The organism is Streptomyces sp. NPDC001858, assembly GCF_053594615.1.
In genome coordinates, this window is sequence record NZ_JBSFEV010000025.1 from 1 (window position 1) to 57,671 (window position 57,671).

Below are 57,671 nucleotides of genomic sequence, written 5' to 3' on the forward strand. Positions count from 1 at the left end.
TGAGCGAGCCCGTCCTCGAACGCGCCTTCGCGTACTGGTCGAAGATCGACGAAACGATCGGCAAGCGCATCGCCGACGGCGTCCGAGCAAAGTCCTAGAGGGCTCGAACCACGCCGACAGTGATCACCACGGGGTGCCGTGGGATGCCACGGGGTGCCGTGGGATGCCATGGGGTGCGCCGAGGCCGCATCAGCACCAGGCGGCCCCGTCGTGGCTGGCCGTGACGTCCAAGCCGTACTCATCGGCGCTGTTGCCGTCGCTGTTGCTGTCGATGTTGCTCTCGCCCTCGCTGTCGTCGAGATCGCTGGGGAACCACACGGCGAGATGGGCGGTAGTGCCCTCGACGGACTTCTCGAAACAGAGCGCCGAGGTGTCGACCGCGAGACTGCCCGGTGCCGGGGACGGCGAAGGGTTGGCACTCGTGAGTCGCCAGCCGTCCTCCGTGGCGGCCTGGCGATAGAAGGCCAGCACGCCGGCCCGGGATGTCGTGGGCCGGTAGTACTGCCCGGCGTAGGCGAACCCGTCGTCCTCGTCGCACCCGGAGTACGGCTCGCCCTGGAGCCGCGTCCCGCTCGGGTACGCGTCGAGGATGGGCAGGGACGCCAGGCTGGGGGCGAGCGCTTCGTCCGCCCTCGTACAGCCGTAGAGCCCACCGGACAGCGCCCACACACCCGTTGCCGCGACGACGGCCATCCCGCCCGCGCCGACGAGAACCAGTGTGGCCACTGCCTTCAGCTTCATGGCGCGGAGCGTAACGCAGCGGACCTGCGGACCGGCCGTGCACAACCAGAGCCACCGCCGCCGAGCGCGTGCCGCCGAAGTCTCAGCCGTCCTCCTCGCGTTCCTCTTCGCGTGCTTCGACGCGTTGTTCGTCGCGCTCTTCGTCGTCCCCGCGCCGGCGGAGCACCCGTTCGGTAATCCCGCTGGAGAGCTTGCCCGTCACCGATCTGGCCCGGCCGAGGGTCTCGTTGCCGAGGCGCCGGGCGGCGATGACGCCTCCCGCTCCCGTCTCGAGCACCTTGTCTCGCTTCTCCGCGGCCGCGTCCACCCATCGTCTCGCGTCCAACGACTGCCGGCCGTGCTCGATCCCGAGCCGCCCGTGGAAGTCGACGACGGCGATCGCGACATGGTTGCCCGAATGCACCACGGCCGGGGACGCGGTCGGATGCAGCAGCACCTTGGTGTTGGCCGTGCCGACAGCCGCGTCCACGCGGGCCATCAGACGCTCGGTGCTCCGGGCGATGAGTTCCATCCGGTTCTGCCGGGCCGCCCGGACCGCGAGCCGATGCCGGTCCAGCTCGTCCGGAGACGCATCCAGCACACGGTCGAGTTCGAGCACGGCGATCGCGTCGTGCAGTTGGAAGCAGCGCGCGAGAACGGCGAGCCACTCCCGAACCGCGAACTCCGCGTCCTTGGACGCCTTGGCGAGATCGCCGATCTTGGTCTTCTGCTCCATCTTCTCGGCGAGCGCGTCGAGTTGACGCAACGCGTAGGCCTGGGTGCGCGCGATCGTCATCGACGTGGCCTGCACCTTCGACCACGTGACCTCGGAGACCCGTCCCACCTGCTCTCGGACGATCATGGCCTCTTCGATGACGAAGCCGGCTCCGATCATGTCCGCGGACACCGCGTCCTTCTGGGCGCGGAGCACGTCGTCGACCTTCTCGTCGATCGCGGCGAGATAGTCGGTGATCTCGTCCATGGTCTGCTGCATGGCGAGCTGCGCCATGAGCCCCGCGGCGCCGGCCAGCAGCGCGGGGTTGCTCAGCAGCGCTCCGGGCGTCCTCGCCAATTCGAGGAGACCCTTGATCTTGCCGTTCTCCGTCAACACGGCACGACTGGCCCCCGCATTCGAGCCCTTCATCAGCCTGTACTTCTTGAGAGCCTGCGCGGACTGCTCGGTCAACTTCACCCAGCGCCCCGAGTTGGCCGCAATCTCGGAACCGGTCTGCGCAACTCCAGCCACAGCACTGAGGGCGGATCCGAGCCGCGGCAGCCCGAGGTCCTTCGACGGCAGCCCCTCGGAGACCAGGAAACGTTCGACAGCCGCCGGACTCCCGATGACGGCCAGTCCATCGCCGTCGCTGATCAGCTGAACGTCGTCATCCATAGTCGGCTCCTGAACTGACTTGACTCTTCGCGGCAGAGGGCGCGGCCGACCGGGCAACGGTCAAGTCCCCCCGAAAGACCCCAAGGCACCAGACGCTACCGCCACCCGCCGCAATCTGACGGCTTCGAGTTTCGGCTGAACGACCGTGAACGGTGCCGAACGAGACGGAAACCAACACAGAGGCGCGCCCCCGGTTTCAGGGCCTGAGCCGGTTCTGCTGAGGGTCGAAGCAGACCAGCCCCATCGAGTCCGCGAGGGCCGCCGCATAGGTGGAGGCCTCCTCAGCCATGCTCCAGCGTCCGCACAATCTGGCGCGACTGTGGGGCAGAAGCAACGTCCTGACCGGATCCGGCCCTGCACCTCAGCCGACGACCGGCCGGCCGGCCAGCCATGAAGGCGCATCGCGTCTCATCAAGTCGCTGAGTAACGGCATCAACTTCACCCCACCTACTCCATTGACGCAAGCAGTCAGAAACCGCCAATGGCGATCCAGGATTATCATTTCAGGGTGAAGAGTTTCATTATTTGACCAAGAAGTTTACACATTCCCCTCTGTCGGTATCTCCCAGAGGGGGAGGATGAATGACCGAGAACGAAGTAACCGCATCTCCGGACATAGAGGTCGAACCTTCAGGGCAAGTCGACCCGAACAGGGGACGCGTTTCGGTGTGGGTCCAGGATCACACTCCGCTGGCCATCGCAATTGCAGGGCTATTGTCTGCTCTGTTTACGCTACTAGCCGCAAATCCAATGATCGTGAGCATATTTAGCCCTGGGGGAGTTTCTAAAGCAGCGAGAGTTACGGCAGAGGTTGCAGAACCCTCTGGCGGCAAGATCTCGCAGGATGAAATACTGGAAGTCTCCGGCAGCTTTGACGGGACACTGCAAGGGCGATCTTTGTGGGCTTTCGTGAAGAATATCGACAACGGCACTCTATGGCCGTCGTATGAACCTTGTTCGATCGCCGCTGCAGAAGGAAAGTGGAGCTGCAAAGTAACTCCACTGCCCAAGGTGTCTGAGCTTCAGGTGCGACTAGTAGATTCTCGTGGCGTCAACGAGATTCTACAGTGGGTCATCAAAATCAACGCCGGGAGCGCGCCAGCCTTGAATGAGGTGAGCGGCTCCGAAGTCTTGGCGCAAAGAACTTTGTCTCGATAACTCCATCCCATCGCTTCTATGTCCGATCCCGCGGTAACCTCAAGGCCCTGACTGCGCACCGCCTCAACGAGCCGGGCCCGCACCCGCCCAAGGGTGCGGGCCCGCCCAGCCGTGGACCGCGCTCGCCCCCGCACGCGAGGGCGCCGTCCTGCACCGCCTCGGGCTCGACACCGTTGCGTACGGCGAACGGGAGCACGGCACGTGGAACTTCCAGCCATGGCACGACGGACCAGACCTCAACAAGCTGTGGGAGCAATGCCATAGCAAGGGTTCGTCCATCAGCCCGCGCTCCAGCGTGGCGCTGAAATGTGTCCAAGCCCTGGCCGATCTCCACGTGCGGAGCTGGGCACACGGCGACGTGCAACCCGCCCACTTCATCATCGGGCCGGAACGAACCCACCGCATCGACCTCGCCCTCGCCCAGGGGGGGGAGGCACCGGAGATCGCGCGCAGCGTGCTCGACACCGGGGAAGCGGAGCCGACGCAGGAAGCCGACGTCTACGCCCTCGGAGCCTCGCTGCTCATCTCCGCCACCGGCCGGCAGTCGGTCGAGTACCCGGACGCCACTCCACGCCCCGTGCAGCGACAGGCAGTCGCCAACGGCCGGCGTCGGCCCGTGAAAGTACCCGGTGAGCTGGGCGAACTGGTCGACGCGATGCTCAGCCACGCGCCGGGGGGACCGGCCCACCATCCATGAGGTGGGCAAAGCACTGATCTGACCCCGAACCCCAACAACAATAAAACGCTCGACCTACGCGCAGGTCATGAGCACGACGCTCAGGACCGCCGTCGATCAGATGGACCACGCACTGGGTGACGACCCGAGGGACGAGATCTTGTAGTCGGACGCCTTGATGACGTCCGACACTGCGGCCGATCTAGGGCCTGTCGTCCGGATCAGGGATCAGGCCGTGGGGCGGCGGCGGGCGCGGAGCAGGTAGACGCCCTTCACGGCATAGACGGCGGACATGAGCGCGAAACCGACGGCGGCGAGCCAGAACCAGGATTCCGCCACCACGAAACTCAGTAGGAGTCCGCCGATGAGCAGCAAGTTACCGACGGCGTCCACCAGGTCGAGGCGCGCCTTGAATCGCACCACGGAGTCGGGTCCGCGCAGTCGGCGGATGATGCGTACGAGGGCAAGCATCTGCAAGAGGGCGAGACCGAGAGGGATCCAGACGAACCAGTTGGGCATGTCCACGGCGCGCAGCGTATCGCTCGACTCGGCCCTCGGACGAAGGTCCAAAAGGAACGCTCTAGGCGTTGATGTCACCCGTTGACGTCAAAGGCCCCGCCGGACGAACCGGCGGAGCCTTTGACCTGTGTGCACTCAGCAGGATTCAACCAGCAATCTTCTGACCCGTATCTGGAGAGATCGTTCATTCAAGGTCATACGGGCTGTGGGGCGGATCGTGCGGGCCGATGTCGATCGCTGACGGTTGCTGGGGTTGCTGTACTTCGTTGCTGTACCGCAGCGAGGCACCGTCGCTCCTCCTGGTCCCGGGCCGTTGTCAGTGCCGCTTGCTAGTTTGTCTGGTGGAGTGAGACCGGTCAGAGAACCTTCGAGGTCCGCGGTCAAGGGGGGTGGGCATAAAGGTCCCCGGGAGCCACCTCGGGACTATGTTCCAGGCCGTAGATCCCCACCCCCCTCATCCCCCTCCTTGACGGAGCTGGCGGCACAGCCTGATGCCCAACACGCTTTCCCACTGTGGTGGTGCCGTCCCGGGCCGAGTACAAGCCCGTTCACCTGCGTTCACGCGTGGTCGGTAGCCCGTGCTGCGGAACGCTCCTGTACGGGACGCCCATCGAGCCGGGGAATCTGAGCCGCATGTTCGCCTAGCGGGTCCGCCGCGCCGGCCTCCGGGTGATCCCACTCCCCACTCCGCAACACCCGTCACACATGCAGTTCGCTGGTCGTCGCCCTGAGGTCCACCCGAAGGTGGCTCAGCGCATCCTCTGGCTCTCGCAGATCGCGATGACGTTGGAGGTCTACGCCGAGGCGAGCGAGGAGGAGGAGCGCGCGGCACCGGGCAGGCTGTCTGAAGCCATGGGCGGCGCCGGCTGAGCACCCCGTAACAATGACCTGCTCACCAGGAAACCCCGAACTCGGGGTCTCCTGTGCGTCGTTCTCCTACGCGGCATCAACCGTCAGGGAGTAATCCACACCGATCTCCAACCCCTCGGACTGGCCCCGAATCGTCAGCGTGTGCTTGCCGGGTTGCAGTGGAGGCAACTGGACCCAGAGCCCGCATCCAGTAGCGCTGAAGCGCCCGCCCGTACCGGTGACGGGATTGTCGGTGACACCCCGCACAGTGATCGTCTCTCCTCGGATGGTTTCCGAGCTGACCTGCTCACCGTCCAGGACCGCGGACCCCTTGGCCGCGCTCATGAAATCTGTGCAGTCCGCCAGGCCACCGATCAGGTTCACGAGGGGGAACGCGAGAGGTACCCCGTCAGGAACGCCGCAAGTGCGCTTGGCCTGAGTGCCGAAGGTGCCTGCCAGGAACCAAACATCCTGCGGCTGGTTGCGCCCGCAGTCGCTTCCATCCTCGTCAGCGACCGGGTTTGTGTCTTCAGACTCCGACATTGCCCACGTCCACCACCGGCTCTGCAGCGCCTCAGAAGAGAGGCGGCCTTGGGTCGGTGACTGCACCGCAGAGGCAGAAGCTGATGTCTGCTCCGTCTCCGTCACATCTTCTGATCCCTCGGATGCTCTGGCCCCGCATCCCACCACTGCAGCCAGGACTAAGGCAATAAGTCCCGCTCTGCCGGTTTTGACCTTCATGAGCGCCCCTCCCGCACCGCACGAATGCCTTGCCCCCGGTCGCCGTGCAGCATGCCCGGCCACCCGAACCGCGAGCCGGTCGAGCACTCCGGTCATGGCTGCTGCACTTCGCTGCCGTACGCCGCCAAAACGCCAAAGGCCCCGGATCTCTCCGGGGCCTTTGACCTGTGTGCACTCGGCAGGATTCGAACCTGCAACCTTCTGATCCGTAGTCAGATGCTCTATCCGTTAAGCTACGAGTGCTTGATTTATTCGGTTTTTCTGTCTTCACTCCCGGTCCTTCTGGCCCGCTCGCGGCGACAGGAAGAACATTACATGACTGCCGCCGTCATGTGAAATCCGTTTGCCGTACCCATTGTGACCTGCGGAAACGGCTCCTGAGGGGCTCCCGGAGGGGTGCGGGAAACGACGAAGCCCCGGTCCGTCGGACCGGGGCTTCGGTGATCGCGCGGAGGCGGAGGGATTTGAACCCTCGATGGGCTTGAAGGCCCAAACCGCATTAGCAGTGCGGCGCCATAGACCGGACTAGGCGACGCCTCCCGCACAGCCACTCGCGTGTGTGCGAGTGGTGCGTGCAGATGATGACACAGCCAAGCGTCGTGTCACCAATCGGCGTCCACGGTACTAGGGAGTCGGGCCGCAGGGCAAAGGCGTTCTTCGGGCGCAAAGGTGTTCTTCGGGCGCAACGTCGGCGGCGGCGCGGCGTTAGTCCGGTCATGTTCCAGGTCACCCCGCTTCGACGGCTCGCCGTCACCGTCTCCGCCGCCTCCGCCGTCTGCGCCGCCGTGGTCGTCCCGTCCGCCGCGGGCCCCGTCCCCGTCGCGTACGCCGGGACGGCCGACGTCCGGACGGGCGGCGTCCCCTTCGCCCCGCCGCCCGTGCGGGACGAGGACCGGGTCGCCGACGATCACCTCACCGTCACCGTGCGGCACACCGGCGGGCGGGCGGACGGGACGTTCGAGGTGTACTGCCACCCGGGCCGCGGCAGTCACCCGGACGTGGGAAGCGCCTGTCGCGCCGTTGACCGGAACACCCGGTGGGGCAGGGACGCCTTCGCGCCCGTGCCGGGCGGCGGGATCTGCACGATGCGGTACGGCGGGCCGGCCACCGCCCATGTCACCGGACGCTGGGCCGGACGTCCGGTCGACGCCACGTACGACCGCAGCAACGGCTGTGAGATCGAGCGGTGGGACCGGCTCGTGCCGCTGCTGCCCGATCTGCGCCCGGCCGCCGCCCGCTGATCCACCCAGGCAGCCTGCCCCGCAGCCGGCCTCGCAGCCACCCGCACATCCACGCCCGCATCCACGCCCGCATCCATCCCATGCCCGTCAGCCGGCCTTCCGTCCGCGCCTCATCCGCTGCGCATAGCGGAAGCACCGGTTCCGTAAAGGTCGGGCGGAGGTCCCGCGGAGTCGGGCGGGCGTGGGGGCGGGTGTCGGTGCAGGCCAGCGTGTGTGGGGGCGGGCGCGGACGGACGTTCTGTGTCACTTCGTCGAGCGAGCTCCCTCCCATCCGGCTCCGTCGGCGGGACCCCAGCCCGTAGACTCCCCCGCGTGACACGTTGCGGGCCGGTTGGCAAGATGGCCCGAACGGTCGGCAAAGTGCGGTAACAGGGAGGAAGCGACTCGTGAGCAGCAGGCCATCCCGAGGCGCTGCTCGCCTCGCAGCCATACTCGACGCGCTTCCCGACGCGTTGGTACTGGTCAACGCCAACGGGACCGTCGTCAACGCGAACACCATCGCGCTCGAGGCCTTCGAGACGCCGGGGACGGCGCTGGTCGGGCGGGGGCTGCTCGATCTGCTGCCGCAGTTCGACTCCAAGCTCATCCCCGGGTCCATGCGGCGCCCCGATCACATGGACCCGCGCGGGCAGACCAAGCCGACGCGGATGGTCGCCCGGCGGACCGACGGGTCCGAGTTCCCCGTCGAGGTCACCAGCGCGAACCTGGAGAACGGCCAGCAGGCCTACGACGGCTACGGCTACACCTCCGCCTCCGACGAGCTGCTGATGCTCGTCGTCCGCGATCTCTCCGGCACCGTCGACACCGAGGCCGAGCTGGCGCGTTCGCAGCGGCAGACCGAGATGATCCTGCGGGCCGCCGCCGAGGGCGTCGTCGGCACCGACACCGACGGGCGGATCGTGCTCGTCAATCCGGCCGCCGCGCAGATCCTGGGTTATCGGGCGAGCGATCTCGGCGGCAAGGAGCTGCACACCCTCGTGGTGCACTCGCGCGCCGACGGCTCGCCGTTCCCCTACGACGAGTCGCCGCTCGCCGACACGCTGCGCTCCGGGCGCAAGCACCGGGTGCGCGGGCAGGTGCTGTGGTCGAAGAGCGGGGACAAGGTCTCGGTCGACCTGACGACCGCCCCGGTGCGCGACGGCGACCAACTCGTCGGCGCCGTCATGACCTTCACCGACCGGCGCTCCTACGACGCCCTCGCCGAGGAGAAGGACGCCGTCGAGCAGCGGCACACGCAGGAGCTGGAGAAGCTCTCCGAGGAGCACGCCTCCGACCTCACCGCGCTGCGCCAGCAGCACGTCACCGCGCTCGAGGAGCTCCAGGAGCAGCACGAGGAGGAGCTCGCGGCCGGCGAGGAGCGCTACGCCGCGCTGGGCGAGCGGGAGAAGGACCGGTACGAGGCGCTCGCCGGGCGGCACGAGCAGCTGCTCACGCTGCTCGGGGGCTCCCTGCGCGGCCCGCTGGACGAGCTGCGCCGCGAACTGGCCGCGCTCGCCGCCGACGACGCCGGTCAGCTCTGGCCCGAGGCCAACCAGGTGCTCCATCACCTGTCGGCCGGCTACTCCCGGATCACCACGCTCATCGACAACGTCCTCGGCTATCAGCGGCTCGACACCGGCGCGGAGACCGTCGTCCGGACGAAGGTGATGCTCGACGCCGTCGTCGCGGCCGGTGTCGACGGCGCGGTGGAGCTCATCGGGCCCGGGCGGGTCCAGTTCGCCGTGCACGCGCCGCCCATCGAGGCGGAGGTCGACCCGCGGCTCCTCGCGACCGCGCTCGCGCATCTCGTGGCCGACGTCGCGGGCGTCGACGCCACCGGCAACGCGCCCGTCTCGGCGGGCGGTTACATGGACAACACGGTCGTCGTCGCGGCCGCGCAGCGCGGGGAGGTCGTGCGCATCGAGGTGCGCGGGCCGTACGCCGGCGGCGACCCCGTGCACGAGCCGATCGTGCGGGGGATCGTCCGGGCGCACGGGGGTGTGCTGCAGACGCACGAGGTGCCGGGCATGAGCGGCAGCGCGTATGTGCTGGAGGTGCCGTTGGGCGGTGGCGCGGGGGCCGTGCCGGCTCCGGCCGCGACCGCCCTGCCCGCCCTCGCGGCCGGTCCGGGCCCGGTCTCGGAGGACGAGGCTGTCGGCGGGCGTCGGCGGGCCCGACGGTCCTCCGTGGACGCCTTCCTGGAGAGCGACGTCCCCGGCGACGTCCCCGGCGCCGAAGTGGAAGCCGCGGTGCCGACCGGGCGTCGGCGCAGGCGTGCCGGGGCCGCGGCCGTGGAGGAGACGCCGGCCGAGGCGTCGCAGCTGCCGGTGGCCGAGCCGGAGAGCGCGGGAGGCTCGGGAGGCTCGGAGGGCTCCGGGCGGCGGCGTGGGCGGTCCGCCGAGGTCGCCGTCGTCGGGGCCGACGCTGGGGTGAGCGAGGGCGCCGTCGTCACCGCCGCGGAGCACGCCGCGGGGACCGCCGCCTCGGGTACGGGGCTCGGCGGCACCGTTCCGCCCCAGGGCGTGCCGGTGCCGGGCGGACGCCGCGCGCAACTCGAGCCGGACGGCCCTCAGCAGCTGCAGAATGCCCTGCCGCCCGCGCCGCTCCCGGCGCTCGCGAGCGCACCGTCCGAGATCGCGGTCGCGAACGGCGACGGAGACGGGGACGGGGACGGGGAGGCGGAGAGCGGGCAGCCGAGCGGGCGCCGTCGGCGTGCGCTTGCCGCCGCGAACGAGCGCGCCGCCGCGCAGGAGGCGGGGCCGCGTGCGGTGTTCGCCCTGCCGCCCGCCGAGGCGGACCGCGTGCCGGAGGGCTCCGGCGGCACGAGCGCGGCCGACCAGGCCCGCGCGGCGGGACCGGTACCGGCCGCGGGACCCATCCCGGGCGCAGGACCACTGCCGGGCGCGGGTCCCATCCCGGTCCCGGCTCCGATCCCGGGTCCCATCCCCGCTCCCGTTCCCCCTCAGGCTCCCGTTCCCGTTCCCGTGCCGACCGCCGCTCCGGTGCCGGCTCAGGCTCAAGCTCCGATTCCGGCGCAGGCCCAAGCCCAGGCCCAAGCGCCCGGCGCGGGCTCCGCCGAGGACTCCGCGATCGACCACGGACGTCACGACGCCGTCCCGCTCGACCAGGCCGACGAGCACACCCCGCCGCAGCCGCACCCCACCAGCGCGCCCACGGGCCGCCGTCGACGGGCCGCCGCGCACCCGGCGGAGGCCGCGGAGGTCGTCGGCGCGCCCGGGCCGGGCGTTCCCGCAGTGGCCCAGGCCGCCGTCCCGGCACAGGCACAACCCCAGCCCCAGCCCCAGCCGCAACTTCAGCCCCAGCCCCAGCCCCAATTGCAGGCGCAAGCACAAGCACAGACCCAGCCGCAGGACGGTGTCGGGCAGCCGCTTCCGGCTGAGGCGGTGCCGAGTCCCGCCCCGAACTCCCCCGCCGCCGCGCAGGCGCCGCAGGCCGCCGTACCGGCGGCGTCGACGCCCGGTGGCGGCACCCCGCTGCCGCCGGAGGCCGTCGTCGGGCCGCCGCGGGCGGCCCAGCCGTTGCCCGCCGAGGCCGCCGCCGCGCCCATGGACCCCCACTCGACGCAGGGGCGGGCGATCAGCGTGCGGACGCTGGGGCAGGGCGTCCCCTTCACCCGCCAGGCCGCGCAGGTGCAGCAGCTCCAGCACACACAACACGCCCAGCCGACGCCGGCGCAGCAGGCCCAGGCGCAGGGCACGGCCACCCCCGCCCCGCACGGACCCGGTGGTTCCGGGCGGCGCCGCAAGCTGGGGACCCCGCCCGATCCGGCGACCCGCCCGGAGCAGACGGCGCGTCCGCACCCGCCGGCCGAGCAGCCCGTCGTCCCGCAGGTGCCGCGGGCCCCGCAGCCCGCGGCGTCCGCGCAGGCGCCGCAGGCCGCCGCTGGGGTGGCGCCGGCGGCTCAGCCGCCGGTCGCGCCCGCCGTGCCGCAGCCCTCCCTCGCCGGGCAGGTGCGGCTCATGCCGGGTGGCACGAACACCGAGGGGGCCGGGCGGTCGTACGCCATAGGGGCCCCGGACGAGAACGCCGCCGAGGGACCCGAGCCGCTGGACGGGCCGGGCGGGGCCGTCGAGGTGGCGGATCCGCCGCGCCCGCAGCCGCTGGACGACGAGCTGCCGCCGGAGCCGCTGGACAATCCGCGTCGGCTCCTGGTCTGGCCGGCGCCGGACGTCAGCACGCAGGCGGCGCTCAGCGACCGTGGCTACCGTCCGGTGATCGTGAACTCGCGCGAGGAGGTCGACGCACAGATCGCCGCCTTCCCGGCCGCGCTGTTCGTGGACCCGCTGACCGGGCCGATCACCCGCACCGCGCTGCAGTCTCTGCGTACGGCCGCCGTGGCCGCCGAGGTGCCGGTGCTGGTCACGGCCGGGCTCGGGCAGGCGACGCGCGAGGCCGCGTACGGCGCCGACCCCGCCGTCCTGTTGAAGGCGCTCGCGCCGCGCGACAGCGAGCAGCATCCGCCGCGGGTGCTGCTCATCGAGGAGCACGCCGAGATCGCCCTCGCGCTGACCTCGACGCTGGAGCGGCGCGGGATGCAGGTGGCGCGGGCGGCGAGCGACGCGGACGCCGTCACGCTCGCCGGGCAGCTGCGGCCGAACCTGGTGGTGATGGACCTGATGCAGGTGCACCGTCGGCAGTCCGGGATCCTGGACTGGCTACGGGCGAACGGACAGCTCAACCGCACCCCGCTGGTCGTCTACACGGCCGCCGTCGACCCGGCGGACCTGCCGCGGCTGGCGTCGGGGGAGACGGTCCTGTTCCTCGCGGAGCGGTCCACCAGTGCCGAGGTGCAGGGCCGGATCGTGGATCTGCTGGCTCGCATCGGCACCAACTGAGGGACAGCCAGACAGACAGCTAGGCAGCCCAGCAGCCCGGCAGCCAGCCAGCCCAGCAGCCAGCCAGACGTACGCCGGGCAGGTGCCGCGAGACACCTGCCCGGCGTACGCGTACGAACCGGGGGAAGTCCGGACCGGTGGCCGGTCAGAGCTGGGTGACGTCCAGCTCGCCCTCGGCGTACCGCCTGCGCAGCACCTTCTTGTCGAACTTGCCGACGCTCGTCTTCGGGACGGCCTCGATGATCGTCCAGCGCTCCGGGAGCTGCCACTTGGCGATGCCGCCCTCGGCGGCGAGGAAGGCGCGCAGGGACTCGAAGTCGGCGGTCGTGCCCTCCTTGAGGACGACCGTGGCCAGCGGACGCTCGCCCCACTTCTCGTCCGGGACGGCGACCACGGCGGCCTCGGCGACGGCCGGGTGGGCCATCAGCGCGTTCTCCAGGTCCACCGACGAGATCCACTCGCCGCCGGACTTGATGACGTCCTTGGCGCGGTCGGTGAGGGTGAGGAAGCCTTCGGGGGAGATGGTGCCGACGTCGCCCGTCTTGAGCCAGCCGTCCTCGCTGAACTTGTCGGCGGGGCGCAGGGGTTCGGCGTCCGGCCCGTTGTAGTAGGCGCCCGCGATCCACGCGCCGCGCACCTCCAGCTCGCCCGCGGACTCGCCGTCCCAGGGGAGGCGTTCGCCGCCGGGGCCGCTCAGGCGGGCCTCGACGCCGGCCGGGAAGCGGCCCTGGGTGAGGCGGTAGCCGAACTCCGCGTCGGTGCCGACCGCGTGGGCCGGCGGGCGGGCGATCGTGCCGAGCGGGGAGGTCTCCGTCATGCCCCAGGCGTGGCAGACCCGCATGCCGAGGTCGTCGAAGGCCGCCATCAGGGCCGGCGGACAGGCCGAGCCGCCGATGGTGACCTGGGTGAGGGTGGAGACGTCCCGGGGCTTGGCGGTGAGCTCGGCGAGCAGGCCCTGCCAGATGGTGGGGACGGCGGCCGCGTGGGTCGGCTTCTCGGCCTCGATCATCTCGGCGAGGGGCACGGGCTGCAGGAAGCGGTCCGGCATCAGCATGTTGACGCCGGTCATGAAGGTGGCGTGCGGCAGCCCCCAGGCGTTGACGTGGAACTGCGGGACCACGATGAGTGAGGTGTCCATGTCGGTCAGGCCCATCGACTGGGCCATGTTGACCTGCATGGAGTGCAGGTAGATCGACCGGTGGCTGTAGACCACGCCCTTGGGGTCGCCGGTGGTGCCGGAGGTGTAGCACATGGCGGCGGCCGTGCGTTCGTCCAGCTCGGGCCAGTCGTAGGCGGTGGGCTTGCCGGCGATCAGGTCCTCGTACTCGTGGACCTGCGGGCGGACGTCCGCGAGGAGGGAACGGTCGCCGGGGCCGGAGACGACCACGTGCTCGACCGTCTTGAGGTGCGGGAGCAGCGGGGCGAGCAGCGGCAGCAGGGAGCCATTGACTATGACGGCCTTGTCGGCGGCGTGGTTGACGATCCACGCCAACTGCTCGGGAGGCAGCCGCAGGTTGAGGGTGTGCAGCACGGCGCCCATCGCGGGGATCGCGAAGTAGGCCTCGACGTGCTCCGCGTTGTTCCACATGAGTGTGGCCACGCGGTCGTCGCCGGCCACCCCGAGGTCGTCGCGCAGGGCGTGCGCCAGTTGGGCGGCGCGGTCGCCGATCTCGGCGAAGGAGCGGCGCTGCGGCTCGCCCTCGCCCGTCCAGGTGGTCACCTGTGAGGTGCCGTGGAGCTTCGCCCCGTGGGTGAGGATCCTCGAGATCAGCAGTGGTACGTCCTGCATGGTGCTCAGCACGGCGTCCTCCCAGGGCGGCGACATTGCCTACGCGGTGGTAACTGTTGTGCTGATTCTGCGCACATACCGCGCGGTATGTCACTAGGAGACGCCCGATCGATCAGGTCACGTTAAAGCACGGGTCAAAACACCACGTCGGTACGCCGTCCGCTTATCGGACGAGTACCAGTTCAGGGTCCTCGCGGAGCTTGCCCAGGGCCCTGGAGACCGCCGACTTCACCGTGCCGACCGAGACGCCGAGCACTTCGGCCGTCTGGGTCTCGCTGAGATCCTCGTAGTACCTGAGGACTACCATCGCGCGCTGCCGCGCGGGCAGCTTCGTGATCGCCCGCCACATCGCGTCGTGCAGCGCCTGCTGCTCGGCCGGGTCGTTCCAGTCCGGCAGCGGATCCGGCTCCGGCAGCTCGTCGCAGATGTACTCGTCGATCTTGCGCTTGCGCCACTGCGACGTGCGGGTGTTCACCAGCGCCCGGCGGACATAGCCGTCCAGCGCCCGATGGTCCGCTATCCCCTCCCAGGCCACGTACGTCTTCGTCAGCGCGGTCTGGAGCAGGTCCTCCGCGTCGCTCGGGTTCGCCGTCAACGACCGGGCTGTGCGCAGCAGCACCGGCTGACGGGCTCTGACGTACGACGCGAAGGACGGGTACGGCGAAGGCCGCGTCCTGCCGTGCGAAGCGCTGGTGCACACAAGTGTGGTCATGACTCCACGCTAGTTTCGGACACCCCTCGGCCGGATCGCCCGCAGGTCTCGAAGACGACTCCGCCCCTGGGTGTAGGGGTGGCCTCTGCCCCACCTCCTGAGGGTGTACGACAAAACGCCGACTACTGCGGGACGACTCCTAGGGAGCCCCTAGGGGACTAGAAGGGCACTTCCCAGAGGACTAGGAGGGCACCCCCCGGGGGACTAGGAGGGCACCTCCCGGGGCTTGTCCCGACGACCGAGGCCGCACCCCCGCCCACACCGCCGCCCGCAGCCGAGGCCCCGTCCACGCCCGCGCCCCCGCCCGCCCTATGCGTCGGCGGTCAGGATCAGGCCCGAGGTCGGCACCCCGGTGCCCGCCGTCACCAGGGTGCGGGCGGCCCCCGGCAGCTGGTTCACGGACGTGCCGCGCAGCTGCCGTACGGCTTCGGCGATGCCGTTCATACCGTGCAGATAGGCCTCCCCGAGCTGGCCGCCGTGTGTGTTGAGCGGCAGCCGGTCCTCCGCCACGAAGGCCGCCGCCTCGCCGGGGGCGCAGAAGCCGAACTCCTCCAACTGCATCAGCACGAACGGCGTGAAGTGGTCGTAGAGGATCCCCACGTCGATGTCGGCCGGCGCCAGCCCGGAGCCGCGCCACAGCTGGCGGGCGACCACGGACATCTCCGGCAGGCCCGTCAGGTCGTCGCGGTAGAAGCTGGTCATCTGCTCCTGGGCCCGGCCGGCGCCCTGGGCGGCCGCCGCGATCACGGCGAGCGGCTGCGGCAGATCGCGGGCCCGCTCCACCGAGGTGACGACCAGGGCCTGGCCGCCGTCCGTCTCCTGGCAGCAGTCGAGCAGCCGCAGCGGCTCGACGATCCAGCGGGAGGCCGCGTGGTCGGCGAGGGTGATCGGCCGGCCGTGGAAGTAGGCGGCCGGGTTGCCCGCCGCGTGCCGCCGGGCGGTGACGGCGACCGGCCCGAACGCGTCCTGCGCGGTCAGCCCGTACGCGTGCAGGTACCGCTGCGCCGCCATCGCCACCCAGGAGGCGGGGGTGAGCAGCCCGAACGGCAGCGTCCAGCCGAGCGCCGTCCCCTCCGCCGAGGGCTCGCGATGCCGCACGCCCGAGCCGAACCGACGCCCCGACCTCTCGTTGAAGGCGCGATAGCAGACGACGACCTCGGCCACGCCGGTCGCGATCGCGAGCGCCGCCTGCTGGACGGTCGCGCAGGCCGCCCCGCCTCCGTAGTGGACCCGAGAGAAGAAGGACAACTCGCCCATTCCGCAGGCCTGGGCCACGGTGATCTCGGGGCTGGTGTCCATCGTGAACGTCACCAGGCCGTCCACGTCGGCGGGCGTCAGCCCCGCGTCGGCGAGGGCCGCCCGCACCGCTTCCGCCGCCAGCCGCAGTTCGCTGCGCCCCGAGTCCTTGGAGAACTCGGTGGCGCCGATGCCGACGATCGCGGCGCGCCCGCCGAGGTCGTCACGCGTGCGTACGCTCACGCCGGGCCTCCGTCCTGGACCGTGACGGTCACCGTGCCGATGCCGCGCCGTTCGCCCTTCGCGCCCCACCCCGGCACGGTGAACGTCACCGTGCCGCTGACATGCCGGCCGATGCCGTTGTCGCCGGTGATGCGCACCACGAACGTGTCCCGGTCCAGGACTTCCTCCACCGTCCCCCTCAACACCAGGCTGTCCCCGGGGTAGTTGGGCGCCCCCAGCCGGATGGCGACCTTGCGGAACTCCACCTGCGGGCCGAAGCAGTCGGTGATGTAGCGGCCGACCAGCCCGTTGGTGGTGAGGATGTTCATGAAGATGTCGGGCGAGCCCTTCTGCCGGGCCGCCTCGGGATCGTGGTGGACGTCCTGGAAGTCGCGCGAGGCGAGAGCCCCGGCGACGATGAGCGTGCGGGTGACCTCGATCTCCAGCGGCGGCAGCACATCACCGGCGTTCACCCGCTCACCCCCTGGGACACCGCTCGGAACACGGGCAGCGTCAACTCGTCGTCGTACTCGCGGAATTCGAGCCGCACCGGCATCCCGATCCGCACCTTGTCGTACGGCGTCCCGACCACGTTGCTGACCATCCGCACCCCCTCGGCCAGCTCCACCAGCCCGATCGCGTACGGCGGATCGAACGCCGGGAACGGCGGATGGTGCATGACGACGTACGAGAACACGGTCCCCTCGCCGCACGCCTCGACGGTGTCCCACTCCGGGGACCCGCAGGACTGGCAGCCGGGCAGCCACGGAAAGCGGAGGACGGCGCAGGCGGCGCAACGCTGGAGCAGCAGCCGGTGGTCGCGCACGCCCTCCCAGAAACCGGCGTTGTCGCGATTGACGACGGGCCGGGGACGGAGGGCGGGAGGCTCCTCGGACGGCCGCGAACGGTCGCGATCGCGCTGACGGGTGGGCGCGGAGGCGGCGGGGGCGGACGCGGCAGGGGCGTACTTGAGGATGCGGAAGCGGTGCGTGCCGACGAGGCCGTCGCCGACGCGTACGTCCGTCCGGGTCGTGACGAAGTACCCGGTGCCCAGCTTGGTCGTCTTGCGCGGCGAGACCGACTCGATGACCGTGTCGAAGGCGACCTCGTCCCCGAGCCGCAGCGGGCGGACGTACTCCTGCTCGCAGTCGGTGGCGACGACCGAGGTGCAGCCCGCCTCGTCGAGCAGGCGGAGCAGTTCCTCGTAGGCCTGCGCGCGCCCTTCGTGACCGCTCAGGCCGCCCATGATCCACGCCTGGAGCATGGTGGGCGGGGCGATCGCGTCGGGGCCGGTGTAGGCGGGGTTGAGGTCGCCCATCGCCTCGCACCAGTGCCGGATCATCGGTGCGTTGACGGGGTCCCGGCCGGTGCCGGCGACCGCGGCGGGCAGCCCCTCGTAGGCCTTGAGCAGCGGGTGGAGATCGTCGTCGTCCACGACAGCACTCCTTCCAGGACCGGTACGGGAGACGGGGGGACAGGGGACAGGTGGTGAGGACGGGGGACAGTTTCTGACTGTCCGTCAGATACGACTGCCTGTCAAGGTCGGCTGTCAAGGTCGGCTGTCCAGGTCGCCGCAGAACGCGAAAACGCCTGCGCGGCGGAGCCGAAGCCACCGCCGCGCAGACGCGTTGCCACCCCACGAAGCACACCCAGTACGGCACTCCCGGAGGGAGCCGGCCCCGAGCGCCGGCCCCCTCAGATCACCACCACAGCGGGGCGAAGGAGACCGCCACGTTGCTGTTGCCCTGGTTGATCGCGGTGAACGCCGAGCCGTTGACCTGCGCGGTGTTGCTCTGGTTCGAGGCGCCCGAGCCGACGGCGTTCTGTTGCGTCGTGGCGGAGTTGCCGTTGTTGTCGTCCCCGACACCGCTGCCGACGATGCTCGCGACGCCGGCATTCGATCCGTCGTCCGCGAATCCGCCGTTGTCCGCCACCGCGACGCCGCTGAAGAGGGCGGCGGCCAGCGGAAGGGCGGCGACGGCGGCGATGACGCGGGCGGTACGGATGCTTGCCATGTTGTTCCTCCAGAAAGGAAGTTCGTGAGAACCCGAAGTACGTGAAGTACGTGAAGTACGGCTTCCACCAGGACAGTTGGCCGACCGTCCCGGCGCTCTGTGACGACGTCGCATGATCAGAGTTGCCCACCGAATCCCTGCGAACCACCCCTCAAGCCGTGATTAGCACTCAAGCGTGATGACAAGTCGATAAACCCCTAGCGCCACTTTTCCTGCCCGTGCCCACACAACCCCTGGCAAGTCGGACACCCGCCCCTCAGGCCCCACAAGGGGTGAAGCGTTACGGCACTCGCCGGGCATTTCCCGGATCGACCGACCGCCCCCGGGCGCGTCGCACCGCACCCTCTTTCTTTCCTCGAACACTCGTACGATAATGAATCCATGGCCACCACCGACCGGTACCCCCGGCAGGCCACCACGCTGGCCCTCGCCCACGCCCTGTCGGCCGCCGAACGCGGCCTGGCCGTCATCCCCCTGTCCCGAACGAAGCTCCCGGCCCTGCGCTCCCCGCACCGCGACGCCCCGGAACCCGCCTCGGGCCCGCCCTGCCGGGGCGAGTGCGGCCGCCCCGGCCACGGTGTGTACGACGCGACCACCGACCCGGCCCGCATCCGCGCCCTGTTCGCCGCCGCGCCCTGGGCCACCGGCTACGGCATCGCCTGCGGCCTGCCCCCGCACCACCTCATCGGCGTCGACCTGGACACGAAGTCGGACACGGATTCCGCCTCCGCCCTGCGCGAACTGGCCCTGCGCCACCTCTTCACGATCCCGCCGACGATCGTCGTCCGCACCCCGTCCGGCGGCCGGCACCTCTGGCTCACCGGCCCGCCGGACGTCGTCGTCCCCAACTCGGCGGGCCGTCTCGCCCCCGGGATCGACATCCGGGGCGCCGGCGGCTACCTGGTCGGGCCCGGCTCCCGCACCGCCCACGGCGTCTACGCGACCGCCCCCGGCACGGCCCACCTCACCCCGGCCCCCTGCCCCCGCTCCCTCCTGCGCCTGCTGCTCCCGCCCCCGCGCCCGCCCCAGGCCGGCCAGGGCCAGGCCTCGACGGCGGGCGGTGCGCACGGCCGAGGCCTGGTCCAGTTCGTCCTGGCCGCCCACGAGGGCCAACGCAACACCCGCCTGTTCTGGGCGGCTTGCCGGGCCTACGAGGACGGCATCGGCCCGGAACTGACCGAGGACCTGGTCTCGGCGGCCGTACGCACGGGCCTGACGGCCAGGGAGGCGAGGGCGACGATCGCCTCGGCGGCCCGCATGACCACACACCGCCCGGACGGGCACTGAGGGCACTGAGGGCACTGAGGCAGCTACGAGCGCACGTCAGCGCGCGATTCGCCGCCCCGTCCGACGACGCAACGCAAGGACGATGCCACCGCCGACGACGACGAGCGCCCCGGCGACACCGGCGATGACGGAGGTACCGCTGCCGGCCCCGGTCTCGGCGAGGCGGCCACTCCCGCCAAGGGCCGACGGAACGCTGCCGGGGGCGGATGCCTGCGCCGACGGAGCCGAAGCCTGACCGGACGGCGAGCCACTGGCAGAAGCCGATACGGACACCGAGGCGAAAGCCGAAGCAGAGGCGGAGGGACCGTCGGAGGGACTGCCGGAAGTACTGGCGGAAGTACTGGCGGAAGGACTGCCGGAAGTACTGGCGGAAGTACTTGCGGACGAGCAGTTCGCGTCCTGCACGACGACCAACGGCTGGATGTCGTCGTCGACGAGGTCGCCCGCCTTCACGTGAACCCGGAACGTCGCCCCGGCATGCCACGTGAGGGGATTGAGATCGACGGTGACGCCCTGAGCGGTCGGGTGCGCGATGGTCTTGGTGTCGACGAGCCGCTGGTTGTTGATCGGCTGGTCCAACTGCAGGTACAGCGAGACGGTGGCCGGAGTGCCGGAGGCGTCCTTGTCGGTGACCCGGATGACACCGTTGCCGCCGGCGTCACAGACGGCGGCGGCAGAGAAGTCGCCGATGGTGCACGCGAGCGCGGTGTCGGCGGCGCCGACGGCAAGTGCGGCCGAGGCCGCGAGAGTTCCTATGACGCGGGCCGCCACGGCGGCGCGAGATGAACGAGACACGCTTGTCCTTCACGATCGATCAGGATGCGACGAGACGGCCTCCAGGGCCGCGGAGCGAGCCCCGGAGAGCCCCCGTCAAAGACACAGCACAGCCGTTCAAGGCACGCCTAACAAACGGTCATGATCGACCGCAGGACCGGTCAAGAAACAGTCATCCCCAGAACCACCCGAAAACCACAGCTCTGCCCGACCCTCGCACCGTTGGCATATCAATTGCTCCAAAGGGGTAATTCCCGGGCAGCATTGCTGCATGCCCCGTCATGGGTCACTACAGTCAAGTGCATGCCAAGTCGCCACCTCTTCAAATTCCGCAGATTTGCAACTAGGTACGGGAGGAGTTCCTGGCAACTCGAAGAGGAACTCCGCTCACGTGTCGCCGAGATGCGGGTAATTGTGACGACCAGTCGAGACCCGGAAGGCGATTCGGAAGCTCAGGAGCGAATCAGAAGCACGGCAATCAAGGAGTTGGACAAGGCGGACAAGGCCCTCAACCACAGAAACAATAACGGAAACCGCAATCGGGACGTTCCCGGAACGAACATGGCCGTCGCGCAGGCGCACCTGGATTCGGCTCATTCCCTTATGCTCCGATTGGCGCCGATGGAAGTAATGCTGGCATTGCTGCCCGGACTGGTATCCATTGTCCGTGAACACCTTTGCATCACCGACCTGCGAAGGGTCCAGGTCGAAGAGATCGAGCAGTCTGTTGCGATGGGAGGGGAGAGACTCAGCGTCACGCAACGCGAGCTGATCATCGACGCGGTGGGAGTCGCTCGTCAAGCACTTCTGCGCGAGACGCTTCGCGTACGCAGCTTTGTCGTCATCGTGTACGGAGTCTTCGTCGTACTGACGCTTACAGCTATTACGGTCGCCGCACTCGCCGCCGCATTTCCTGCTGTAGTACCTCTATGCTTTGGGCCCATGGACGATGTCGGTATTGTTTGCCCCACTGGAGATGAGCCGCATCATGCCAGTCTGCCGCCCATCAACCTGGATACCCTCTATGGCAAAGTTGCCATGTCGCGGGACTACTTGGTCGTTGAACTCGTCGGAATGGGTGCGGCTGCGGTCGCCGCAGCCGCAACGCTCCGCCGGATCAGGGGGACTTCAACCCCCTACAACGTTCCGGTAGCCCTTGCACTTCTGAAATTGCCCACTGGCGCGCTGACTGCCGTGCTCGGCATCCTGCTGATGCGAGGAGCATTCGTCCCGGGTCTATCGTCCCTGGACTCATCGGCCCAGATCATCGGTTGGGCCATCATTTTCGGCTACGCGCAGCAGATTTTCACCAGACTCGTCGACCAACAGGGTCAGGCGGTCCTGGATGCAGTGGGCGGACCAACAACGCCGCACGCGTCGTCGGTCAACAATCCAGCAGAGACAATCCATTAGCGGCCGGCGAGACTTCCTCCGGCCGACGGCATGGGCAGCGTGCACAAAAGAACGGCCCCGACCGATTCACCTGGTCAGAGGCCGTCCCTACTGCTCACCACGCGGTGGGTGTGGGATTTGAACCCACGGTGACATCGCTGCCACGACGGTTTTCAAGACCGTTCCCTTAGGCCGCTCGGGCAACCCACCTGTGCCCCGGCCCACCAGGGGCGGAGCGGGTACAGAGTACCGGCCGCGGGCGTTTCACGGGGCCGTGGTCCACATGGGGGCCGTCGGCAGGCCGTGCGGGCGGCGGCGCGACGAGAGCGCGGCACGCAGCCCGCACCGTCCGTGATCGGCGGCGCGGGGCGAGCGTGACGAGTCGCTACGCGCGTGTGGGCGTCAGCTGTCGCCCTTGCGGGAGCCCAGGGTGAGTTCGACGGTGTTGGACTTGCCGTCGCGCTCGTAGGTGATCTTGACCTTGTCGCCGGGCTGGTGGGTCCAGATCTCGCCGATGAGGGTCGGGCCGCTGTCGATCACCATGCTGTCGAGCTTGGTGATGACGTCGCCGGGCTTGAGGCCGGCCTGGTCCGCCGGGCCGCCCGACTCGACCGCGGAGGCGCCGCCCGCGCCCGTGTCGGTGATCTTCGCGCCGCCCGTGGAGTCCTCCAGGGAGACCGACGCGCCGATCTTCGCGTACACCGGCTCGCCCGTCTTGATCAGCTGCTGGGCGACGTACTTGGCCTGGTTGATCGGGATGGCGAAGCCGAGGCCGATCGAGCCGGACTGGGTGGTGCCGCCCAGGCCGCCGCTGCCGGTGGACTGGATCGCGGAGTTGATGCCGATGACGTTGCCGGAGGCGTCCAGCAGGGGGCCGCCGGAGTTGCCCGGGTTGATCGAGGCGTCGGTCTGCAGGGCGCTCATGTAGGAGGAGGAGCTGCCGGTGCCGTCCGAGGAGGCGACCGGGCGGTTCTTCGCGCTGATGATGCCGGTCGTGACCGTGTTGGACAGACCGAAGGGCGCGCCGATCGCGATCGTCGAGTCGCCGACCGCCACCTTGTCGGAGTCGCCGAGGGCGAGCGGCTTCAGATCCGCGGGGGCGTTCTTCAGCTTGATGACGGCGACGTCGTAGCCCTGGGCGTGCCCGACGACCTCGGCGTCGTACTTCTTGCCGTCCGGGAAGGTTGCCGTCACCTTGCCGCCGTCGACCGCGTCCGCGACGACGTGGTTGTTGGTGACGATGTGCCCCTGGGTGTCGAAGACGAAGCCCGTGCCGGTGCCGCCCTCGCCGCTGCTGGACTCGGCCTCGATGGTGACCGTGCTGGGCAGGGCGCCGGCCGCGACCCCGGCGACCGTGCCCGGGTCGCGCTTGACGTCGCCGCCGTTGGTGGAGGCGGAGACGGTGGTGGAGGCGCTGTCGTCGTCGTTCTTGGCCAGTGTGTAGCCGAGGCCGCCGCCCAGGCCGCCCGCGACCAGCGCGGCCACCAGGACGGCCGCCACGAGGCCGCCGCGGCCACGGGAGGGCTTGGGCGCGGGCTGCTGGTACGCGGCGCCCCAGACGGGCCCGCCGACACCGCCCGCGCCACCCGCGCCGCCCGCCCCGGCGATGCCCCCGTCTCCGGGGGCGGCCTCGCCGTACGCGTGCGTGGCCGCGCCGACGCCCACGCCGGCTTCGGCGTACAGCGGCGTGGCCGGGGCCGGGCTCTGCCAGTCGTCCCCGGAGGCGACCGGGGAGGCCGGCGGGGCCGTGGACGTCTGCGGGGCCGCGGGGGCCTGCGGAGCGGTCGGCGGCGGCCAGTCGCCGTCGACCGGGGCCGGCGCCGTCGGAGGCACGGTGGGCGGCGGCCAGCCGCCCTCCGGCGCGCCTGCCACGGGCGCGGGCGCGGCTTCCGGCGCCTGCTCGGGAGTCACCGGCAGCGGGGTCGTGGGCGCGCCGGAGTCCGGCGCGGCCGACTGCGGGGAGGCCGAGGGAGAATCCACCGGCACGGGGGGTGCGGACGGGGCCGGGGGAACCTGGGTGCCCTCGCTGGTGCCCTCGTTCTCGGTGCTCACAGCTCTTCTCCTCGATCCACGGCTGTCGTCGGTCGCACTAGGTCGCACAAAGCTCGCGCTCGTCCGCGCTCGTCGCGCTTCGTCGCACGCTCTGTCCTCGCACGCTCTGTCCTCGACCCGGCGCGCTGAAGCTGTGCATGTGCTTTTGCATGTCTCAGCTTTTCCCACGGGCCGTCAGAGCACCATAAGCGGTGGCTGTGGGTCCGTGACCATCCTTTATATGGCTCATTACGCACAATAAGTGCGCATCCTCGAAACATCTCAGAGGGTTCTCAGACGACCGCACCCCGGTGGCACCATGACGCGGTGACCCAAGCACGGCAGCACCACATTCAAGTCGTCGCTCACCGAGGGGCTTCCGAGGAGGCCCCCGAGCACACCCTGGCCGCGTACAAGAAGGCGATCGAGGACGGTGCGGACGCCCTCGAGTGCGATGTACGGCTGACCGCGGACGGCCATCTCGTCTGCGTGCACGACCGCCGCGTCAACCGTACGTCCAACGGTCGCGGCGCGGTCTCCGCCCTGGAACTCGCCGACCTCGCGGCCCTGGACTTCGGCTCCTGGAAGACGGGTTCCTGGAAGACGAGCGAGGCACGCGAGGCCTGGCACGCGCGCGAGGAGGATCCCGACTGGGAGGTCCGCCCGGAGGACCGCGAGGAGACGTCCGTCCTGACCCTGGAGCGGCTGCTGGAGCTCGTCTCCGACGCGGGGCGCCGGGTGGAGCTGGCCATCGAGACCAAGCATCCGACGCGCTGGGCCGGACAGGTGGAGGAGCGGCTGCTGGTGCTCCTGAAGCGGTTCGGGCTGGACGCGCCGGCCTCGGCGGCCGAGTCCCCGGTGCGGATCATGAGCTTCTCGGCCCGCTCGCTGCATCGCGTGCGTGCCGCCGCGCCCACGATGCCGACGGTCTACCTGATGCAGTTCGTCTCGCCCCGGTTGCGCGACGGGCGGCTGCCGGCAGGAGTCGGAATCGCCGGCCCCTCGATCCGGATCGTGCGCAACCACCCGGCCTACATCGAGCGCCTGAAGCGGGCCGGCCACCAGGTGCACGTGTGGACCGTGAACGAACCGGAGGACGTCGATCTCTGCGCCGAACTGGGCATCGACGCCATCATCACCAACCGCCCGCGCGCGGTGCTGCAACGACTGGGCCGCTGAGGAAGCAACAGAAGACTCTAGGAAGTAGCAGAAGACTCCAGGAAGTAACGGAAGCCTCACAGAAGTCCCAGAAGCCCCATCCACACCATCCACACCTCTTGACCCCGCCCGCCCCACTACAGCATTCTCCGTTCTCAGCCACACCGCCCAGATCCAGCCACTCGCTGACAGGTCCATCACAGGGAGTGCTCCGGCGCGTTCGGTCCGTGTTCGGTCGTTCCGAATGCGTCGCCGGACCCGTATTGGCCGGTTTCCGGTACAGGCCAATGGGGCATCCAAACCGTGGCGTGGGGCGAAGGAGGTCTCGGGGGTGGCGTTGGTGGTGGCACAGGAGGTGCCCGCGTCGTCGAGCATGGCCGTACCCCATGGCCCTGCGGGCGTGGGGAACGCAAGACATCGCATGCGTGATCAATTGCGCAGGGGCGGGGTGTCGGAATCGGTCATCGATGACGCCGTACTGATCCTTTCCGAACTCTTGAGCAATGCCTGCAAGCACGGCAGGCCGCTGGGCGAGGCCCTGGCCGGGGACGGGGACGTCCGGGCCGCGTGGCGGGTCGAACCGGGCGGCCGGCTGGTGGTCGAGGTGACCGACGGCGGCGGCCCGACCCGCCCGTCCCCGGCCACCCCCTCCGTGACCGCGCACGGCGGCCGCGGGCTCAACATCATCACGGCGCTGGCCGACGACTGGGGCGTCCGGGACGACGCCCGCGGCGAGGTCACGGTGTGGGTCGTCGTCCACGCGGACGTGTACGACCCCGACGCCGGCTGTCGACGCGACGACTTCGCGTCCCGGGTCGCGGCCCCTGCGGTGGCGTCGATGCCCGGCCTCGACTTCGCGGACGTGTTCGACGACATGGACTGAGCGCTCCGCTGGACGTGCCGCAATGTGCCGCGATGTGCCGAGATGTGCCGTGACAGGCCCTCGTCACGCTGCGGCGCCGTCGTGGCCGATCGCTCCCCCACTCTCGGCTGCGCTCGAGCGGGGGGACCCCCATCGCGGCGGAGCCGCACATGTCAGCGCCCCGCGCCCCTTCAGGGCGCTGCCACAGGCCGTGGGTTGTCCACAGGTTCCCGTGACGGAGCGTACGAGCGGCTAGGCTCCCGCCGTACCAGACGAGCCGTACCCGGGAGACACCCAGATGGCCAAGAAGCGACCCCAGACGACGGCCAAGCGGCCGCAGCTCAACGACGCGGACATCCCGGTCGTCGGCGCGCGGGAGCCCTGCCCCTGCGGCAGCGGCCGCCGCTACAAGGCCTGTCACGGCCGGGCCGCCGCGCATGCCGTGACCGAGCTGGTGCAGCGCCCGTTCGACGGCCTGGCGGGCGAATGCGACTGGGTGGCGCTGCGTGAGCTGGTCCCGGCCGCCACCGTCGAGCTGACGCTGAAGGACGGCCTGCCCGAGGGCGTCCCGTCGGTCACGCTCGCCACCGTGCTGCCCATGGCCTGGCCCGCGCTGCGCCGCGACGACGGCTCGGTACTGCTCGGCCTGCAGAACGACACGCCGTCCGGCGACATCAGCCGCGATCTGGCCGACACCCTGCAGCGGGCCCTGGCCGCGGACCCCGGCACTCCGGTGCAGGCCCGCCGCGCCCCGGCGGACGGTCCGCGGATGCAGGACCTGCTCGATCCCGAAGGCGCGTTCGAGCCAGTTGTGCACAGCGGCTTCGAGTTCTGGGTGCCGGACCCGGAGAACGCCGCTCCGGAGGTGGCCGCCTCCCTGGAGCGGGCCAACGCCGCCGCGATCCCGACCGTGAAGCTGACCGGCGTCGACGCCGCGTACTGGTGCGAGACGCCGGACAAGAACCACCTGCGCTGGGTCATGCCGCACCCGGAGGAGCAGCTGCTGGACGCCCTCGCGCGGCTGCACGCGGCCGGCGGCGCCGGGCTCGGCGAGGGCACCCGGCTGGTGGGCTCCTTCCGGGCGCACGGCCTGACGGTGCCGGTCTGGGACCTGCCCAGCGCGCTCACCGCGGACGACGTGGAGAAGCCGGCCGCCGAGTTCGCCGAGCGCCTCGCGACCGCCCTGGCCTCGGACGCGCCGCTCACGGCCGACGAGCGCCGCGCGCGCGGCGGCCTCACCAACCGGCAGGTGACGCTCAGCTGACCCTCCCGGACGGATCACGGTCAGACCCCGGACGAATCCGGGGCAGACCCCGGCCGCACTGACCGGCCGGTCAGTGCGGCCCCGGCGCCTGCGGTTGACGTGAGCCTGCTCACAACTGCCGTCCGGACACGGCGAGTCGACGCCGGAAGCGCCGATTCGCCGGTGTCCGGAAAGCCGATGAAAACAAGAGATCGAATTTGCGTAGCGCCGATCTCTTGTTACCGTTCGAGGAGCCCGGTTGCTGGTGCATCCCCCGTCGCCAGCAACCGGGTTTTTCTGTGCCCGGATCCGGCCTGGATCCGGGCACGAATCCGGCCCGGATCCTGCCCCGCTCCGCGCCCGACTCCGTTCACAGGGCGTCGGCGCACATCAACTCCCCGTGTGCTCCAGGGAGTTGGCCGGCAGTGAGTTGGTCGGCAGGGAGTCGGCCGACCGGGAGTTGCTCCCGGAGCGCAGCAGCAGCGGTCCGTCCTCGGCGGCCGGGGCGAACTCCGCGACCGCCGTGTACGCCGCCAGCTCCCCCCGGGTCCGCTCATGGGGCGTCTCGCAGGATTCCGGCTCGTCCTCGGCGCCCACGGCGCAGTGCGTCTGCATCGTGCGGCCCGCGGGCCCCATGAGGCTCAGAAACGCGTCCAGTGCGCGTCCGGTGGCATTGCGGTAGTAGGTGCGCGCCCAGGTGTCCTCGCCCTGGGACAGCACGCAGGTCTGCGCCTCCACACCGTCGGGGGAGGTGAGTTCGGGGCCGCAGCGGGCGGCGGTGGCCAGCCCCAGCCCGAGCGTCAGCGGGGACCGCGAAGGCCCGGCGGGCGGCGCCTTGGGATCCGTGGGCCCGGCCTGCCCCGTCCGCCCGCTCTGCCCGGTCCGCCCGGCGGCCCGCCTGTCGGCCGCATCAGCCGCGTCAGCCGCCTCGGCCGCGTGCGTACCGGAGGCATACGTGCCGGTCGCGCGCCCTTCGTCGCCTACCGGCCCCGCGGACGCCATGGCCAAAGGCAGTGCGATCGCGCATGCCACGGCGCCCCCGAGGGCGAGGAGACGAAGGTTCATGTAGCGGAAGATAGAGGGCGAACCCGGGCGTGCCGTCCGCCGCACGCCCGACACCCCTACAACTCGGGGGCGCTCACACCCGTACGAGTGAGGGCGTCCACCACGGCGTCCACCACGGCCTCGACGTCGGGCACCCAGGGTGAGGCCGAGCCGGGCAGGGGCGCGCGCTCCCACCTGATGTCGCCGCTGCCCGTCTCGGACGGGGGCAGGGCGATGTAGCCGCCCTCGCCGTGGAAGCGCAGGGAGCCGGGCACGAAGTCCTTGGCGTAGAGCAGTTCACCCAACTGCTCCATCGTGTACGGCCGGACCAGGATGAACCAGCGGGTCGGCGAGGCGGCCACCGGGCCGAGCCGCATGCCCTGCCGGTCGAGCGCCACGAGCGCGCGCGACGCCGCGAGGGCGGGGAGGCTGACCGCGCAGGGAGCCGTGCCCCCGGTGGCCAGGACGATCGGTGCGGCCGGCCGGTTTGTCCACCACCAGCGCACCATGCGCGCATCGGTGCTGGCCGCGAGGAGGCCGGGGTCGAAGGGGTGAGCACCGGGGACCGTGCACTCGGGGTCGGGGCAGGTGCAGCGGGAGGCACTCCGCTGATCCGCCGTCGCCCCCGGGAGGACGGGCCACTGCCATTCCGTCGCGAAGGTGAGGGCCGAGTCGATCAACTCAGGCCCCCCGTCGCTGCGCTGGGACAGGAGCCTGCGTCGCTTTCCGAGGATCTCGCGCATGAGCGCTCGTTCCTTTCCGTTGCACCGCTGGCAACACCGTGGGTCACATCACACCATGTGTCGATCACTTCACTGTGCGTACCTGTTGGCGCATCACACCCCTGTCCTGGACAAGGGGAACCCCTCAGGGTCGAGCGGTGGCTGCTTGCGCGGCCACTCCGTCCGACTTGCGTCCGTCTGATGCCTGGGCGTGGCGTGGGGTGGCGAAGTCTGGCGTTTAACGTCGCACGTATTTCTCTTCGCCTCCGCCACGGGAGGATGGGGCACGGTCGTCGATGGCTATGACGCCCGGGCCGGTCACCAGGTTCCGGAAGGCTCCCTGCGAGCTCCCGACGATCCCTGGCCCTTACCGAGTACGTACCCATCACGACCGCTGTGACGCTCCGTGGAGCAAACCCAGTCGACCGCAATCACCCCTTACCCGAGGCAGTTTTAAGCCAACTTCACGATTCCGCAAGGGAGCCGTCAGAAGCGTGCGCGATTCCCCCGAAGACCCCACGGACACCAGCAATCCCAGCAGGACAATGCTGGACATCCCCTCACGAGTGCGTGTACATGTGGAGACACCGCTAGCGGCGCAGAATGACATGGGGGTTTGCGATGCTTTTGAGCAATACGCTCCGGTCCGAGAGCCGGACGCCATGAACGCCCCTCACCCTCCGAAAGTGGCTGGAATCGATTCAACGGTTCCCTCGCCCGCACACACTGTCCCGCCCGCGCCCGCCTCCCCGGACGCCCCGACCGTCCCCGCGGCCTCCCCCGGCTCCTGCGGCCCGGGCGCCCTGCTGACGGACCGGCTCGCCGGCTGGGTGTCGGATCTCACAACCCTCCACGAACTCACCGAACGCCTGGCCCGCACGGACGCACTGCCCGAAGCCCTCCAGGAACTGCTGCACGCCGGAGCCGCCCTCGTGGGCGCCCGGCGCGGTCTCGTCGTCCTCGAACCCGCCGACCGTCTCGGGCCCGACACCACGATCGGACTGGGCCTCGGCCGCGCCGATCTCGGCCATATCGAGACCGTGCCGCGCAGCGCCCTGTCCTACGGCCGGATCCTCGACGGGCTGCCCGGCGGCGAGGGGGAGATCGCCGAGCCCGACCTGTTCGCCGGCGACGGCCTGGACCCCCGCCACCGCGAGGTGGCCGCCCGGCTCGGCTACGCCGCCAGTTACGCGCTGCCGCTGGAGGCGGAGGGCGCGTCGGGCGGCGCGGCAGGGAGCCGGCTGGGCGCGGCCGTATGGCTCTACGACGAGCCCGCCGAGCCCGGCGAGCGCCAGCGCCACCTGGTCGGCCTCTACGTCCGGTACGCCGCCGAGCACCTGGCGCGGCTGGTGGAACTGGAGCGCACACGCGTGTGCATGAAGACGATGACCGAGGAGCTGCTGCCGTCCCGGCTGCCGCGCGTGCCCGGCGTCCAGCTCGCCGCCCGGCACCGCACCGGCCCGCGCGGGGGTGGCGACTGGTACGACGCGCTGCCGCTGCCGGACGCCGCGCTGGGCCTCGCCGTCGGGTCCGTCACCGGGTCCGGGCCGAGCGCCGTCGCCGCGATGGGCCGGCTGCGCGCCTCCCTGCGGGCGTACGCGGTGATGGAGGGCGAGGATCCCGTCGCCGTCCTGTCCGACCTGGAGCTGCTGCTGCGGCTGACCGAGCCCGCCCGGTCCGCCACCGCGCTGTTCGCCTACTGCGAACCCGCCCTGCGCAAGATCACGCTGGCCGGCGCCGGGCACTGCCCGCCGCTGCTGGTCGGCGAGCGGCGCACGGAGTTCGCCGAGACGTCCGTCTCCGCGCCGCTGGGCATGCTGGCCTGCTGGGAGGCGCCGAGCGTGGAACTGGAGGCCGAGTCCGGCGAGACGGTTCTGCTCTACACCGACGGTCTGCTGCACCGCACCGGCGACCCCGTCGACCGCGCCTTCGCCCGGCTGCACGCCGCCGCGGCCGGGGTGCCCAAGGCGCTGCGGGGCGACCCCGGCGCGATCGCCGACCATGTGCTGCGCACGGTCCTGCCGGACGGCCTGGACGAGCAGGACAGCGACGAGGACGTGGTGCTGCTGGCGGCCCGCTTCGAGTGAGCGGCCGGCTGCCGAACGCGACAGCTCCGTCGGCCCTGGACCCCCTTACGTACGACCGTACGATGGAGGGGGTCCAGTGCCGTATCGAGGAGGATGACCGTGGCCGACGAGCCCACCCCGGCCGTATCCGACCCTGTTGCCACCGCAGCGGGCCCGGAGGAGTCGGAAGAGCCGGAAGCGCCCATCAAGCAGCGGAAGAACAGCCTCTACCCGGGCGTGTCCGACGAGCTGGCCGAGAACATGAAGTCCGGCTGGGCCGACACGGAGCTGCACGACCTGCAGCCGATCGCCCAGGCCGCCGAGACCGCCGCCCGCCGCGCCGCGCTCTCCGCGCGCTTCCCGGGCGAGCGCCTGGTGATCCCCGCGGGCAACCTGAAGACCCGCTCGAACGACACGGAGTACGCCTTCCGCGCCTCCGTCGAGTACGCGTACCTCACCGGCAACCAGACGGAGGACGGCGTCCTCGTCCTGGAGCCGGTCGCCGGCGGCCACAAGGCCGCCATCTACCTGCTGCCGCGCTCCGACCGCGAGAACGGCGAGTTCTGGCTGTCCGGCCAGGGCGAGCTGTGGGTCGGCCGCCGCCACTCGCTGAGCGAGGCCGCGCAGGTGTACGGCATCCCCGCCTCCGACGTGCGCGAGCTGGCCGACAAGCTGGGCGAGGCCACCGGCCCGGTGCGGGTCGTGCGCGGCCACGACGCGGGCATCGAGGCCGCCCTGAGGGACAAGGTCACCGGCGAACGCGACGAGGAGCTGCGCGTCTTCCTCTCCGAGGCCCGTCTGGTCAAGGACGGCTTCGAGATCGGCGAGCTGCAGAAGGCCGTCGACTCGACCGTGCGCGGCTTCGAGGACGTCGTGAAGGTCCTCGACCGGGCGGAGGCCACCAGCGAGCGCTACATCGAGGGCACGTTCTTCCTCCGCGCGCGCGTGGAGGGCAACGACGTCGGCTACGGCACCATCGCCGCCGCCGGCCCGCACGCCTGCACCCTGCACTGGGTGCGCAACGACGGCCCGGTCCGCTCCGGCGACCTGCTGCTGCTGGACGCGGGCGTCGAGACGCACACGTACTACACCGCCGACGTCACGCGCACGCTGCCGGTCGGCGGCCGCTTCAGCGAGATCCAGAAGAAGATCTACGACGCCGTGTACGACGCCCAGGAGGCCGGTATCGAGGCGGTCCGGCCGGGCGGCAAGTACCGCGACTTCCACGACGCCGCCCAGCGCGTGCTGGCCGAGCGGCTCGTCGAGTGGGGCCTGGTCGAGGGCCCGGTGGAGCGGGTCCTGGAGCTCGGTCTGCAGCGCCGCTGGACGCTGCACGGCACCGGTCACATGCTCGGCATGGACGTCCACGACTGCGCCGCCGCGCGCGTGGAGTCGTACGTCGACGGCACGCTGGAGCCGGGCATGGTGCTGACCGTCGAGCCCGGGCTGTACTTCCAGGCCGACGATCTGACCGTGCCCGAGGAGTACCGGGGGATCGGCGTCCGCATCGAGGACGACATCCTCGTCACCGAGGACGGCAACCGGAACCTGTCGGACGGGCTGCCGCGCCGCTCCGACGAGGTCGAGGCGTGGATGGCGGCGCTCAAGGGTCCCCAGGGGGCCGCGAGCTGATCCGCCGCCGCGTGCGCCATGCCTTCAGCCCCGCGCCCTTCGGGTGCGGGGCTGAGGCGTGCGGCCTCAGGCGGCGCGGACGAGCGCGGTGACCGGGAGGGCGTCCACGAACAGGGCTCCGGCCAGGAGGCCGGCGCTGCCCCGGGGGCTCCACGCGCGTGCGTGGAGGTCGGTGTCGAGCTCGGCGAGGGCCCGGCGGCCGGCCGGGGTCGTCGTGCCGCCCGCTTCCAGGACTCCGCGCGCGCCGGACTGCACATGGCGCAGGCCCAGCGGGCCCGCGGTGTGCAGGAGTTCGGTGTCCTGGAGGGTGGACATCACGGTGAGCAGGGCGTCGAGCCGGGCCGCGGGCTCGTCCGCACCGGCCTTGCGGGCCGCGGCGAGCGCGTCCAGGGCCCGCCGTACGTGCGGGAACCCGGCGCGTGCCTCGCCGCGGGCGCCGGCCGCGCCGTACTTCGCCGAGACCGTCGCGCCCCGGGAGGGCCGCCGGGGGGCGGCCCGGTCGGGGTGTGCGGCGATCCGCTTGGCGGTCGCGGCGACCTCGACGCCCCGTGCGCGGGGGTCGAGCGCGGCCGCCGCGACCAGCAGGCCGAGCGTCCACAGCGCGCCCCGGTGCCCGCCGCCGGCGAGGCCCACCGAGTGCTCGGTGCATCTCCCGATCGCGCCCAGCTCCGCCCGGAGCCGGGGCGTGGGTTCGCCGGTGCGGCGGGCCGCCGCGGCCATCGCCGCGAGGCCGGGTGCGAGTGCCTTGGCCGACCAGCGCAGCCCGCAGTGGTCCTTGCGGGTGACGCGGGCGGCCAGATCACGGGGGTCGGGCAGGCCCGGCTTGGGGGCCAGGGCCAGCTGACCGGTCAGCGCGGCCACCGCGGCCTGCGCGAGCGCATCGTCCTCACGGCTTGTCATGGGCCGGCCTCAGGAGGACGCGGAGGCCGACGGGGCGTCGCTCGGCGGGGCGCCCGTGGGGGCATCGCCGCTCGGGGGCGTGCCGCCGCCTCCGCCGCCGCCCGCGCCGGTGTTCTCCGCGTCGGGGTCGACGCCCAGGGTGATGGAGCCCTTGTAGCCCTTGGACGGGTCCGCCTTGTGCACGGCCTTCAGCGTCAGCAGGCCGCTGGCGGTGCCGCCGCCGTCGTAGACCATGTCGCTGTCGAGGGTGGTGTAGCTGCCGGAGTGCTGGGAGTAGGGCTCCAGCGTGAAGATCTCCTGGGCGGCGTCGTCGGGGAAGAACAGCTGCCCGGTGTAGTTGACCTTGCCGCCCTCGTAGGTGCCGTCCTCCTTCTGGCCGCCCGTGTGCACCTTGAGGTGGATGTGGCAGGTGCGCGGCGTGTACCAGCCGGGGAAGATCGTCTCGAACTTGACGACCCCGTTGGCGTTGGCGATCTGGTAGCCGCGCAGGTAGGTGTTGTCGTCGGCGGCGGAGCCGTCCTCGCTCTCGGCCGGTGCCGAACCGCCGGGGTTGGCGGTCGTGTAGCCGGAGTAGTAGCCCCAGGCGTCGCAGTGCCAGATCTCGACGGCGGCGCCGGCGACCGGCGTGCAGCCGTCGGTGGCGTCGACGACGGTGAGCCGCAGGGTCAGCGGAACGCCGCTCTTGCCCTCGGTGATGTCCTTGCGCACCAAGGCGCCGTCGAGGTAGTAGGGCCCTTCCGTGACGCTCGTCATCAGCGTCATGCAGCTGCTGCTCGTCGAGGTGGACGTGGCGGACGTGGCGGACGCCGAGGCACTCGCCTCGGCCGTCGTCTCCGTGTCGGCGAAGGCCGACTGGTAGCCGGCGACGGCCAGTCCGCCCGCCGCGACCGTGCCGCCGGTCACCACGAGGGCGCGGCGCCGGGTGATGGTGGTGCCTTTGCGATTTCCCGTCATGAGCATGAACGTAGGAACGCCACCAGTCAGCGACATTGGCGAACGCTGAGAGGAACCTGTGAGTGCTGGGAAACCTGAAATCCCCGCCTCGCGACGGAGCCGACGCCTGGTCAGACGGCCATGAGCGGTGCGTCCTTGCGCCACTTGAGCATCTTGTCGAAGCTCACCACCGCGCCGCCGCGCCCCGGCTTGTTGCCGATGTGGACGTGGTCGGCGAGTTCCCGGATGAGGAAGAGGCCCCGGCCCTGTTCCGCGTCGGTGCTCATGCGCACCGGCTCCGGCGCGGGCACGGGACGCCCGCCGAGGAACCCCGGCCCCGAGTCGGTGACCTCGATACGGCACTTCTCGCCGTCGAGGTAGGCGGTGACCCGGTACGCCTCCGAACAGCCGCCGCGCGCGGTGTCCCCGCCGTGCTCGACGGCGTTGGCACACGCCTCGGTCAGGGCCACCGAGAGGTCGTAGCTGACGTCGGGATCGACGCCCGCCGTCTCCATGGTGCCGAGCAACAGGCGGCGGGCGAGCGGCACGCTCGCGGCTTCACGCCGTAGATGGAGTGACCACCAGATGCTCATGCTCCAGCCTCCTGGCCGCGGCTCGACATACCGATACGTATTGCCGCGCGCGGGCGCATGTAAGCGCGAATTCAACGTGATGCCGCCCATATGGGGGATGCACTCGGGACCGGAATCGGTGTATGTGGGGACTCAATAGACATCAGCAGTAACAGTCGTATCAGAAGCTGATCTTCCGCATGGTAGGGAACCTTGTGGACCTGCCGTATGACGGCGGTGCGGCCAGTGCGATGATGAGCCCGCCATGTCTGTCCCCCACAGCGAGCGCTCCGGTCGCGATCTACGGCTGCTGCGGGCCGCGGTGTTCGCCGCGGTCTGCGTCGTGCTGTCCGCCGCCGGGCACACCTTGGCCTCCTGTGCCGCCGTCCCGCTGTGGACGCTGGGCGCGGGATTCCTGGGGGTCCTCGCGGTCGTGGCGCCGCTCGCCGGACGCGAGCGCTCGCTGCCGGGCATCGTGGCGCTGCTCGCCGTCGGACAGACCGTGCTGCACACGCTGTTCGGACTCGGCCAGCACGCCGCCGCTGCTACCGCTTCGGCTTCTGCTTCTGCTTCCGCCTCGACGTCGGCTTCGGCCGCGCTCTCCGCGTCCGACGCCACGCTCGTCGCCCGCGCGGCCCGGCTGGTGTGCGGGGCCGCCGCGGGCGCGATCAGCCCGGCCCGCGCCCAGCAGATCCTCATCGACGCACGGCTCTACCCCGATGCGAGCGCCGGGCGCGGCATGAGCGGCATGACCGGCATGACCGGGATGGGCGACTCCGCGCACCATCCCGCCGACGCGCTGTCCAGCGCCGGCACGTCGATGGCCCTGCTGCCGTCCCTGCCGATGCTGCTCGGTCACGTCCTCGCGGCCCTCGCCGCCGGCTGGCTGCTGCGGCGCGGCGACACGGCCCTGCTGCGGCTGCTCGCCCTGTCGGCCCACGGCGTCGCCGAGGGGGCGCTCGTCCGGTCCCTGCGCGGGGCGCTCGCACTGGTGCGCGCGCTGCTCACGGGGCTGCCCGCCGCGCCCGGGACGGGACCGCGCGTCCCGCCCTCCGCGCTGCTCCCGTCGGCGGCGCCCCGGACGACCGCGCTGCAGCACTCGGTGATCAGACGAGGCCCGCCGGCCGTATCCGTTCTCGTCCTCGCCGCCTGACGCGACACGACCAGCACTCCGCCACACCCGGGGGGACGGCCGCTGTCGTGCGGCACGCGCGTGCGTACGTCCGTGCGCCCGCCTCCTCACCCGCAGACTCACTCAGAGTGGAGTGCTCGCTGTCATGAAGGCCTCTCGTTTCGCCTCCCGCGTCGCCGCCGCCGCTGCCGTCGCCGGTACCGCCGTGCTCGCCCTGTCCGCGCCCGCCTTCGCGCACGTCAGCGTCGCCGCCGAGGGCACCGCCGCCAAGGGCGGTTACGCCGTCGTCGACTTCAAGGTCCCCAACGAGCGCGACAACGCCTCGACGACCAAGCTCGAGGTCACCTTCCCGACCGACCACCCGCTGGCCTCCGCGCTGCCGGAGCCGGTCAACGGCTGGACGATCGTCGTCACCAAGGCCACGCTCGCCAAGCCCCTCACGGTGCACGGCAAGCAGATCTCCCAGGCCGTCTCCAAGATCACCTGGACCGCGACCGGCAAGGGCATCGAGGCCGGCTTCTTCCAGAAGTTCCCGGTCTCCGTCGGCGCGCTCCCCGAGGACGCCGACGAACTCGTCTTCAAGGCGATCCAGACGTACTCCAACAAGGAGGTCGTGCGCTGGATCGAGGTTCAGGGGGACGGCGCCGAGGAGCCTGAGAACCCCGCCCCGGTGCTGGCCCTGACGGCCGCCGCCGAGGACGGCCACCACGGTACGGGCGCCGATACGGCCTCCGACGAGAAGGCCGACGACGCCAAGGCCGCCGCCGCGACGACCGTGGCTGCCGCCGACTCCGACAGCAGCGACACCACCGCCCGGGTCCTCGGCGTGGTCGGCATCGTCGTCGGCGCCGCAGGTGTGGCGTACGGCGTGCTCGCCGGCCGCCGCCGGACCACGACGACCGAGGCCTGAGCCCCACGTCGGCGTCGGGCGGCCGCGGTCGCCCGACGCCCGATTTCACACATCTGGGATATTTCTCTATGCGCAAGACAACGTTCGCCGTGGCCGCGCTGCTCTCCGCCGCCACCCTCACCCTCTCCGCCTGCAGCAACGGCGGCGACGACAGCAGCAGCCCTGTCGCCGTCGTCTCCGAGGAGTCCTCGCAGCAGGCCGCGACCGTGCTGGACCAGCCCTTCACCAAGCCCGAGCTGGTGCTCACCGACACCCAGGGCAAGAGTTACGACCTGCGCAAGGAGACCGCGGGCCACCCGACGCTGATCTACTTCGGCTACACCAACTGCCCGGACGTCTGCCCGTTGACGATGAACAACATCGCCATCGCCAAGAAGCAGCTGCCCCAGGCCGAACAGGACGAACTGCGCGTCGTGTTCGTCACGACCGACCCGGACCGCGACACCTCCGCCGCGCTCGGCAAGTGGCTCAGGGGCATCGACTCCCAGGTCGTCGGCCTGACCGGGAAGTTCGCGACCATCCAGACCGCCGCCCGCGCCCTCGGCATCTCCGTCGAGGCGCCGCACAAGGACAAGAACGGCAAGACCGTCTCCACCCACGGCACCCAGGTCGTCGCCTTCTCCCCCAAGACGAACGGCGGCTACCTCCTGTACGGCGAGGACGCCACGGTCGACGACTACACCAAGGACCTCCCCAAGATCATCAAGGGCGAGAACCCGTGAGGTCCGCTGCGCGTGCTTTGAGCTCTGCTCGGTCTGGTCGGTCTGGTCGGTCTGCTTGGTCTGCTCGGTCTGCTCGGTCTGTGCGGCTTCTCGCGGTGCCGTCCGGGGTGGTCGCCGGGGCGTTGCTGCTGGCCGGGTGCGGGTCGGGCTCGGACGGCCAGGACTCGGGCGGCAAGGCGCGGTTGTCCGTCCGGGCCGCCTACATTCCGCAACCCGTCTCCGACACGATGGCCGCCGGTTTCCTGACCATCGTCAACGAGGGCGGGACGAAGGACGAGTTGACCTCCGTCACCAGCGCCGCGGCGGGCAGCGTCACCCTCCACGAGACCGTCGGGTCGTCGATGGAGGAGGTCAAGTCCCTCGACGTGCCCGCGCACGGTCAACTCGTGTTCAAGACCGGTGGGAACCATCTGATGTTCGAGATGCTGAAGAGCAAGCCGGTGCAGGGCGAGACGGTGACCGTCGAGCTGCACTTCGCCGCCTCCGACCCCGTGAAGGTCGAGATTCCGGTGAAGTCCGCCGTGTACAACCCGAAGACCGGCCACTGAGGGAGGGACCACCTTGACGCAGACCATCGCCCCCCGCGTCCGGATGCTCGTGCTGCTGTTCCTGGCGGTCGCCGGCGCGCTCCTCGCCGGCGCCGGACCCGCGTCCGCGCACGCCGCGCTGACCGGCAGCGACCCCGCGCAGGGGGTGGTGGTCGACAAGGCGCCCACTCAGGTGTCGCTGACCTTCTCCGAGACGGTCTCGCTGAGCGACGACTCGCTGCGCGTCCTCGACCCCAAGGGCGCGCGCGTCGACACCGGCAAGCCGAGCAGCCTCAGCGGCGCCAGCTACGCGGTGCAACTGCACGCCGGGCTGCCCGACGGCACGTACACCGTGACCTACCAGGTCGTCTCCGCCGACAGCCATCCCGTCGCCGGCGCCTACACCTTCTCCATCGGCGCCCCCTCCAAGACCAGCGTCTCGGTGTCCGATCAGACGGCCGGCGGCGGAGTCGTCGGCTGGCTCTACGGCTTCGGACGCTATGTGTCGTACGCCGGGTTCATCGTGATGGTCGGCGGGGCCGCCTTCGTCCTGGCCTGCTGGCAGCGCGGCACCGGGGTACGGGCGCTGCAGCGGCTCGTCGTCTCCGGCTGGCTGACGATGACCGCGGCCACCCTGTTCCTGCTGCTCCTGCGCGGCTCCTATGCCAGCTCGGGGAAGCTCGGCGACGTCTTCGACCTCGAACTCCTCGGCCAGGTCCTGCAGACCAAGACCGGCGCGGCCCTGGTCTCCCGGCTGCTGCTGCTCGCCGCAGCCGCGCTGTTCATCGCCGTGCTCTTCGGCGCCTACGACAAGCGCGAGGGCGAGGAGAAGCGGGATCTGACCTTCGGGCTCGCCATCGGCGGATCGGTCGTGGCAGGCGGCATCGCGGCGAGCTGGGCCATGGCCGAGCACGCGTCGACCGGACTGCAGGCGGGCCTCGCGATGCCGGTCGACGTGGTGCACCTCGTCGCTGTCGCGACCTGGCTCGGCGGACTCACCGCGCTCCTCGTCGCGCTGTACCGAGCGCCCGCCGACCGGCCCATCGAGGCCACCGCCGTCCGCCGCTTCTCCCAGGTCGCCTTCGGCAGCGTCGTCGCCGTGGTCGTCACCGGCGTCTACCAGTCCTGGCGTCAGCTCGGCTCCTGGTCCGCCTTCACCGACACCCGCTACGGCCAGCTGCTGCTGATCAAGATCTGTCTCGTGGCGCTGCTCGTCGGCGTCGCGTGGATCTCGCGCCGGTGGACGGCCCGGCTGGCGAACACGAAGGCGTCCGCCTCCGCAGCGTCCGACGCCTCCGACACCTCCGAGGGCTCCGACACCTCCGAGGGCTCCGACACCTCCGAGGGCTCCGCACCGTCCGGAGCGGAGAAGGAGCCCGTCGCCGCCTCGGCCGGGACGGGCGATGCCGCCGCCGCGACCACCGCCACGACCACCGCCGCCGCGAAGGCAGCCTCCGGGGGCGCCAAGGCCCGCTCCGGGGGCTCGGGCGCCAAGCGGGCCGCGCAGCTCGCCCGGCAGCAGGCCGCCATGGCCGCCACGCGGCAGAAGCGGCTGCGGGAGTCCGACGTCGACCGTTTCGGCCTGCGCCGCTCGGTGCTCGCCGAGGCCGGCGTCGCCGTCGTCCTGCTCGCCGTCACCACCGTCCTGACGTCGACCGAGCCCGGCCGCACGGAGCAGGACGCCGCGAAGGCCACCCGCTCCTCGTCGTCCTCTTCCACGGACCCCTCCGCGGACTCCTCGGACTCCACGTCGAGCGCCCTGACGCTGGACATGTCGTTCGACACCGGCGGCGCCGACGGCAAGGGCGTCGTCAGCGTGGACTTCGACCCCGCACGCACCGGCGCCAACGAGATGCACGTCTATGTGACCCGACCCAACGGCCGTGCGTTCGACGTGCCCGAGGTCAAGGTCGCCTTCACCCTCGAAGCCCAGGACATCGGGCCGCTGCCCGTCGTCCCCGACCACATCACCACCGGCCACTGGTCGGCGAACGGAGTGCAGATCCCCATCGCCGGCGAGTGGAAGATCGCCGTGACGGTGCGGACCTCCGACATCGACCAGGTGACCGTCTCCAAGAACGCGCAGATCGGCTGACCGCACCATGCCCGACCAGTCCCTTCCAGAGGCCCACACGCCCAAGAAACGCGCCACCAAGACAGACACGCCGAAGACACGCACGCCCAAGACAGGTACGCCCAAGACACATGCAGCCGAGCTGCCTACCGAGGGCCGTCCGTCGGATTCCTCCTCTCCCGACTCCGCCGCCTCCCCCGACGGCGGTCTGACGCGGCGCAAGCTGCTCGGCACGGCCGGAGCCACCGGCCTCGTCCTCGGCGCGGCAGGCGCGGCCGCGGGCTACGCGGCGGCGCCCGCACAGGCGACCCCGCTCTCCTCGATCGGGTCCGGGCAGGCGATGTTCCACGTGAAACATCAGCCCGGCATCACCCAGGGCCTCCAGGCCCGTGGCCATCTGGTCGCCTTCGACCTCGCGGCCGGCGCGGGCCGCAAGGAGGCCGCCGCGCTGCTGCGCCGCTGGTCGGAGACGGCCCGGCGGCTGATGGCGGGCGAGGCGACCGCGAACGACGACACCGATGTGGCCCGGGACGCCGGCCCCTCCTCGCTGACGGTCACCTTCGGCTTCGGCAACAGCTTCTTCGCCCGCACCGGGCTGGAGAAGCAGCGTCCGGTCGCGCTGGACCCGCTCCCCGACTTCTCCTCCGACCACCTCGACAAGACCCGCAGCAACGGCGACCTGTGGGTGCAGATCGGTGCGGACGACGCCCTGGTCGCCTTCCACGCCCTGCGCGCGATCCAGAAGGACGCGGGCAGCGCGGCGAAGGTCCGCTGGCAGATGAACGGCTTCAACCGGACCCCGGGGGCCACGGCCCACCCCATGACAGCCCGCAACCTCATGGGCCAGCTGGACGGCACCCGCAACCCCAAGCCGACCGACTCCGACTTCGACGAGCGCATCTTCGTCCCGGCGTCCGGCACCAAGGACCCGGCATGGATGGCCGACGGCTCCTACGCGGTCGTCCGCCGGATCCGCATGCTCCTCGACGACTGGGAGAAGCTGTCGCTCAAGGCGCAGGAGCAGGTCGTCGGGCGGCGGAAGTCCGACGGGGCGGCGCTGTCCGGGGGCGGCGAGACGACCGAGATGGACCTTGAGAAGACCGATGCGAAGGGCGATCTGGTCGTCCCGCTCAACGCGCATGCCCGGATCACCCGGCCCGATCAGAACGGCGGCGCGGCCATGCTGCGGCGGCCCTTCTCGTACCACGACGGCATCGACCCGGACGGCACTCCGGACGCGGGCCTGCTGTTCGTCTGCTGGCAGGCGGATCCGCTGCGCGCCTTCGTCACCGTGCAGCGCAAGCTGGACCGTGGCGACGCTCTGTCGAAGTACATCCGCCACGAGGCGAGCGGCCTGTTCGCGGTGCCCGGCGGCGCGGCGGAGGGGGAGTACGTGGGCCAACGCCTGCTGGAGGCGTGAGCCGAGTGGGCGGAAAGCCGAGTAGGCGGGAAGCCGAGCGGGCGGGCGGGTGCCGAGCGCGGCGGGAAGCCGCGGCTTCTCGTGAAGTTACGGCTCCTCGGACGGATTCATTCCTTCCAGGGGCTGCCGTGAGATACGTACTCCTGTCTTCGCAAGGGCCATTAGGGTGAGGTCATGCCAGCGAGCTATGCGTATCTCGGCCCGGAGGGCACCTTCACGGAGGTCGCCCTGCGCACGCTTCCGGAGGCGGCCACCCGGCAGCTGATCCCGTATGTGTCGGTGCAGTCCGCGCTCGACGCGGTGCGCGGCGGCGAGGCCGAGGCCGCGTTCGTGCCGATCGAGAACTCCGTCGAGGGCGGGATCACGACCACCCTGGACGAGCTGGTCGCGGGCGCGCCGCTGATGATCTACCGCGAGGTGCTGCTGTCGATCACCTTCGCGCTGCTGGTGCGGCCCGGCACGAAGCTGGCGGACATCAAGACGGTCTCCGCGCATCCGGCCGCGCAGCCGCAGGTGCGCAACTGGCTGAAGGCGAACCTCCCGGACGCCCTCTGGGAGTCGGCCGCCTCGAACGCGGACGCCGCCCGGCTGGTCCAGGAGGGCCGTTACGACGCCGCTTTCGCCGGCGAGTTCGCGGCCGCGCGGTACGGGCTGACCGCCCTGGAGAGCGGGATCCACGACGCCGAGAACGCGCAGACCCGCTTCGTGCTGGTGGGCCGGCCCGCCCGGCCGGCGGCGCCGACCGGCGCGGACAAGACGTCCGTGGTGCTGTGGCAGAGCGACGACCATCCCGGCGGCCTGCGCGATCTGCTGGGCGAGTTCGCCACGCGTGGCGTCAACCTGATGCTGCTGCAGTCCCGGCCGACGGGCGCCGGCATCGGCAACTACTGCTTCTGCATCGACGCCGAGGGGCATATCTCCGACCGTCGGATGGCCGAGGCGCTCATGGGGCTGAAGCGGATCTGCCGCGAGGTGCGCTTCCTGGGCTCCTACCCGCGTGCGGAGGTGAGCGTGGCGGACGTCGCCGCTCCACTGCCCGGGACCTCGGACGGAGAGTTCGTGGCGGCGTCGGACTGGATCGCGCGCTGCCAGGACGGCCGGTTCTAGCCCGGTCCCAGCCCCAGTCCTGGTCCGGTGCCTGGTCCAGTGCCTGGCCCGGTCCTATCTGCACATCTTCGTTATCCACAGAAGTTATCCACAGGGCTGCTTCTCGACCTGGGGACAAGTCGACAACGAAGCACCATCCAGTCGACAAATCGCCCTACTGCCCCCACCCGAGGCCCTCGCCCCGCGGGTCACCCTTCGTCCACTTGTTTCCTTGGATCAATCCTTTGGGCGACCCATTTCCACCCGAAAGTGGGCCCGGGGCGGGTTTGGGCAAGGAATTACCGACCCCGTACAGCGGTATCGGAATGATCAATTCCGATGTCCACAGATCTTTCGCACACCCTGTGGATAACTATTCCGAGCGTGTGGACACCTGTGGACAACGCCGCCTCCAAGTCCCGCTTTCCACAAGGGAATCGAGTCAACGCAGCGCCCGCCGCATGCCCGTCCCAGGGAGTGAGACACTTTTTATTGACACGCTCGGCAATTACCCCATAGCGGAACGTAAGCCATCATTCTGGACAAAGGACGGAACGGCGAGCAGGCGCGTCGGAATGGAGTCGTGAGCCGCAAGCCCGCACGGGTAGCCTTGGCGGCGTGATTGACCTTCGCCTGCTCCGTGAGGACCCCGACCGTGTGCGCGCGTCCCAGCGTGCCCGTGGAGAGGACGTCGCGCTCGTCGACGCTCTCCTGTCTGCCGACGAGCGGCGCAGGTCGTCCGGCGTCCGCTTCGACGAGCTGCGCTCCGAGCAGAGGTCGCTCGGCAAGCTCATCCCCAAGGCCGCCGCGGACGAGAAGGCCGAGCTGCTGAAGCAGGCGAGCCAGCTCGCCGCCGACGTCAAGGTCGCCGACGCCGAGCGCGACGCGGCTGTCGCCGAGACCCAGGAACTCCTCCAGCGACTCGGCAACCTCGTGCACCCCGATGTGCCCGTGGGCGGCGAGGAGGACTTCGTCACGCTGGAGACGCACGGCGAGATCCGCGACTTCGGCGCCGAGGGCTTCGAGCCCAAGGACCACCTGGAGCTCGGCCAGATCCTCGGCGCGATCGACGTCGAGCGCGGCGCGAAGGTCTCCGGCTCCCGCTTCTACTTCCTCACCGGCGTCGGCGCGCTCCTGGAGCTCGCCCTCGTCAACGCGGCGATCGCCCAGGCCACGGCGGCCGGCTTCACCCCGATGCTGACGCCCGCCCTGGTCCGCCCCCAGTCGATGGCGGGCACCGGCTTCCTCGGCCAGGCGGCCCAGGACGTCTACCACCTCGACAAGGACGACCTCTACCTGGTCGGCACCTCCGAGGTCCCGCTCGCCGCGTACCACATGGACGAGATCATCGACGCGGACAAGCTCCCGCTGCGCTACGCGGGCTTCTCGCCCTGCTTCCGCCGCGAGGCCGGCTCGCACGGCAAGGACACCAAGGGCATCTTCCGCGTCCACCAGTTCGACAAGGTCGAGATGTTCTCGTACGTCACGCCCGAGGACTCGGCGGCCGAGCACCAGCGCCTGCTGGCCTGGGAGAAGCAGTGGCTGTCCTCGCTGGAGCTGCCGTTCCGCGTCATCGACGTCGCCTCCGGTGACCTCGGCTCCTCGGCCGCCCGCAAGTTCGACTGCGAGGCCTGGATCCCGACGCAGGGCAAGTACCGCGAGCTGACCTCGACCTCGGACTGCACCGAGTACCAGTCCCGCCGGCTGTCGATCCGCGTCCGCGAGGGCAAGCAGGTCCGCCCGCTGGCCACGCTCAACGGCACGCTGTGCGCGGTCCCGCGCACGATCGTCGCGATCCTGGAGAACCACCAGCAGGCCGACGGCTCCGTGTACGTGCCCGAGGTGCTGCGCCCCTACCTCGGCGGCCGGGAGATCCTGGAGCCGGTGGCCAGGTGAGCGGCGCCTTCCCCTACCGCCTGATCGCGACCGACCTCGACGGAACGCTGCTGCGCTCCGACGGGTCGGTCTCGCAGCGCACCCGTGACGCCCTCGCCGCGGCCACCGCGGCGGGCGCGGCGCACATCGTGGTGACGGGCCGCGCGGTCCCCTGGACCAGGCCCATCCTCGAGGACCTCGACTACCGGGGCCTCGCGGTCTGCGCCCAGGGCGCACAGGTGTACGACGCCGGCGAGGACCGGCTGCTGACCTCGGTGACCCTGGACCGGCAGCTGGCCGGTGTGGCGCTGGCCAAGATCGAGGCGGAGGTCGGCCCGCTGCACCTGGCGGCGAGCCGGGACGGCCTGGCCGGAGACGTACTGGTGGGACCGGGTTACACGGTCACCGGCACGCTCCCCTCGACCCCCTTCACCGACGCGTCCGACCTGTGGTCCGCGCCGCTGAACAAGATCTACATACAGCATCCCGAGCTGTCGGACGACGCGCTGGCCGAGGCGGCCCGGCAGGCCGCGGGCGGTTTCGTCACGGTCGCGATGGCCGGCGAGGGCATCGTGGAGCTGCTCCCCCTGGGCCTGTCCAAGGCCACGGGCCTCTCCCTGGCGGCTCGTCGGCTGGGGCTGAAGGCCACCGACACGATCGCCTTCGGCGACATGCCCAACGACATCCCGATGTTCGGCTGGTCGTCCTACGGCGTGGCCATGGCCAACGCCCACGAGGAACTGAAGGCGGTCGCGAACGAGACGACGTCGTCCAACGAGGACGACGGCATCGCGGTCGTCCTGGAACGCCTGCTGAGCTGACGCCCCGGGAACCGGGCGGCGACCGGGGAGGGAGGGCGGCCCACGCGAGAGCGACATCGCGTGCTCGAAGCGGCCGCCCCGGGCAGCTCCCCTGTGCGGGGCGGATGCGACGGAGCCGTAACTACTCCGGAACCCGAACCCGCCCTTGGCTGCCCTCGAGGGAACTCGACGCCATGCCGTGCATCGGCATCGTCGAGCTGCCCTCTCCCGGTCTGTCCCCGGTCTGTGGCGCCGGATCCCGTTCCGGCCCCGCGGGTACAACCACTGTGCCCGGGGGACGAGTTGGACGCCACCGAATAAAACAACCGTGCGACGACCCGGGCCGGGCACGGCCCGACAGCGGCTCTACCGGCGGCGCCACCTGCGTCGACGCGCCTTGCTGAAGAACCAGCCCGCGGGCGGGTCGTCGGAGCGCCAGGGCTGCGGCTCGGGCTCCTCGGCCCGCCACCGTGCGGCCAGCATCCGGGCTCGGGCGGACGGCTCGGACGTCTCGGCGCCCCGTATGAAGTCCTCGTCCAGGACGAGGTCGTCCCAGACCTCGTCCTCGGACGGCCTACGACCGCCGCTCACCGCATTGTCGTCCGCCATCCCCGTCCTCCCAGCAATGTCCGCGCGCCGTCGCGCGCGCTGTCCGCTTCGCCCAGTGTGCAGAGGTGCGGGTGAAGCCGCCGTCAAGAACGAGCGGCCCGCCCGGCAGGGCTCCTCACTCCTCGCCCGCGAGGGTCAGCGCCCGCAGCTTCTGGCCCGCGTACCAGGTGGCCAGCACGGTCACCGCGACCAGCAGCACCGTCGCCGTGGTCAGGCTGACGTCGGAGGTGACGAGGTCCCCGCCGGCCACCTTGTGGGCGACGGCCAGCGACCACTGCTGGACGCTGAGCGTGCGCGCGCCCGAGACCAGCGAGCCGAACAGCGCCTCCCAGACGAGGGCGTAGACGAGTCCGAAGACCACCGCGTGCCGGGACACCGTGCCCAGCAGCAGGAACAGCGCCGCGTAGGCGATCGACGAGACCAGGGCGGCCACCGTGTAGGCCACGGCGATCTGCTGGCCGTTGCCGTTGAGGATGAACCCGGCGATCAGCGTCGGCAGGGCCGAGAAGACCATCGTCACCGCGATCGCCACGATCAGCTTGGTGAAGATGATCGTCGGCCGCTTCAGCGGTTTGGACAGCAGGTAGACGACGGAGCCGTCGTCGATCTCCGGGCCGATCGCGCCCGTGCCGGCGATGACGCCGATGATCGGGACCATCGTGGCGAGCGCGAGCCCGCCGAGCAGGTCGGACGCCGTCTGGTCGTCGGCGCCGGCCAGGCCGCGCACGACCACGGAGATCGCGATCAGCAGCAGGGGCAGGGCGCCCAGGATGAGGGCCCTGCGACGGCCGAGCAGGGCCCGGTAGGTGAGTCGGGCGACTGTGGGGTCGTACATCTTTGGGCCTCCTACGCCGCGACCAGGTACGAGAACACGGACTCGAGGGACTCGTCGGACGGCGAGACCGTGAGCAGCCGGATGCCGTGGTCCCTGGCGACCTTCGGCAGCAGCGCGGTGAAGCGGCCGAAGTCGACGGCCTGGATGCGCAACGCGCCTTCCGCCAGGTCGACTTCGATGCCGGAGGTCGACGGGTCGGCGATCAGCGCGGCCGCGAGGGCGCGGTCGTCGCTGGAGCGCACCAGATAGCGGTGCGGGCGGTCGGTCATCAGGCGGCGGATCTTGCGGAAGTCGCCGCTGGCCGCGTGCCGCCCGGCGACGACCACCTCGATGTGCCAGGCGAGTTGCTCGACCTCTTCGAGGATGTGGGACGAGAACAGCACGGTGCGGCCCTCGTCGCCCATGCGCCGCAGCAGGTCCATGAGCTGCATGCGCTGGCGCGGGTCCATCCCGTTGAACGGCTCGTCGAGCAGGAGCAGCGACGGGTTGTGGACCAGGGCGGACGCCATCTTCACGCGCTGGCGCATGCCCTTGGAGTACGTGGAGATCTTGCGGTCCTGGGCGTACTCCATCTCGACCGTGGCCAGGGCCCGTTGGGCGGCCTTGGCGCCCAGGCCGTGCAGTTCGGCGTTGGCGACGACGAATTCGCGGCCGGTGAGGAAGTCGTACATCGCCTCGCGCTCGGGGACGATGCCGATGTGCCGGTAGATGTCCTCGTTGCGCCAGACCGGTTGGCCGTCGAGGGTGACCGTGCCGGTGGAGGGGGCCAGGAAGCCGCCCATCATGTTGATGAGGGTGGACTTTCCGGCGCCGTTGGGGCCGAGCAGGCCGGTGACGCCGGGGCCGATGGTCATGGTGATGTCGTTGACGGCGACCACGTTGCCGAACCAGCGGGAGACATGGTCGATGTTGAGCGTGGTCACAGGCCCACCTTCCGGTAGCGGCGGATCAGCAGGCCGTAGCTCGCGGCGATCAGGCCGAGGACGACGAGGACGTAGACCACGCCCTCTCCATGGGACGGGCCGACTCCGCCGGGGAAGGCGGAGGGGGCGCCCAGGAAGGCCGACTGCACGCCGTCGATCAGCGTGACCGGCGAGAAGAGGCCGATCCAGGGGATGGAGCTGCTGCTGTTCTGGGCCTCGGCGATGGCCTGGAGCGTGGAGACGGCTCCGTAGGAGATGGTCAGGACGGCGATGACGGCGGCGATGCCGAAGCCGCGCCGCGGGGTGGCCGAGGCGATGACCAGGCCGATGCCGGCGAAGAGCAGCGAGAGCAGTGCCACGGAGACGAGTCCTTGAGCGAATCCCTTGGTCTGGTCGGCGAAGTCCAGCTTGGCCAGCAGCGCGCCCACGTACAGCACGAGCAGCGGGGCGGCGGTGAGGACGAACAGCGCCGAGGCCAGCGCGGCGAACTTCGCGCGTACGTAGTCCGCGGTCTCGATGGGCCGTGAGAAGTACAGCGGCACGGTCTTGAAGCGCAGATCGCGCGAGACGGACTGGGGCGCCTGGGAGGCGATGTACAGGCTGAGCACGGCCTGCATGACGATCGCGTAGCGCGTGTAGGAAACCGGCAGTTCGTCGGCCTTCGTGGCGACGGCGACCGCGACCATGATGGCCGCAGGCACGCACATCACGACGAACAGCAGCATCGGCAGCACCTTGGACTTCACCGAGCGGCCGAGGCCGTAGGAGCCGCGCAGGGACTGCGAGTAGAGGGAGCGGCGGGCGTAGGCGCGGCCCAGCCGGGGGCCGTCGTAGCTGCGGTAGCCGATGTTGTGGATCCGGGTCTGGTCACCCGAGGGGGCGGTGACCGGGTGCTCAACTGCCATGGCCGACGGCCTCCTTTCGCTGCTGGTCGTTGCCGGTGCCGGTGCCGGCGGCGATGTCGCTGTCCGTGAAGACCTCGGAGATGTGGTGTCTGCGCTGTTCCATGCGCACCAGGCCGAGGCCCAGGTCGGCGACCACGTCCCGGACGACGTCGTAGGTCTCCTCGCCCTGTGCGGTCAGCAGCAGGATGTGGCCGGCGCCCGGCAGGCCGCTGTCGGCGTCCAGGACGTCCACCCCGCGCGCGTGGAGCGCTTCGCGCACCGCGCGGGTGCCGTCCGGGTGGTCGTCGGTGTCGGTGACCTCGATCGCGAGGGTGGTCGTGGTCTGCGTGAAGTCGGTGGTGGAGCTGGAGCGCAGCAGCTTGCCGCCGTCCACGACGACGACGTGGTCGCAGGTGCGCTCCAGTTCGCCCAGCAGGTGGGAGGTGACCAGGACCGAGATGCCGAAGTCGGTGTAGATCCGGCGGATCAGGCCGAGCATCTCGTCGCGGCCGACCGGGTCGAGGCCGTTGGTCGGTTCGTCCAGGAAGACCAGCTGCGGGTCGTGGACGAGGGCCTGGGCAAGCTTCACCCGCTGCTTCATGCCCGTCGAGTAGCCGCCGATGGGGCGGTAGCGCTCCTCGTACAGACCGACATGGCGCAGGGTGTCCGCGGTGCGCTCGCGGGCGGCGGTGGGCGGCAGGCCGGACATCCGCGCCATGTGCACGACGAACTCGGTGGCCGAGACGTCGGGCGGCAGACAGTCGTGCTCCGGCATGTAGCCGACCCGCTCGCGGATGTCGGCGCCCTTGCTCGCGACGTCGAGACCGAGCACTTCGGCTCGGCCCTCCGTGGCGGGCGACAGACCCAGCAGGATCTTGATCAACGTGGACTTGCCGGCCCCGTTGGCGCCGACGAGCCCGGTCACACCAGGCCCGACGTCCACGGAGAGCCGGTCAAGAGCGGTCACCCGGGGGAACCGCTTGCTCAGGCTTTCGGTCGCGATCACAGTCACGGCACAAACGGTAGTGACCTGGACCACGCCGGGCGTCACCCCGTAGAGCCGTCTTGGCATCACACCTCAGATGTACGGGACCCTAAGGGATCCCCACCCTGAGAGTTATCCGTCCCGGACTTGTGCGCAGCCGCGATCCCCTCCTGTTGACGCTTCCTCTAACAACTGACACATTCTCCGGTGTCACGTTACGGACACGTACCGCAGTCGATGGGGACGGGGGTGACGGCAGCGGTGTCGTTCGAAGGTGCGCGCGAGCGCCGGGTGCGGACCGGCGGAATAGAGCTGTGCGTAGCGGAGCTGGGGGACCCCTCGGCTCCGACGGTCGTCCTGGTGCACGGCTATCCGGACAGCAAGGAGGTGTGGTCCGAGGTCGCGCCCCGGCTCGCCGAGCGCTTCCATGTCGTCCTCTACGACGTCCGGGGCCACGGCCGGTCCGGCGCGCCGAAGCCGCTGCGGGGCGGCTTCACCCTGGAGAAGCTGACGGACGACTTCCTGGCGGTCGTGGACGCGGTCAGCCCGGACCGGCCGGTGCACCTGGTGGGCCACGACTGGGGCTCGGTGCAGGCCTGGGAGTTCGTCACCGTGCACCGCACCGAGGGCAGGATCGCGTCCTTCACGTCGATGTCCGGACCGTCCCTCGACCACTTCGGCCACTGGATCGACAAGCGGCTGACCAGGCCGACTCCGCGCCGGATCGGTCAACTCCTCGGCCAGGGAGCCAAGTCCTGGTACGTCTACCTGCTGCACACCCCCGCCCTGCCCGAACTCGCCTGGCGCGGACCGCTCGGCACGTACTGGCCGGGCATCCTGCGACGCGTCGAGAAGGTGCGGGGCGACGCGTATCCGACGCCGTCGCTGCCGTCGGACGCTGCGCACGGCGCCTGGCTGTACCGGGACAACGTACGGCCCCGGCTGCGCCGTCCGCGTCCCGACGCGTACGCGCACGCGCCCGTGCAGCTGATCACGCCCCTGGGGGACAGGTTCCTGTCGGAGCGGCTGTACGACGAACTGGAGGAATGGGTACCGCGGTTGACCCGGCGCACCCTTCCCGCCGGGCACTGGATCCCGCGCACCCGCCCCGACCAGCTCGCCTCCTGGATCGACGACTTCGTCACGTCGATCGAGCGGGAACGGGCAGGGGAGGACCGCGAGAACAGCGGCGCGGGGCCGGTGCGCAAGGCCGCGGCCGGCGAGTACGCCGAGCGGTTCGGCGGGCGGCTGGTGCTGGTCACCGGCGCGGCCGCCGGTATCGGGCGGGCCACGGCGCTCGCGTTCGCCGAGGCCGGGGCCCGGGTGATCGCCGTCGACCGGGACGCGGAGGGCGCGGCCCGCACGGCCGAGCAGTCCCGTCTGATCGGCGCGCCCGAAGCCTGGGCGGAGACGGTGGACGTCTCCGACGAGCAGGCGATGGAGAAGCTCGCGGCGAAGGTCCACGCCGACCACGGTGTGCTGGACGTGCTGGTGAACAACGCGGGCATCGGTCTTGCGGGTTCCTTCTTCGACACCTCGCCGGAGGACTGGCGCAGGGTGCTGGACGTCAACCTGTGGGGCGTCATCCACGGTTGCCGTCTCTTCGGCCGTCGGATGGCCGAGCGCGGACAGGGCGGCCATATCGTCAACATCGCCTCCGCGGCCGCCTACCTGCCCTCCAAGGCGCTGCCCGCGTACAGCACGTCCAAGGCGGCGGTCCTGATGCTGAGCGAGTGCCTGCGCGCGGAACTGGCCGGCCGGGACATCGGCGTCACGGCGATCTGCCCCGGCCTGGTGAACACCGACATCACCGCCACGGCCGTCTTCGTGGGCGTGGACGCGCAGGAGGAGCGACGGCGCCAGGAACGCTCCACGCGCGTGTACGGGCTGCGCAACTTCCCGCCGGAGAAGGTCGCGGACGCGATTCTGCGGGCGGTCACGCGCAACGAGGCGGTGGTTCCGGTCACGGTGGAGGCGAAGGCCACGTACGCGCTGTCGCGGTTCCTGCCACGGGCGTTGCGGGCCCTGGCGCGCCTGGAACCACCCCTGTGAGGCGTGGCGTCGATCACGCGCGCGGGAGCCCGTTCGGCCCGCGCCGCGCCTACCAGCACCGCGGGTTGAGGGTCCAGGTCGAGCACATCGCCTCCCATTTCCCGGAGTTCACCATCGAGCATGTCTTCGCGCGGTACTTCGAAGGTCCGCACCGAGCGCCCGACGTCGCCGACGCCGACGCGGCCGAGGCCGAGGCCGACTCGCTGGTGCGACGGTTGCGCCCGCTCGGCCGGCAGCCCCTGGACGCCTAACCGGCCCGCGCCATACGCCTGTTCGCCGCCCGTCAGCTGCGTCGGCACCTCGGCGGAGACGATCCCTCGCCCGGTCTCGCCGATGGCGCCCAGCAGCGCTCTGTGCCGATCCCGACCGCGACAACCCGGGCCGTGCAGGCGCTGGTCGACGCGGAGCATGCTGCGAAGCTCCTCGCGCTCGCGGTCGAACGGAAGGTGCGGACCCGCGCCTTGGACCGCCTTGCCTCAAGTCACCTTCCGTCAGGTGATCTTGGTGAAGCCCGCTGAGCCATCCGCCAGTTGTCCACAGGATCGCCAATTAGCCTGTGGATAACTGCAGTTGGTTGTGGACCAAACCTCCGCCCCAAAACAAAATGCGTGATCCGCGTCTCTCACGTCATGCTGAGCGGATGAACGAAAAGGACATGCGGAAAACGGGCATGGACGAGAGACGCACCGTGAAGGTGTCGAAGTATCTCTCGAAGCACCTGCGACACCAGCCCGAGCGCATCGGCCTCACCCTCGACGAGGCCGGCTGGGTCGAGATCGACGAGCTCATCGCGGCATGCGCGGCGCACGGCTTCCACTTCACCCGGGACGAACTGAGCCACGTCGTCGACGCCAACGACAAGAAGCGCTTCGCGATCGACGGCACCCGGATCCGCGCCAGCCAGGGCCACAGCGTCGAGGTGGACCTCGGGCTGCCCCCGGCGACGCCACCCCCGTACCTGTACCACGGGACCGTGGCCCGCTCTCTGGACTCGATCCGGACCGAGGGACTGCGGCCCATGAACCGGCACGACGTGCACCTCTCGGCCGACCGGGAGACCGCGACCCGCGTCGGCGCCCGCCGGGGCCGACCCGTGGTGCTCTCCGTCGACGCGGGCGCCATGCACCGTGACGGCCATGTCTTCCACGTCAGCGCGAACGGCGTGTGGCTGACGAAGGCCGTGCCGGCTCGCTATCTGCGCTTCCCTGAGCAGCACTGAGCCCGTGGCCGGGCGGCTACGCGCAGTGAGCGTTTCACGTGAAACGCGGTGGGCCGCATACGCTCGATGACATGAGTCTGCGCCTGAGCACCGTGATCCTCCCGTACCTCCGTTGGCACGAGGGCGGCCGTTCCACATGGACGCGGGCCGAGCAGCTCGGCTTCCACACGGCGTACACCTACGACCACCTGTCCTGGCGTACCTTCCGCGACGGCCCGTGGTTCGGCGCGCTCCCCACGCTGACCGCCGCCGCGTCCGCCACCGAGCGCCTGCGCCTGGGCACGCTGGTGACCTCGCCGAACTTCCGGCACCCGGTGACCCTCGCCAAGGAACTGATCTCCCTGGACGACATCTCCGGCGGCCGGGTGACTCTGGGGATCGGAGCGGGCGGCACCGGCTTCGACGCCACCGCGCTGGGCCAGGACCCGTGGACCCCGCGCGAGCGCGCCGACCGGCTGGCCGAGTTCGTGCCGCTGCTGGACCGGCTCCTCACCGAGGACTCCGTGTCCTACGAGGGCAACTACTACTCGGCGCACGAGGCACGCAACATCCCTGGCTGCGTCCAGCGCCCCCGGCTGCCCTTCGCCGTCGCCGCGACCGGACCGCGCGGGCTGCAGCTCGCGGCTCGGCACGGACAGGCATGGGTGACCACGGGCGACCCCAAGCTGTATGAGAACGGCACCCCCGAGCAGTCGGTTCAGGCCCTCCGGGGCCAGGTCGAGCGGTTGGCGGACGCCTGTGCCGCGCGCGGGAGGAACGCGCAGGAGCTGGACAAGATCCTGCTCACCGGGTTCACTCCGGACCGCGCCCGTCCATTGCAGTCCCTGGCCGCCTTCGTCGACTTCGCGGGCCGCCACCAGGAGCTCGGCTTCACCGAGATCGTGGTCCACTGGCCCATCCCGGACTCCGACTTCGCCGTGGACGAGAAGGTCTTCGAGCAGATCGCCATGGAGGCCCCGGCGCAGCTGCGCTGACCTCGGCATCGGGCCATAGGCACCGCTCTGTGCCTCATACGTGCGGGCTCCCGCAGGGCCGTGCGGGCATATGCGCGAGAATGGCCCGGTGACCTCAGCGACTCGACAGCCCGAGACCCCGGCCGCCGCCCTCCCGCCGCGGCTGATCGCCACCGATCTCGACGGCACTCTGCTGCGCGACGACAAGTCGGTGTCGCCACGCACCGTCGCCGCCCTCGCCGCCGCCGAGGAGGCGGGCATCGAGGTCTTCTTCGTCACCGGCCGACCGGCCCGCTGGATGGACGTCGTCAGCGACCACGTCCACGGCCACGGCCTGGCGATCTGCGGCAACGGCGCCGCCGTGGTCGACCTGCACGGCGGCCCCGGCGCCCACCGGTTCGTGAAGGTGCGCGAGCTGGCCCGGGAGAACGCGCTGGACGCCGTGCGGCTGCTGCGTGAGGCGGCGCCGGGCACCATGTACGCCATCGAGCAGACCTACGGCTTCAACCAGGAGCCGGAGTATCCCAAGATGCACATGGAGATCCCCGACCATCTCGCGCCGGCCGAGCTGCTGCTGGCGCCGGACGGACCCGGGGCCGGCGAGCCGGTGCTGAAGATCCTCGCCTTCCACCCCACGATCGACCCCGACGCCTTCCTCACGCTCGCCCGACTGGCCATCGGCGACCGCGCCAACGTCACCCGCTCCAGCCCCAGCGCCCTGCTGGAGATCAGCGGCCCCGACGTCTCCAAGGCCAGCACGCTGGCCCTGTGCTGTGCGGAGCGCGGCATCTCCCACGAGGAGGTCGTCGCGTTCGGGGACATGCCGAACGACGTCGAGATGCTCACCTGGGCCGGCCGGTCGTACGCGATGGGCAACGCGCACCCGGACGTGATCGCGGCGGCCTCCGGGCACACGGTCGCCAACAACGAGGACGGCGTGGCCGTCGTCATCGAACAGCTGCTCGCCGAGCTGTAGTCAGCGCTGTCCGGCCTCGAAGCGCAGGTGCGGGCCGGTCACCGCGCGCCCACCAGCAGCTCCGAGGCCTCCTCCCGCTCGGCCATCCGCCGCAGCGGCCCCTCCTCGGCGGCCAGCGCGAGGTAGGAACCGCGCTGCACCACCCGGCCCTCGTCCAGCACGAGCACCTCGTCGACCGCGTCGAGACCGGCCAGCCGGTGGGTGATGAGCAGCGTCGTGCGGCCCTCGGTGGCGGCCAGCAGGTCCCGGGTGAGCGCGTCGGCGGTCGGCAGGTCCAGATGCTCGGCGGGCTCGTCGAGCACCAGGACCGGGAAGTCCGCGAGCAGCGCCCGGGCCAGCGCCAGCCGCTGCCGCTGTCCGCCGGACAGCCGGGCGCCGTGCTCGCCGACGAGGGTGTCGAGCCCGTCGGGCAGCCCGTCGGCCCACTCCAGCAGGCGGGCGCGCGCCAGCGCGTCCCGCAGTTCCTCCTCGCTCGCCCCCTTCCTGGCGAGCAGCAGGTTCTCCCGGACCGAGCTGTCGAAGAGGTGTGCGTCCTGCGCGCACAGCCCGACGAACCGGCGTACGTCGTCGCCGTCCAGGTCGTGGGCGTCCACCCCACCGAGCGTGTACGAACCCGCGTCCGCGTCCAGGAACCGCAGCAGCACCTGTGCGAGCGTGGTCTTCCCGGAGCCGGAGGGTCCGACGACCGCGATCCGACGCCCGCGCGTCAGCGTGAGGCCGACTCCGGCGAGCGCGTCCCGGTCCTGTCCGGCGTGGCGCGCGGTCAGCCCGTCAACGACGAGCGGGAACGGCGACGCGGGGCTCTGGCGGGGCTGCTCCGGCTCGCGCACCGGCTCGGGGGAGTCCAGCACCTCGAACACCCGCTCCGCGCTTCTGCGGACCCGCTGGCGGTACTGCACGGCCAGCGGCAGTCCCAGGACGGCCTCGAAGGCGGCGAGTGGGGTCAGGACGACGACGGCCATGGTCACGCCGCTCAGCCGGCCGTCGGCGACCGCCTGGGCGCCCACGAGGGCGGCCGCCGCGACGGTCAGTCCGGAGACCAGCGCGATCAGTCCGTCGCCGAGCGCGGTGGCGGTCGCGGCGCGCGAGGCGATCCGGGTGAGCACCGAGTCCGCCGCACGCACCTCGGCGCTGCGGGCGGGCAGGGCGCCCGCGACGGTCAGTTCGGCGGTGCCGGTGAGCAGATCGGCCGTGCGGGTGGCGAGCACCCCTCGGGCGGGCGCGAGCCGACGCTCGGCCCTGCGCGCCACGGCGCCGGTGACCAGCGGGACGCCCACCCCGGCCAGGAGCAGCCCGGCGGCGAGCACGGCCCCGGCCGCGGGCAGCAGCCAGGCCGTGAAGGCGATGGACCCGGTCGCCACGACGACGGCGGCGCCGGCCGGCAGCAGCCAGCGCAGCCAGTAGTCCTGCAAGGCGTCCACGTCGGCGACCAGTCGGCTGAGCAGATCGCCCCGGCGGGTCGTACGCAGCCCTGCGGGCGCCAGGCGCTCCAGTCGCCGGTAGACGGCGACCCGGGTGTCGGCCAGCATCCGCAGCACGGCGTCGTGCGACACGAGCCGCTCCGCGTACCGGAACACCGCCCGCCCGATCCCGAAGGCCCGGGTCGCCGTCACGGCCACCATCAGGTACAGCACGGGCGGCTGCTGCGAGGCCCGCGAGATGAGCCAGCCGGAGGTGGCCATGAGTCCCACGGCGCTGCCGAGGGCGAGGCTCCCCAGCAGCAGCGCCAGGCCGAGCCGGCCGCGCCGGGTGCCGGCCATGGCCCGCACCCGGGCGAGGACGCTGCCCCCGCTCGCTGCGGGGCCCGTCTCGGCCGCAGTCGCGAGGGATACCGCCGCCGCCTCTTCCAGCGGCGTGGGAGTGTGCTTGAGGGTGGCTTCCACGGGCCCGTACGTCTCGGTGTCGGTCAGCCGCACGACGCGGTCCGCCACCGCCAGCAGTGCCGGCCGGTGCACGACCAGCAGGACAGTCCGCCCGGCCGCGAGCCGTCGCACGGCGGCCACGATCTCCGCCTCGGTCTCTCCGTCGAGTGCGGCCGTCGGCTCGTCCAGGAGCAGCACGGGCCGGTCCGCGAGGAACGCCCGGGCCAGCGCGAGCCGTTGCCGCTGCCCGGCGGACAGCCCGGTCCCGTCCTCGCCGAGCACGGTGTCGGCCCCGGCGGGCAGCGCGTCGACGAACTCCAGCGCCCCCGCGTCCGCCAGCGCCCTGCGCAGGGCCGTGTCGTCGGCGTCGGGGCGGGCCAGCCGGACGTTCTCGGCGATCGTCCCGGCGTAGAGGTGCGGGCGCTGCGGCACCCACGCGATCCGGGACCGCCACTGTTCGAGGTCGGCCACCGCAAGGTCGACTCCTCCGGCCAGTACCCGGCCCTCGGCGGGCCGCACGAAGCCCAGCAGTGTGTTCAGGAGGGTCGACTTGCCTGTGCCGCTCGGTCCGACGAGCGCGACCGTCTCACCGGCGTCGACGGTGAAGGAGACGTCCGAGACGGCATCGGCGGAGCGTCCGGGGTAGCGGACGGTGACGCCTTCGAAGGCGACCCCGCCCTCGGCCACGGCGACCGTTCCCGGCGCCGGCGCCGGAGTCTGCAGCACCTCGAAGATCTCCTCGGCGGCCGCCAGGCCCTCGGCCGCCGCGTGATACTGCGCCCCGACCTGCCGCAGCGGGAGATACGCCTCGGGCGCGAGCACAAGGATCACCAGGCCGATGTACAGGTCCATCTCACCGTGCACGAGCCGCATGCCGATCGTCACGGCGACCAGAGCCACCGAGAGCGTCGACAGCAGCTCCAGCGCGAACGACGAGATGAAGGCGATCCGCAGGGTCCGCATGGTCGCCCGCCGGTACTCGCCGGTGATGTGCCGGATCGAGTCGGCCTGCGCCTTGGCCCGCCCGAACACCTTCAGCGTGGGCAGCCCGGCGACGACGTCCAGAAAGTGCCCGGACAGCCGGGAGAGCAGCTGCCACTGACGGTCC

47 protein-coding genes, 3 tRNA genes and 2 pseudogenes (1 of these 52 running past the window's edge) are annotated in these 57,671 nt (G+C 71.0%); 26 read left to right on the forward strand and 26 right to left on the reverse strand.

Annotated elements, in window-relative coordinates; translation table 11 throughout:
• Positions 1-189 precede the first annotated feature (189 nt).
• Positions 190-741 carry a hypothetical protein gene (locus ACWCPF_RS29250; RefSeq protein ID WP_451048094.1) on the reverse strand — a complete coding sequence of 184 codons (552 nt, stop codon included), beginning with the start codon at positions 739-741 and terminating at the stop codon, positions 190-192.
• 82 nt (positions 742-823) lie between these two features.
• Positions 824-2,110 (reverse strand): hypothetical protein, encoded by a 1,287-nt coding sequence (locus ACWCPF_RS29255; protein WP_451048095.1) that lies wholly within the window; start codon positions 2,108-2,110, stop codon positions 824-826.
• A 582-nt stretch (positions 2,111-2,692) separates the two neighbouring features.
• Between ACWCPF_RS29255 and ACWCPF_RS29260 the strand changes: the two genes are divergently transcribed.
• Positions 2,693-3,268, forward strand: a complete 576-nt coding sequence (locus ACWCPF_RS29260) for a hypothetical protein (protein WP_451048096.1) — start codon at positions 2,693-2,695, stop codon at positions 3,266-3,268.
• Between the two features lie 94 nt (positions 3,269-3,362).
• Positions 3,363-3,987: pseudogene (locus tag ACWCPF_RS29265) on the forward strand (protein kinase); the annotation flags it as partial.
• Between the two features lie 185 nt (positions 3,988-4,172).
• Here ACWCPF_RS29265 and ACWCPF_RS29270 read toward each other — a convergent pair.
• Entirely contained in the window at positions 4,173-4,463 is a 291-nt protein-coding gene (locus tag ACWCPF_RS29270) for a hypothetical protein (RefSeq protein WP_451048200.1), read from the reverse strand.
• 588 nt (positions 4,464-5,051) lie between these two features.
• On the opposite strand from ACWCPF_RS29270, the pseudogene ACWCPF_RS29275 reads away from it, so the two are divergent.
• Positions 5,052-5,333: pseudogene (locus ACWCPF_RS29275) on the forward strand (site-specific integrase); the annotation flags it as partial.
• Between the two features lie 66 nt (positions 5,334-5,399).
• Here ACWCPF_RS29275 and ACWCPF_RS29280 read toward each other — a convergent pair.
• The 3 genes from ACWCPF_RS29280 to ACWCPF_RS29290 all read right to left on the reverse strand — a co-directional run bounded on the left by ACWCPF_RS29280 (position 5,400) and on the right by ACWCPF_RS29290 (position 6,593).
• Positions 5,400-5,960 carry a signal protein gene (locus ACWCPF_RS29280; RefSeq protein ID WP_451048097.1) on the reverse strand — a complete coding sequence of 187 codons (561 nt, stop codon included), beginning with the start codon at positions 5,958-5,960 and terminating at the stop codon, positions 5,400-5,402.
• Between the two features lie 263 nt (positions 5,961-6,223).
• Positions 6,224-6,296: transfer RNA gene (locus ACWCPF_RS29285), tRNA-Arg, on the reverse strand.
• 206 nt (positions 6,297-6,502) lie between these two features.
• A tRNA-Ser gene (locus tag ACWCPF_RS29290) sits at positions 6,503-6,593 on the reverse strand.
• A gap of 176 nt (positions 6,594-6,769) precedes the next feature.
• Between ACWCPF_RS29290 and ACWCPF_RS29295 the strand changes: the two genes are divergently transcribed.
• Positions 6,770-7,294 carry an SSI family serine proteinase inhibitor gene (locus tag ACWCPF_RS29295; protein WP_451048098.1) on the forward strand — a complete coding sequence of 175 codons (525 nt, stop codon included), beginning with the start codon at positions 6,770-6,772 and terminating at the stop codon, positions 7,292-7,294.
• Between the two features lie 386 nt (positions 7,295-7,680).
• Positions 7,681-12,129 (forward strand): PAS domain-containing protein, encoded by a 4,449-nt coding sequence (locus ACWCPF_RS29300; RefSeq protein ID WP_451048099.1) that lies wholly within the window; start codon positions 7,681-7,683, stop codon positions 12,127-12,129.
• A gap of 145 nt (positions 12,130-12,274) precedes the next feature.
• Here the strand turns inward: ACWCPF_RS29300 and ACWCPF_RS29305 are convergent, their stop codons facing one another.
• From ACWCPF_RS29305 to ACWCPF_RS29330, 6 genes are all read right to left on the reverse strand, one after another.
• Complete coding sequence (locus tag ACWCPF_RS29305; protein ID WP_451048100.1) at positions 12,275-13,954, reverse strand: long-chain fatty acid--CoA ligase; 1,680 nt, start codon at positions 13,952-13,954, stop codon at positions 12,275-12,277.
• A 127-nt stretch (positions 13,955-14,081) separates the two neighbouring features.
• Positions 14,082-14,630: a SigE family RNA polymerase sigma factor gene (locus tag ACWCPF_RS29310; protein WP_451048101.1), complete on the reverse strand. Its 549-nt coding sequence runs from the start codon at positions 14,628-14,630 to the stop codon at positions 14,082-14,084.
• A gap of 309 nt (positions 14,631-14,939) precedes the next feature.
• Positions 14,940-16,109, reverse strand: coding sequence for a lipid-transfer protein (locus ACWCPF_RS29315; protein WP_451048102.1), 1,170 nt, complete (start codon positions 16,107-16,109; stop codon positions 14,940-14,942).
• Complete coding sequence (locus tag ACWCPF_RS29320) at positions 16,106-16,561, reverse strand: MaoC/PaaZ C-terminal domain-containing protein (protein ID WP_451048103.1); 456 nt, start codon at positions 16,559-16,561, stop codon at positions 16,106-16,108. The genes ACWCPF_RS29315 and ACWCPF_RS29320 overlap by 4 nt, the downstream gene beginning before the upstream one ends.
• Positions 16,558-17,523: a bifunctional MaoC family dehydratase N-terminal/OB-fold nucleic acid binding domain-containing protein gene (locus ACWCPF_RS29325; RefSeq protein ID WP_451048104.1), complete on the reverse strand. Its 966-nt coding sequence runs from the start codon at positions 17,521-17,523 to the stop codon at positions 16,558-16,560. The genes ACWCPF_RS29320 and ACWCPF_RS29325 overlap by 4 nt, the downstream gene beginning before the upstream one ends.
• 265 nt (positions 17,524-17,788) lie before the next feature.
• A complete protein-coding gene (locus tag ACWCPF_RS29330) occupies positions 17,789-18,103 on the reverse strand; it encodes a hypothetical protein (RefSeq protein WP_451048105.1) in 315 nt (104 codons plus the stop codon).
• 381 nt (positions 18,104-18,484) lie between these two features.
• Between ACWCPF_RS29330 and ACWCPF_RS29335 the strand changes: the two genes are divergently transcribed.
• Positions 18,485-19,390, forward strand: a complete 906-nt coding sequence (locus ACWCPF_RS29335; RefSeq protein ID WP_451048106.1) for a bifunctional DNA primase/polymerase — start codon at positions 18,485-18,487, stop codon at positions 19,388-19,390.
• Between the two features lie 36 nt (positions 19,391-19,426).
• Here ACWCPF_RS29335 and ACWCPF_RS29340 read toward each other — a convergent pair whose 3' ends face one another.
• Complete coding sequence (locus ACWCPF_RS29340; RefSeq protein ID WP_451048107.1) at positions 19,427-20,185, reverse strand: LAETG motif-containing sortase-dependent surface protein; 759 nt, start codon at positions 20,183-20,185, stop codon at positions 19,427-19,429.
• A 282-nt stretch (positions 20,186-20,467) separates the two neighbouring features.
• Between ACWCPF_RS29340 and ACWCPF_RS29345 the strand changes: the two genes are divergently transcribed.
• Positions 20,468-21,577 carry a hypothetical protein gene (locus ACWCPF_RS29345; protein WP_451048108.1) on the forward strand — a complete coding sequence of 370 codons (1,110 nt, stop codon included), beginning with the start codon at positions 20,468-20,470 and terminating at the stop codon, positions 21,575-21,577.
• A 102-nt stretch (positions 21,578-21,679) separates the two neighbouring features.
• On the opposite strand, the gene ACWCPF_RS29350 is transcribed toward ACWCPF_RS29345, so the two are convergent.
• Positions 21,680-21,766, reverse strand: a tRNA-Ser gene (locus ACWCPF_RS29350).
• A gap of 192 nt (positions 21,767-21,958) precedes the next feature.
• Positions 21,959-23,608, reverse strand: coding sequence for a S1C family serine protease (locus tag ACWCPF_RS29355; protein ID WP_451048109.1), 1,650 nt, complete (start codon positions 23,606-23,608; stop codon positions 21,959-21,961).
• A gap of 306 nt (positions 23,609-23,914) precedes the next feature.
• Between ACWCPF_RS29355 and ACWCPF_RS29360 the strand changes: the two genes are divergently transcribed.
• The 3 genes from ACWCPF_RS29360 to ACWCPF_RS29370 all read left to right on the forward strand — a co-directional run bounded on the left by ACWCPF_RS29360 (position 23,915) and on the right by ACWCPF_RS29370 (position 26,871).
• Positions 23,915-24,766 carry a glycerophosphodiester phosphodiesterase gene (locus ACWCPF_RS29360; protein ID WP_451048110.1) on the forward strand — a complete coding sequence of 284 codons (852 nt, stop codon included), beginning with the start codon at positions 23,915-23,917 and terminating at the stop codon, positions 24,764-24,766.
• Between the two features lie 223 nt (positions 24,767-24,989).
• Positions 24,990-25,628, forward strand: coding sequence for an ATP-binding protein (locus ACWCPF_RS29365; protein WP_451048111.1), 639 nt, complete (start codon positions 24,990-24,992; stop codon positions 25,626-25,628).
• 277 nt (positions 25,629-25,905) lie between these two features.
• A complete protein-coding gene (locus ACWCPF_RS29370; protein ID WP_451048112.1) occupies positions 25,906-26,871 on the forward strand; it encodes a DUF5926 family protein in 966 nt (321 codons plus the stop codon).
• A 369-nt stretch (positions 26,872-27,240) separates the two neighbouring features.
• On the opposite strand, the gene ACWCPF_RS29375 is transcribed toward ACWCPF_RS29370, so the two are convergent.
• Both ACWCPF_RS29375 and ACWCPF_RS29380 read right to left on the reverse strand, forming a co-directional pair.
• A complete protein-coding gene (locus ACWCPF_RS29375; RefSeq protein ID WP_451048113.1) occupies positions 27,241-27,915 on the reverse strand; it encodes a hypothetical protein in 675 nt (224 codons plus the stop codon).
• A 56-nt stretch (positions 27,916-27,971) separates the two neighbouring features.
• Positions 27,972-28,637, reverse strand: coding sequence for a bifunctional DNA primase/polymerase (locus ACWCPF_RS29380; RefSeq protein WP_451048114.1), 666 nt, complete (start codon positions 28,635-28,637; stop codon positions 27,972-27,974).
• 524 nt (positions 28,638-29,161) lie between these two features.
• Here ACWCPF_RS29380 and ACWCPF_RS29385 point away from each other — a divergent pair.
• Both ACWCPF_RS29385 and ACWCPF_RS29390 read left to right on the forward strand, forming a co-directional pair.
• Positions 29,162-30,703 (forward strand): PP2C family protein-serine/threonine phosphatase, encoded by a 1,542-nt coding sequence (locus ACWCPF_RS29385; RefSeq protein ID WP_451048201.1) that lies wholly within the window; start codon positions 29,162-29,164, stop codon positions 30,701-30,703.
• Positions 30,704-30,802: 99 nt separating this feature from the next.
• The gene (locus ACWCPF_RS29390) at positions 30,803-32,314 is read left to right on the forward strand and encodes an aminopeptidase P family protein (RefSeq protein WP_451048115.1); all 1,512 of its coding nucleotides are present in this window, start codon (positions 30,803-30,805) and stop codon (positions 32,312-32,314) included.
• Positions 32,315-32,380: 66 nt separating this feature from the next.
• On the opposite strand, the gene ACWCPF_RS29395 is transcribed toward ACWCPF_RS29390, so the two are convergent.
• From ACWCPF_RS29395 to ACWCPF_RS29405, 3 genes are all read right to left on the reverse strand, one after another.
• Positions 32,381-33,214, reverse strand: a complete 834-nt coding sequence (locus ACWCPF_RS29395) for a triphosphoribosyl-dephospho-CoA synthase (protein WP_451048116.1) — start codon at positions 33,212-33,214, stop codon at positions 32,381-32,383.
• 9 nt (positions 33,215-33,223) lie between these two features.
• Positions 33,224-34,174, reverse strand: a complete 951-nt coding sequence (locus tag ACWCPF_RS29400) for an intradiol ring-cleavage dioxygenase (RefSeq protein WP_451048117.1) — start codon at positions 34,172-34,174, stop codon at positions 33,224-33,226.
• A gap of 104 nt (positions 34,175-34,278) precedes the next feature.
• Positions 34,279-34,740: an ATP-binding protein gene (locus ACWCPF_RS29405; RefSeq protein ID WP_451048118.1), complete on the reverse strand. Its 462-nt coding sequence runs from the start codon at positions 34,738-34,740 to the stop codon at positions 34,279-34,281.
• A 244-nt stretch (positions 34,741-34,984) separates the two neighbouring features.
• Between ACWCPF_RS29405 and ACWCPF_RS29410 the strand changes: the two genes are divergently transcribed.
• From ACWCPF_RS29410 to ACWCPF_RS29450, 9 genes are all read left to right on the forward strand, one after another.
• Positions 34,985-35,872, forward strand: a complete 888-nt coding sequence (locus tag ACWCPF_RS29410) for a hypothetical protein (protein ID WP_451048119.1) — start codon at positions 34,985-34,987, stop codon at positions 35,870-35,872.
• Positions 35,873-35,996: 124 nt separating this feature from the next.
• Positions 35,997-36,761 (forward strand): YcnI family copper-binding membrane protein, encoded by a 765-nt coding sequence (locus ACWCPF_RS29415; protein WP_451048120.1) that lies wholly within the window; start codon positions 35,997-35,999, stop codon positions 36,759-36,761.
• 68 nt (positions 36,762-36,829) lie between these two features.
• Complete coding sequence (locus ACWCPF_RS29420) at positions 36,830-37,483, forward strand: SCO family protein (protein WP_451048121.1); 654 nt, start codon at positions 36,830-36,832, stop codon at positions 37,481-37,483.
• Positions 37,484-37,563: 80 nt separating this feature from the next.
• Entirely contained in the window at positions 37,564-38,031 is a 468-nt protein-coding gene (locus ACWCPF_RS29425) for a copper chaperone PCu(A)C (RefSeq protein ID WP_451048122.1), read from the forward strand.
• Positions 38,032-38,044: 13 nt separating this feature from the next.
• On the forward strand, positions 38,045-40,105 hold the full coding sequence (locus ACWCPF_RS29430; protein ID WP_451048123.1) for a copper resistance CopC/CopD family protein: 2,061 nt from the start codon (positions 38,045-38,047) through the stop codon (positions 40,103-40,105).
• A 7-nt stretch (positions 40,106-40,112) separates the two neighbouring features.
• On the forward strand, positions 40,113-41,504 hold the full coding sequence (gene efeB, locus ACWCPF_RS29435) for an iron uptake transporter deferrochelatase/peroxidase subunit (RefSeq protein ID WP_451048124.1): 1,392 nt from the start codon (positions 40,113-40,115) through the stop codon (positions 41,502-41,504).
• A 174-nt stretch (positions 41,505-41,678) separates the two neighbouring features.
• Positions 41,679-42,611, forward strand: a complete 933-nt coding sequence (pheA, locus tag ACWCPF_RS29440; RefSeq protein WP_451048125.1) for a prephenate dehydratase — start codon at positions 41,679-41,681, stop codon at positions 42,609-42,611.
• 597 nt (positions 42,612-43,208) lie between these two features.
• On the forward strand, positions 43,209-44,486 hold the full coding sequence (gene serS, locus ACWCPF_RS29445; RefSeq protein ID WP_451048126.1) for a serine--tRNA ligase: 1,278 nt from the start codon (positions 43,209-43,211) through the stop codon (positions 44,484-44,486).
• Positions 44,483-45,286: an HAD family hydrolase gene (locus tag ACWCPF_RS29450; RefSeq protein WP_451048127.1), complete on the forward strand. Its 804-nt coding sequence runs from the start codon at positions 44,483-44,485 to the stop codon at positions 45,284-45,286. The genes serS and ACWCPF_RS29450 overlap by 4 nt, the downstream gene beginning before the upstream one ends.
• Positions 45,287-45,631: 345 nt before the next feature.
• Here the strand turns inward: ACWCPF_RS29450 and ACWCPF_RS29455 are convergent, their stop codons facing one another.
• From ACWCPF_RS29455 to ACWCPF_RS29475, 5 genes are all read right to left on the reverse strand, one after another.
• Positions 45,632-45,874, reverse strand: coding sequence for an SGM_3592 family protein (locus ACWCPF_RS29455; RefSeq protein WP_451048128.1), 243 nt, complete (start codon positions 45,872-45,874; stop codon positions 45,632-45,634).
• Positions 45,875-45,989: 115 nt separating this feature from the next.
• Positions 45,990-46,709 carry an ABC transporter permease subunit gene (locus tag ACWCPF_RS29460; protein WP_451048129.1) on the reverse strand — a complete coding sequence of 240 codons (720 nt, stop codon included), beginning with the start codon at positions 46,707-46,709 and terminating at the stop codon, positions 45,990-45,992.
• 11 nt (positions 46,710-46,720) lie between these two features.
• Positions 46,721-47,632 carry an ABC transporter ATP-binding protein gene (locus ACWCPF_RS29465; protein WP_451048130.1) on the reverse strand — a complete coding sequence of 304 codons (912 nt, stop codon included), beginning with the start codon at positions 47,630-47,632 and terminating at the stop codon, positions 46,721-46,723.
• Positions 47,629-48,537: an ABC transporter permease gene (locus ACWCPF_RS29470; protein WP_451048131.1), complete on the reverse strand. Its 909-nt coding sequence runs from the start codon at positions 48,535-48,537 to the stop codon at positions 47,629-47,631. The genes ACWCPF_RS29465 and ACWCPF_RS29470 overlap by 4 nt, the downstream gene beginning before the upstream one ends.
• Positions 48,527-49,522, reverse strand: coding sequence for an ABC transporter ATP-binding protein (locus ACWCPF_RS29475; protein WP_451048202.1), 996 nt, complete (start codon positions 49,520-49,522; stop codon positions 48,527-48,529). The genes ACWCPF_RS29470 and ACWCPF_RS29475 overlap by 11 nt, the downstream gene beginning before the upstream one ends.
• Positions 49,523-49,738: 216 nt before the next feature.
• On the opposite strand from ACWCPF_RS29475, the gene ACWCPF_RS29480 reads away from it, so the two are divergent.
• The 5 genes from ACWCPF_RS29480 to ACWCPF_RS29500 all read left to right on the forward strand — a co-directional run bounded on the left by ACWCPF_RS29480 (position 49,739) and on the right by ACWCPF_RS29500 (position 54,701).
• A complete protein-coding gene (locus ACWCPF_RS29480; RefSeq protein WP_451048203.1) occupies positions 49,739-51,553 on the forward strand; it encodes an SDR family oxidoreductase in 1,815 nt (604 codons plus the stop codon).
• On the forward strand, positions 51,550-51,804 hold the full coding sequence (locus tag ACWCPF_RS29485; RefSeq protein ID WP_451048132.1) for a hypothetical protein: 255 nt from the start codon (positions 51,550-51,552) through the stop codon (positions 51,802-51,804). Before ACWCPF_RS29480 ends, ACWCPF_RS29485 begins: the two co-directional genes overlap by 4 nt.
• Before the next feature lie 419 nt (positions 51,805-52,223).
• The gene (locus ACWCPF_RS29490) at positions 52,224-52,772 is read left to right on the forward strand and encodes an RNA 2'-phosphotransferase (RefSeq protein ID WP_451048204.1); all 549 of its coding nucleotides are present in this window, start codon (positions 52,224-52,226) and stop codon (positions 52,770-52,772) included.
• A gap of 71 nt (positions 52,773-52,843) precedes the next feature.
• Positions 52,844-53,746 (forward strand): LLM class flavin-dependent oxidoreductase, encoded by a 903-nt coding sequence (locus tag ACWCPF_RS29495; RefSeq protein ID WP_451048133.1) that lies wholly within the window; start codon positions 52,844-52,846, stop codon positions 53,744-53,746.
• Positions 53,747-53,834: 88 nt separating this feature from the next.
• A complete protein-coding gene (locus tag ACWCPF_RS29500) occupies positions 53,835-54,701 on the forward strand; it encodes a Cof-type HAD-IIB family hydrolase (RefSeq protein ID WP_451048134.1) in 867 nt (288 codons plus the stop codon).
• Positions 54,702-54,739: 38 nt separating this feature from the next.
• Here ACWCPF_RS29500 and cydD read toward each other — a convergent pair whose 3' ends face one another.
• Positions 54,740-57,671, reverse strand: the 3' portion of a protein-coding gene (gene cydD, locus ACWCPF_RS29505) for a thiol reductant ABC exporter subunit CydD (protein WP_451048135.1). Its footprint extends 557 nt past the window's final position; the window shows 2,932 of its 3,489 coding nt (coding positions 558-3,489); the start codon falls outside the window, past its right edge — the gene reads right to left on this strand; its stop codon occupies positions 54,740-54,742.

Bases quoted from the DNA above. Each gene is read 5' to 3' on its own strand.
- ACWCPF_RS29260 (WP_451048096.1), top strand. From the start codon at position 2,693: ATGACCGAGAACGAAGTAACCGCATCTCCGGACATAGAGGTCGAACCT.
- ACWCPF_RS29335 (WP_451048106.1), top strand. From the start codon at position 18,485: ATGGCCACCACCGACCGGTACCCCCGGCAGGCCACCACGCTGGCCCTC.
- ACWCPF_RS29295 (WP_451048098.1), top strand. From the start codon at position 6,770: ATGTTCCAGGTCACCCCGCTTCGACGGCTCGCCGTCACCGTCTCCGCC.
- ACWCPF_RS29385 (WP_451048201.1), top strand. From the start codon at position 29,162: ATGCTGGACATCCCCTCACGAGTGCGTGTACATGTGGAGACACCGCTA.
- ACWCPF_RS29400 (WP_451048117.1), bottom strand. From the start codon at position 34,174: ATGCTCATGACGGGAAATCGCAAAGGCACCACCATCACCCGGCGCCGC.
- ACWCPF_RS29480 (WP_451048203.1), top strand. From the start codon at position 49,739: ATGGGGACGGGGGTGACGGCAGCGGTGTCGTTCGAAGGTGCGCGCGAG.
- ACWCPF_RS29330 (WP_451048105.1), bottom strand. From the start codon at position 18,103: ATGGCAAGCATCCGTACCGCCCGCGTCATCGCCGCCGTCGCCGCCCTT.
- ACWCPF_RS29380 (WP_451048114.1), bottom strand. From the start codon at position 28,637: ATGCGCGAGATCCTCGGAAAGCGACGCAGGCTCCTGTCCCAGCGCAGC.
- pheA (WP_451048125.1), top strand. From the start codon at position 41,679: ATGCCAGCGAGCTATGCGTATCTCGGCCCGGAGGGCACCTTCACGGAG.
- ACWCPF_RS29420 (WP_451048121.1), top strand. From the start codon at position 36,830: ATGCGCAAGACAACGTTCGCCGTGGCCGCGCTGCTCTCCGCCGCCACC.
- ACWCPF_RS29395 (WP_451048116.1), bottom strand. From the start codon at position 33,214: ATGACAAGCCGTGAGGACGATGCGCTCGCGCAGGCCGCGGTGGCCGCG.
- ACWCPF_RS29375 (WP_451048113.1), bottom strand. From the start codon at position 27,915: ATGAACCTTCGTCTCCTCGCCCTCGGGGGCGCCGTGGCATGCGCGATC.
- ACWCPF_RS29310 (WP_451048101.1), bottom strand. From the start codon at position 14,630: ATGACCACACTTGTGTGCACCAGCGCTTCGCACGGCAGGACGCGGCCT.
- ACWCPF_RS29270 (WP_451048200.1), bottom strand. From the start codon at position 4,463: ATGCCCAACTGGTTCGTCTGGATCCCTCTCGGTCTCGCCCTCTTGCAG.
- ACWCPF_RS29455 (WP_451048128.1), bottom strand. From the start codon at position 45,874: ATGGCGGACGACAATGCGGTGAGCGGCGGTCGTAGGCCGTCCGAGGAC.
- ACWCPF_RS29415 (WP_451048120.1), top strand. From the start codon at position 35,997: ATGAAGGCCTCTCGTTTCGCCTCCCGCGTCGCCGCCGCCGCTGCCGTC.
- ACWCPF_RS29365 (WP_451048111.1), top strand. From the start codon at position 24,990: ATGCGTCGCCGGACCCGTATTGGCCGGTTTCCGGTACAGGCCAATGGG.
- ACWCPF_RS29470 (WP_451048131.1), bottom strand. From the start codon at position 48,537: ATGGCAGTTGAGCACCCGGTCACCGCCCCCTCGGGTGACCAGACCCGG.
- ACWCPF_RS29490 (WP_451048204.1), top strand. From the start codon at position 52,224: ATGGACGAGAGACGCACCGTGAAGGTGTCGAAGTATCTCTCGAAGCAC.
- ACWCPF_RS29255 (WP_451048095.1), bottom strand. From the start codon at position 2,110: ATGGATGACGACGTTCAGCTGATCAGCGACGGCGATGGACTGGCCGTC.
- efeB (WP_451048124.1), top strand. From the start codon at position 40,113: ATGCCCGACCAGTCCCTTCCAGAGGCCCACACGCCCAAGAAACGCGCC.
- ACWCPF_RS29410 (WP_451048119.1), top strand. From the start codon at position 34,985: ATGTCTGTCCCCCACAGCGAGCGCTCCGGTCGCGATCTACGGCTGCTG.
- ACWCPF_RS29495 (WP_451048133.1), top strand. From the start codon at position 52,844: ATGAGTCTGCGCCTGAGCACCGTGATCCTCCCGTACCTCCGTTGGCAC.
- ACWCPF_RS29305 (WP_451048100.1), bottom strand. From the start codon at position 13,954: ATGTCGCCGCCCTGGGAGGACGCCGTGCTGAGCACCATGCAGGACGTA.
- ACWCPF_RS29345 (WP_451048108.1), top strand. From the start codon at position 20,468: ATGCCAAGTCGCCACCTCTTCAAATTCCGCAGATTTGCAACTAGGTAC.
- ACWCPF_RS29405 (WP_451048118.1), bottom strand. From the start codon at position 34,740: ATGAGCATCTGGTGGTCACTCCATCTACGGCGTGAAGCCGCGAGCGTG.
- ACWCPF_RS29460 (WP_451048129.1), bottom strand. From the start codon at position 46,709: ATGTACGACCCCACAGTCGCCCGACTCACCTACCGGGCCCTGCTCGGC.
- ACWCPF_RS29250 (WP_451048094.1), bottom strand. From the start codon at position 741: ATGAAGCTGAAGGCAGTGGCCACACTGGTTCTCGTCGGCGCGGGCGGG.
- ACWCPF_RS29370 (WP_451048112.1), top strand. From the start codon at position 25,906: ATGGCCAAGAAGCGACCCCAGACGACGGCCAAGCGGCCGCAGCTCAAC.